The 56,647-nt window shown below is 71.3% G+C and carries 51 protein-coding genes (2 of these 51 running past the window's edge); 32 read left to right on the top strand and 19 right to left on the bottom strand.

The window, feature by feature from the left end:
- The 5 genes from rsmG to rpmG form a co-directional block, all read left to right on the top strand.
- Positions 1-423, top strand: the 3' portion of a protein-coding gene (gene rsmG / locus ABD970_RS02350) for a 16S rRNA (guanine(527)-N(7))-methyltransferase RsmG (protein WP_345293887.1). It extends 258 nt beyond the left edge of the window; only the last 423 of its 681 coding nucleotides appear in the window; the start codon falls outside the window, past its left edge; the stop codon is at positions 421-423.
- A gap of 66 nt (positions 424-489) precedes the next feature.
- Positions 490-1,311 (top strand): ParA family protein, encoded by an 822-nt coding sequence (locus ABD970_RS02355; protein WP_345293888.1) that lies wholly within the window; start codon positions 490-492, stop codon positions 1,309-1,311.
- The gene (locus ABD970_RS02360) at positions 1,308-2,249 is read left to right on the top strand and encodes a ParB/RepB/Spo0J family partition protein (protein WP_345293889.1); all 942 of its coding nucleotides are present in this window, start codon (positions 1,308-1,310) and stop codon (positions 2,247-2,249) included. The genes ABD970_RS02355 and ABD970_RS02360 overlap by 4 nt, the downstream gene beginning before the upstream one ends.
- Before the next feature lie 226 nt (positions 2,250-2,475).
- Entirely contained in the window at positions 2,476-2,712 is a 237-nt protein-coding gene (rpmB, locus tag ABD970_RS02365; RefSeq protein ID WP_345293890.1) for a 50S ribosomal protein L28, read from the top strand.
- A gap of 7 nt (positions 2,713-2,719) precedes the next feature.
- Positions 2,720-2,887 carry a 50S ribosomal protein L33 gene (gene rpmG, locus ABD970_RS02370; RefSeq protein WP_425563052.1) on the top strand — a complete coding sequence of 56 codons (168 nt, stop codon included), beginning with the start codon at positions 2,720-2,722 and terminating at the stop codon, positions 2,885-2,887.
- Between the two features lie 256 nt (positions 2,888-3,143).
- On the opposite strand, the gene acs is transcribed toward rpmG, so the two are convergent.
- The 3 genes from acs to ABD970_RS02385 all read right to left on the bottom strand — a co-directional run bounded on the left by acs (position 3,144) and on the right by ABD970_RS02385 (position 6,799).
- Entirely contained in the window at positions 3,144-5,108 is a 1,965-nt protein-coding gene (gene acs / locus ABD970_RS02375) for an acetate--CoA ligase (RefSeq protein ID WP_345293892.1), read from the bottom strand.
- An 88-nt stretch (positions 5,109-5,196) separates the two neighbouring features.
- Positions 5,197-5,526 carry an EF-hand domain-containing protein gene (locus ABD970_RS02380; RefSeq protein WP_425563053.1) on the bottom strand — a complete coding sequence of 110 codons (330 nt, stop codon included), beginning with the start codon at positions 5,524-5,526 and terminating at the stop codon, positions 5,197-5,199.
- Positions 5,527-5,590: 64 nt separating this feature from the next.
- Positions 5,591-6,799: a DesA family fatty acid desaturase gene (locus tag ABD970_RS02385; RefSeq protein ID WP_345293893.1), complete on the bottom strand. Its 1,209-nt coding sequence runs from the start codon at positions 6,797-6,799 to the stop codon at positions 5,591-5,593.
- Positions 6,800-6,989: 190 nt separating this feature from the next.
- On the opposite strand from ABD970_RS02385, the gene mutM reads away from it, so the two are divergent.
- The 3 genes from mutM (at position 6,990) to ABD970_RS02400 (ending at position 11,323) form a co-directional block, all read left to right on the top strand.
- Positions 6,990-7,802, top strand: a complete 813-nt coding sequence (gene mutM / locus ABD970_RS02390; protein ID WP_345293894.1) for a bifunctional DNA-formamidopyrimidine glycosylase/DNA-(apurinic or apyrimidinic site) lyase — start codon at positions 6,990-6,992, stop codon at positions 7,800-7,802.
- A gap of 56 nt (positions 7,803-7,858) precedes the next feature.
- Complete coding sequence (locus ABD970_RS02395) at positions 7,859-8,422, top strand: ECF-type sigma factor (RefSeq protein WP_345293895.1); 564 nt, start codon at positions 7,859-7,861, stop codon at positions 8,420-8,422.
- 87 nt (positions 8,423-8,509) lie between these two features.
- Positions 8,510-11,323, top strand: a complete 2,814-nt coding sequence (locus ABD970_RS02400; RefSeq protein ID WP_345293896.1) for a serine/threonine-protein kinase — start codon at positions 8,510-8,512, stop codon at positions 11,321-11,323.
- A gap of 27 nt (positions 11,324-11,350) precedes the next feature.
- On the opposite strand, the gene ABD970_RS02405 is transcribed toward ABD970_RS02400, so the two are convergent.
- Positions 11,351-12,007 (bottom strand): thymidine kinase, encoded by a 657-nt coding sequence (locus ABD970_RS02405; RefSeq protein ID WP_345293897.1) that lies wholly within the window; start codon positions 12,005-12,007, stop codon positions 11,351-11,353.
- Positions 12,008-12,107: 100 nt separating this feature from the next.
- Between ABD970_RS02405 and ABD970_RS02410 the strand changes: the two genes are divergently transcribed.
- The 4 genes from ABD970_RS02410 (at position 12,108) to plsB (ending at position 19,107) form a co-directional block, all read left to right on the top strand.
- Positions 12,108-14,099, top strand: coding sequence for a UvrD-helicase domain-containing protein (locus tag ABD970_RS02410; protein WP_345293898.1), 1,992 nt, complete (start codon positions 12,108-12,110; stop codon positions 14,097-14,099).
- Positions 14,100-14,184: 85 nt separating this feature from the next.
- Complete coding sequence (locus ABD970_RS02415) at positions 14,185-15,078, top strand: 5'-nucleotidase, lipoprotein e(P4) family (RefSeq protein ID WP_345293899.1); 894 nt, start codon at positions 14,185-14,187, stop codon at positions 15,076-15,078.
- 261 nt (positions 15,079-15,339) lie between these two features.
- Positions 15,340-16,242, top strand: a complete 903-nt coding sequence (locus ABD970_RS02420; protein WP_345293900.1) for a hypothetical protein — start codon at positions 15,340-15,342, stop codon at positions 16,240-16,242.
- Between the two features lie 186 nt (positions 16,243-16,428).
- Entirely contained in the window at positions 16,429-19,107 is a 2,679-nt protein-coding gene (gene plsB, locus ABD970_RS02425; protein ID WP_425563054.1) for a glycerol-3-phosphate 1-O-acyltransferase PlsB, read from the top strand.
- Between the two features lie 81 nt (positions 19,108-19,188).
- On the opposite strand, the gene ABD970_RS02430 is transcribed toward plsB, so the two are convergent.
- Complete coding sequence (locus tag ABD970_RS02430; RefSeq protein ID WP_345293902.1) at positions 19,189-19,746, bottom strand: outer membrane beta-barrel protein; 558 nt, start codon at positions 19,744-19,746, stop codon at positions 19,189-19,191.
- Positions 19,747-20,020: 274 nt separating this feature from the next.
- Between ABD970_RS02430 and ABD970_RS02435 the strand changes: the two genes are divergently transcribed.
- A complete protein-coding gene (locus tag ABD970_RS02435) occupies positions 20,021-22,789 on the top strand; it encodes a protein kinase domain-containing protein (RefSeq protein WP_345293903.1) in 2,769 nt (922 codons plus the stop codon).
- A 68-nt stretch (positions 22,790-22,857) separates the two neighbouring features.
- Here the strand turns inward: ABD970_RS02435 and ABD970_RS02440 are convergent, their stop codons facing one another.
- On the bottom strand, positions 22,858-23,073 hold the full coding sequence (locus ABD970_RS02440) for a YdcH family protein (protein ID WP_345293904.1): 216 nt from the start codon (positions 23,071-23,073) through the stop codon (positions 22,858-22,860).
- An 80-nt stretch (positions 23,074-23,153) separates the two neighbouring features.
- Between ABD970_RS02440 and ttcA the strand changes: the two genes are divergently transcribed.
- The 4 genes from ttcA to ABD970_RS02460 all read left to right on the top strand — a co-directional run bounded on the left by ttcA (position 23,154) and on the right by ABD970_RS02460 (position 26,402).
- On the top strand, positions 23,154-24,041 hold the full coding sequence (gene ttcA, locus ABD970_RS02445) for a tRNA 2-thiocytidine(32) synthetase TtcA (protein ID WP_345293905.1): 888 nt from the start codon (positions 23,154-23,156) through the stop codon (positions 24,039-24,041).
- Between the two features lie 34 nt (positions 24,042-24,075).
- Positions 24,076-24,981 (top strand): recombination-associated protein RdgC, encoded by a 906-nt coding sequence (locus tag ABD970_RS02450; RefSeq protein ID WP_345293906.1) that lies wholly within the window; start codon positions 24,076-24,078, stop codon positions 24,979-24,981.
- A 46-nt stretch (positions 24,982-25,027) separates the two neighbouring features.
- Positions 25,028-25,822, top strand: a complete 795-nt coding sequence (locus ABD970_RS02455) for a YgjP family zinc-dependent metalloprotease (protein WP_345293907.1) — start codon at positions 25,028-25,030, stop codon at positions 25,820-25,822.
- Positions 25,823-25,895: 73 nt separating this feature from the next.
- Complete coding sequence (locus ABD970_RS02460) at positions 25,896-26,402, top strand: hypothetical protein (protein ID WP_345293908.1); 507 nt, start codon at positions 25,896-25,898, stop codon at positions 26,400-26,402.
- A gap of 21 nt (positions 26,403-26,423) precedes the next feature.
- On the opposite strand, the gene ABD970_RS02465 is transcribed toward ABD970_RS02460, so the two are convergent.
- Both ABD970_RS02465 and hemH read right to left on the bottom strand, forming a co-directional pair.
- A complete protein-coding gene (locus tag ABD970_RS02465) occupies positions 26,424-27,314 on the bottom strand; it encodes an alpha/beta fold hydrolase (RefSeq protein ID WP_345293909.1) in 891 nt (296 codons plus the stop codon).
- Entirely contained in the window at positions 27,311-28,306 is a 996-nt protein-coding gene (hemH, locus tag ABD970_RS02470; RefSeq protein ID WP_345293910.1) for a ferrochelatase, read from the bottom strand. Before hemH ends, ABD970_RS02465 begins: the two co-directional genes overlap by 4 nt.
- Positions 28,307-28,539: 233 nt before the next feature.
- Between hemH and ABD970_RS02475 the strand changes: the two genes are divergently transcribed.
- The 5 genes from ABD970_RS02475 (at position 28,540) to ABD970_RS02495 (ending at position 31,649) form a co-directional block, all read left to right on the top strand.
- The gene (locus ABD970_RS02475; RefSeq protein WP_345294545.1) at positions 28,540-29,385 is read left to right on the top strand and encodes a lipid-binding SYLF domain-containing protein; all 846 of its coding nucleotides are present in this window, start codon (positions 28,540-28,542) and stop codon (positions 29,383-29,385) included.
- Positions 29,386-29,471: 86 nt separating this feature from the next.
- Positions 29,472-29,723, top strand: a complete 252-nt coding sequence (gene tatA / locus ABD970_RS02480) for a Sec-independent protein translocase subunit TatA (RefSeq protein WP_345293911.1) — start codon at positions 29,472-29,474, stop codon at positions 29,721-29,723.
- Between the two features lie 42 nt (positions 29,724-29,765).
- On the top strand, positions 29,766-30,209 hold the full coding sequence (gene tatB / locus ABD970_RS02485) for a Sec-independent protein translocase protein TatB (RefSeq protein WP_345293912.1): 444 nt from the start codon (positions 29,766-29,768) through the stop codon (positions 30,207-30,209).
- Positions 30,193-30,963: a twin-arginine translocase subunit TatC gene (gene tatC, locus ABD970_RS02490; RefSeq protein ID WP_345293913.1), complete on the top strand. Its 771-nt coding sequence runs from the start codon at positions 30,193-30,195 to the stop codon at positions 30,961-30,963. The genes tatB and tatC overlap by 17 nt, the downstream gene beginning before the upstream one ends.
- Positions 30,960-31,649, top strand: coding sequence for an RDD family protein (locus ABD970_RS02495; protein WP_345293914.1), 690 nt, complete (start codon positions 30,960-30,962; stop codon positions 31,647-31,649). Before tatC ends, ABD970_RS02495 begins: the two co-directional genes overlap by 4 nt.
- A gap of 34 nt (positions 31,650-31,683) precedes the next feature.
- Here the strand turns inward: ABD970_RS02495 and ABD970_RS02500 are convergent, their stop codons facing one another.
- Positions 31,684-32,592, bottom strand: a complete 909-nt coding sequence (locus tag ABD970_RS02500; protein WP_345293915.1) for a hypothetical protein — start codon at positions 32,590-32,592, stop codon at positions 31,684-31,686.
- A 70-nt stretch (positions 32,593-32,662) separates the two neighbouring features.
- A complete protein-coding gene (locus ABD970_RS02505; protein ID WP_345294546.1) occupies positions 32,663-33,397 on the bottom strand; it encodes a glutamine amidotransferase in 735 nt (244 codons plus the stop codon).
- Positions 33,398-33,507: 110 nt separating this feature from the next.
- Between ABD970_RS02505 and glyQ the strand changes: the two genes are divergently transcribed.
- The 4 genes from glyQ to ABD970_RS02525 all read left to right on the top strand — a co-directional run bounded on the left by glyQ (position 33,508) and on the right by ABD970_RS02525 (position 37,484).
- Positions 33,508-34,416, top strand: a complete 909-nt coding sequence (gene glyQ / locus ABD970_RS02510; RefSeq protein ID WP_345293916.1) for a glycine--tRNA ligase subunit alpha — start codon at positions 33,508-33,510, stop codon at positions 34,414-34,416.
- The gene (locus tag ABD970_RS02515; protein WP_345293917.1) at positions 34,413-35,063 is read left to right on the top strand and encodes a glutathione S-transferase family protein; all 651 of its coding nucleotides are present in this window, start codon (positions 34,413-34,415) and stop codon (positions 35,061-35,063) included. The genes glyQ and ABD970_RS02515 overlap by 4 nt, the downstream gene beginning before the upstream one ends.
- The gene (gene glyS, locus ABD970_RS02520) at positions 35,060-37,219 is read left to right on the top strand and encodes a glycine--tRNA ligase subunit beta (RefSeq protein ID WP_345293918.1); all 2,160 of its coding nucleotides are present in this window, start codon (positions 35,060-35,062) and stop codon (positions 37,217-37,219) included. Before ABD970_RS02515 ends, glyS begins: the two co-directional genes overlap by 4 nt.
- 67 nt (positions 37,220-37,286) lie before the next feature.
- Positions 37,287-37,484, top strand: a complete 198-nt coding sequence (locus ABD970_RS02525; protein ID WP_345293919.1) for a KOW motif-containing protein — start codon at positions 37,287-37,289, stop codon at positions 37,482-37,484.
- Positions 37,485-37,518: 34 nt separating this feature from the next.
- On the opposite strand, the gene ABD970_RS02530 is transcribed toward ABD970_RS02525, so the two are convergent.
- The gene (locus ABD970_RS02530) at positions 37,519-38,994 is read right to left on the bottom strand and encodes a M61 family metallopeptidase (protein WP_345293920.1); all 1,476 of its coding nucleotides are present in this window, start codon (positions 38,992-38,994) and stop codon (positions 37,519-37,521) included.
- 111 nt (positions 38,995-39,105) lie between these two features.
- On the opposite strand from ABD970_RS02530, the gene ABD970_RS02535 reads away from it, so the two are divergent.
- Positions 39,106-40,890, top strand: a complete 1,785-nt coding sequence (locus ABD970_RS02535; protein WP_345293921.1) for an autotransporter assembly complex protein TamA — start codon at positions 39,106-39,108, stop codon at positions 40,888-40,890.
- Positions 40,890-44,837 (top strand): translocation/assembly module TamB domain-containing protein, encoded by a 3,948-nt coding sequence (locus ABD970_RS02540; protein ID WP_345293922.1) that lies wholly within the window; start codon positions 40,890-40,892, stop codon positions 44,835-44,837. Before ABD970_RS02535 ends, ABD970_RS02540 begins: the two co-directional genes overlap by 1 nt.
- Positions 44,838-44,872: 35 nt before the next feature.
- Here the strand turns inward: ABD970_RS02540 and ABD970_RS02545 are convergent, their stop codons facing one another.
- A complete protein-coding gene (locus tag ABD970_RS02545; protein WP_345293923.1) occupies positions 44,873-46,168 on the bottom strand; it encodes a hypothetical protein in 1,296 nt (431 codons plus the stop codon).
- 27 nt (positions 46,169-46,195) lie between these two features.
- Between ABD970_RS02545 and ABD970_RS02550 the strand changes: the two genes are divergently transcribed.
- Positions 46,196-46,570, top strand: coding sequence for a putative signal transducing protein (locus ABD970_RS02550; protein ID WP_345293924.1), 375 nt, complete (start codon positions 46,196-46,198; stop codon positions 46,568-46,570).
- 290 nt (positions 46,571-46,860) lie between these two features.
- On the opposite strand, the gene mnmG is transcribed toward ABD970_RS02550, so the two are convergent.
- Positions 46,861-48,795, bottom strand: a complete 1,935-nt coding sequence (gene mnmG, locus ABD970_RS02555; protein ID WP_345293925.1) for a tRNA uridine-5-carboxymethylaminomethyl(34) synthesis enzyme MnmG — start codon at positions 48,793-48,795, stop codon at positions 46,861-46,863.
- 464 nt (positions 48,796-49,259) lie between these two features.
- Complete coding sequence (locus ABD970_RS02560; protein ID WP_345293926.1) at positions 49,260-49,916, bottom strand: hypothetical protein; 657 nt, start codon at positions 49,914-49,916, stop codon at positions 49,260-49,262.
- A 123-nt stretch (positions 49,917-50,039) separates the two neighbouring features.
- Here ABD970_RS02560 and ABD970_RS02565 point away from each other — a divergent pair, with 123 nt between their 5' ends.
- Positions 50,040-51,056, top strand: coding sequence for a pyridoxal-phosphate dependent enzyme (locus ABD970_RS02565; protein ID WP_345293927.1), 1,017 nt, complete (start codon positions 50,040-50,042; stop codon positions 51,054-51,056).
- Between the two features lie 13 nt (positions 51,057-51,069).
- Positions 51,070-51,687, top strand: a complete 618-nt coding sequence (locus ABD970_RS02570; protein ID WP_345293928.1) for a YdcF family protein — start codon at positions 51,070-51,072, stop codon at positions 51,685-51,687.
- A 21-nt stretch (positions 51,688-51,708) separates the two neighbouring features.
- Here ABD970_RS02570 and ABD970_RS02575 read toward each other — a convergent pair whose 3' ends face one another.
- The 5 genes from ABD970_RS02575 to bioB form a co-directional block, all read right to left on the bottom strand.
- Positions 51,709-52,326 carry a hypothetical protein gene (locus ABD970_RS02575; protein WP_345293929.1) on the bottom strand — a complete coding sequence of 206 codons (618 nt, stop codon included), beginning with the start codon at positions 52,324-52,326 and terminating at the stop codon, positions 51,709-51,711.
- 64 nt (positions 52,327-52,390) lie between these two features.
- Positions 52,391-53,296, bottom strand: a complete 906-nt coding sequence (bioC, locus tag ABD970_RS02580) for a malonyl-ACP O-methyltransferase BioC (RefSeq protein WP_345293930.1) — start codon at positions 53,294-53,296, stop codon at positions 52,391-52,393.
- Positions 53,293-54,099, bottom strand: coding sequence for a pimeloyl-ACP methyl ester esterase BioH (gene bioH / locus ABD970_RS02585; protein WP_345293931.1), 807 nt, complete (start codon positions 54,097-54,099; stop codon positions 53,293-53,295). Before bioH ends, bioC begins: the two co-directional genes overlap by 4 nt.
- Positions 54,099-55,334: an 8-amino-7-oxononanoate synthase gene (gene bioF, locus ABD970_RS02590; protein WP_345293932.1), complete on the bottom strand. Its 1,236-nt coding sequence runs from the start codon at positions 55,332-55,334 to the stop codon at positions 54,099-54,101. The genes bioH and bioF overlap by 1 nt, the downstream gene beginning before the upstream one ends.
- A 7-nt stretch (positions 55,335-55,341) precedes the next feature.
- Complete coding sequence (gene bioB, locus ABD970_RS02595) at positions 55,342-56,412, bottom strand: biotin synthase BioB (protein ID WP_425563028.1); 1,071 nt, start codon at positions 56,410-56,412, stop codon at positions 55,342-55,344.
- 49 nt (positions 56,413-56,461) lie between these two features.
- Here bioB and ABD970_RS02600 point away from each other — a divergent pair, with 49 nt between their 5' ends.
- Positions 56,462-56,647, top strand: partial view of a double zinc ribbon domain-containing protein gene (locus ABD970_RS02600; RefSeq protein WP_345293933.1) — the beginning only. The gene runs 564 nt beyond the window's last position; 186 of the gene's 750 nt are visible here — the first part of the coding sequence; its start codon is at positions 56,462-56,464; the stop codon falls past the right edge of the window.

Genomic DNA, 56,647 nt, shown 5'->3' on the forward strand with positions numbered 1-56,647 from the left:
GGCATCCCGCTGGCAATCGCCTGTCCCGCGCTCCAGGTCACGCTGGTGGAATCGAACGGCAAGAAAGCGCGGTTCCTGCGCGAAGCGGTGCGCGCGCTGCCGCTGGCCAACGCCCAGGTGGCCGAGTCCAGGGCCGAGGGATTCGACGCACCCGGTGGATACGACGCGATCACCGCCCGTGCCCTGGCGACCCTCGCGGACCTCGTCGCGCTGGGCGGCCACCTGCTCAAGCCCGCCGGACGGCTGCTGGCGATGAAGGGCGCGATTCCACACGCCGAGATCGACCAGCTTCCGCGCGGATGGCGCGTCGACGCGGTGCATGCGCTGCACGTGCCCGGCGTGGTCGCGGACCGGCACCTGGTGGTGGTGACCCGCGATGCCGCCGCAGGGTCGGGGCGCACGGGCCTTGCACCGGGGGCATAATGGTCGGCCCCGACCCGGCCGGCGCCCCGCCCCGGGCCCTACCGCATCGAGGCATCCGGACCCGCATTGGCCCGCATCATCGCCATCGCCAACCAGAAGGGCGGCGTCGGAAAGACGACCACCGCCGTCAACCTCGCCGCGGCGATGGCGCGCACGCCCAAGCGCGTGCTGCTGGTCGACCTCGACGCCCAGGGCAACGCCACGATGGGCAGCGGCGTGGACAAGCGCGAGTTGCAGGTGTCGACCTGCGACGTGCTGCTGGAGGAAGTGCATGCCGACGGCGCCATCGTCGCCACCGACGAAGGCTACGACCTGCTGCCCGGCAACACCGACCTGACCGCGGCCGAGATCGAGCTGATGGACGAGGAGGGCCGCGAGCAGCGGCTCAAGCGCGCGCTCGATCCGCTGCGCCCGCGCTACGACTACATCATCGTCGACTGCCCGCCGGCGCTGTCGCTGCTGACGCTCAACGCGCTGACCGCCGCCGACTCGGTGCTGGTGCCGATGCAGTGCGAGTACTACGCGCTCGAAGGCCTGACCTCGCTGCTGCAGACCATCGATGCCCTCAAGGCCCGGCTCAACCCGGCGCTGGAGATCGAAGGCGTGCTGCGCACCATGTTCGACGTACGCAACAACCTGACCAATGCCGTGTCGTCCGAACTCACGACCCATTTCGGCGACAAGGTCTTCCGCACCATCGTGCCGCGCAACGTGCGGCTGGCCGAAGCGCCCAGCCACGGCCAGAGCATCATCGGCTACGACCGCGGCAGTCGAGGCGCCGTGGCCTACCTCGGCCTGGCCGGCGAGATCCTGCGCCGCCAACGCGACCGGGACCTGGCCGCCCGCACCCCGACACAGGAGCAAGCCCCCATGGAGAGCCCGGCATGAGCGCCGCCAAGTCAGCACTCGGCAAGGGCCCCCCGGCCAAGGGCGGTACCGCGAAGAAGCGCGGCCTGGGCCGTGGCCTGGAAGCCTTGCTCGGCCCCAAGGGGGCCGCGGCCGCGCCAGCGCTGGAGGCTACCGAGGGCGACCAGCTGCGCCAGCTGCCCCTCGATGCGCTGAGCGCCGGCAAGTACCAGCCGCGCAAGCACTGGGACGAAGACAAGCTCGAGGAGCTGGCCGAGTCGATCCGGTCGCAGGGCGTGATCCAGCCCATCGTGGTCCGCGAACTGGCCGACCGTACCTACGAGATCATCGCCGGCGAGCGCCGCTGGCGCGCATCGCGCCTGGCCGGGCTGCGCGAGATCCCGGCGGTCGTCCGCAGCGTCGACGACCGGACCATGGTCGCGATGGCGCTGATCGAGAACATCCAGCGCGAGGACCTCAACCCGCTGGAAGAGGCGCATGCGCTGGAGCGCTTGATCGACGAGTTCGACCTCACCCACGCCCAGGCCGCGGAAACCGTGGGCCGTTCACGGGCCTCGGTGTCCAACCTGCTGCGCCTGCTCGAGCTTCCGCCTGCGATCCGCAGCCTGCTGGAGGACGGCAAGCTGGAGATGGGGCACGCCCGGGCGCTGCTGACGTTGTCGCCGGAGCTGGCCACGCGGCTGGCCGAGGACGCCGCGCAGCATGGCTGGTCGGTGCGCGAAGTCGAGCACCGCGCGCAGCAGTTCGCCGCCGGGAAATTGCCTGCCACCGGCAGGAAGGCAGCGGGCGGCAAGGCGCGGCCCCAGGCCGACATCGCGGCGCTGGAAACCGAGTTGTCCGAGACCCTGGGCGCCAAGGTCAGCATCGCCCACGGCCGCGGCGGCAAGGGGCGGCTGGTGATCCACTACGGCAACCTGGACGCGCTCGACGGGGTGCTGGAGCGGCTGCGCCGCCGATAAGGGCGATCCGCCCGACCGGGCCCGCCCGATTTGCCCGCCGCTGCCCGAACCTGCATAATGCCCGGCTCGCTGCGTCCGGCCGCCCTTGGGGCGGTCCGGGGCTGGCCGGAAGCGCGTTCCGGCCCCTGTCCTGGCGGCGACTCCCACCCGTACCGCGCGCCGCACCGTCGGCGGGGCCGATGTCTTCCAGGCCATGGAGGACGACCATGATGATTCGAGGTGCGTTATGTCCCGTGTATGCCAAGTCACCGGCAAGCGCGTGCAGACCGGCAACAACGTCTCGCACGCCAACAACAAGACCCGTCGCCGCTTCCTGCCGAACCTGCACGAGCGCCGTTTCTGGGTCGCCAGCGAGAACCGCTGGGTCAAGTTGAAGGTTTCCGCGCAGGCAATGCGCACCATCGACAAGAACGGCATCGATGCCGTCCTGTCCGATCTCCGCGCCCGCGGCGAAAAGGTCTGAGGAGGACATCATGGCAGGCAAACGCGACAAGATCCGTCTGGTGTCCACGGCCGACACCGGCCACTTCTACACCACCGACAAGAACAAGAAGAACACCCCCGGGAAGATGGAAATGAAGAAGTACGATCCGGTGGTGCGCAAGCACGTGGTGTACAAGGAAGCCAAGATCAAGTAACGCCGGGCCCCGCGCTCCGGCGCGGCGTCCTGGAGCGCCGTCCCCGCGCGAGCGGGGAGCCGGTGACTTCGACCGGCATCGGAAAGCCCGCCGCAAGGCGGGCTTTTTCGTTGCCGGGTTTCGCTGGTGCGGTTCGCGTCGCAATCATCTTTCCTTGCGCGAGCGACGACCGTCGCGGCATCGGCGCGCCTTCCTCCCACCCGGCCCGCCGCTTCCGTGGCCCGGGATGGTGCGCGGCGAAGCGCCGCGCGCGCTGTCACCCGGCGTCGCGACGCGCCTTGACCAGGGCATCGACCACCGAGGGGTCGGCAAGCGTGGACGTGTCGCCGAGCTGGTCCGGCTGGTTCTCGGCGATCTTGCGCAGGATGCGGCGCATGATCTTGCCGGAACGCGTCTTGGGCAACGCCGGCGCCCATTGCAGGTGGTCGGGCGCGGCGATGGGGCCGATCTCGCTGCGCACGTGCCGCACCAGTTCGTCGCGCAGCGCGTCGCTGCCCGGCTCCCCCGCCACGAGGGTGACGTAGGCGTACAGCCCCTGCCCCTTGATGTCGTGCGGGAAGCCGACCACGGCGGCCTCGGCCACCTTCGGATGCGACACCAGGGCGCTTTCCACTTCGGCCGTGCCGATGCGATGGCCGCTGACGTTGATGACGTCGTCGACGCGCCCGGTGATCCAGTAGTCCCCGTTGGCGTCGCGGCGCGCGCCGTCGCCGGTGAAATACATCCCCGGGTACGCGCTGAAGTACGTGTCGAAGAACCGCTGGTGGTCGCCATGGACGGTGCGCATCTGCCCCGGCCAGGAATCGAGCAGCACCAGGTTGCCCTCGGCCTCGCCCTCGAGCCGGCGGCCGTCCGCATCCACCAGCGCGGGCCGTACGCCGAAGAACGGCTGCGTCGCCGATCCGGGCTTGAGGTCCGTCGCGCCCGGCAGCGGGGTGATCAGAATGCCGCCGGTCTCGGTCTGCCACCAGGTGTCGACCACCGGGCAGCGGCCATCGCCGACCACCGCGTGGTACCAGCGCCAGGCCTCCGGGTTGATCGGCTCGCCCACGGTGCCGAGCACGCGCAGCGACGCACGCGACGTCGCGCGCACCGGTCCATCGCCTTCGCGCATCAGTGCGCGGATCGCGGTCGGCGCGGTGTAGAACAGCGTCACCCGGTGCTTGTCGACCACCTGCCAGAAGCGCGAGTGGTCGGGGTGGTTCGGCACGCCCTCGAACACCAGCGTAGTCGCGCCGTTGGCCAGGGGTCCGTAGACGATGTAGCTGTGCCCGGTGATCCAGCCGACGTCGGCGGTGCACCAGTAAACGTCGTCGTCCTTGAGGTCGAACACGCAGGCATGGGTGTAGCTGGCGTAGACCAGGTAGCCGCCGGTGGTGTGCAGCACGCCCTTGGGTTTGCCAGTGCTGCCCGAGGTGTAGAGGATGAACAGCGGGTCCTCGGCGTTCATGCGCTCGGGCCGGCACTGGTCCGGCTGACCCTCGACCACGGCGTCGAACCAGCGGTCCCGCGGCATCTGCATGTCGACCGCGGCACCGGTGTGGCGGACCACCAGCACTGTCTCGACGCTATTGCTCCGCGGCAGGCGCAGCGCGGCGTCGACGTTGGCCTTGAGCGGGATCCTGCGGCCGCCGCGCACGCCTTCGTCGGCGGTGATCACCAGCTTGCTGCCGCAGTCGGCCACGCGGTCGGCGATGGCGTTGGGCGAGAAACCGCCGAAGACCACCGAATGGATCGCGCCAATGCGGGCGCAGGCCAGCATGGCGACGACGGCATCGGGGATCATCGGCAGGTAGATGGTGACCCGGTCGCCCCTGGCCACGCCGAGGTTGCGCAGCGCGTTGCCCAGCCGGCAGACGCGGGCATGCAGGTCGCGGTAGGTGACGGACTGCGCGGGCTGCGCCGGGTCGTCGGGCTCGAACAGCAGCGCGGTCCTGTCGCCCCGCGCGGCGAGGTGGCGGTCCAGGCATTCGACGCTGGCATTGAGTTCGCCGTCGGCGAACCAGCGGATGCGGAAATCCTCCCGGTCGAAGCTGGTGTCCTTGCCCTGGGTCGGTGGCCGCATCCAGTCCAGGCGCGTGGCGACCTGCCGCCAGAACCCGTCGGGGTCGCGCAGCGATTCCGCGTAGAGGCGCTGGTAGTCGGCACGCGTGAGGTTGGCTTGCGCGGCAAACGCGGGCGGGACGGGGTGGACGGCCGGTGCGTCCTTCGGATGGCTCATGGCGGGCTCCGTGGTTGCGCCTGTTCGCGCCAGCCCGTGCAGTGTGCCGCAAGTCGCGCCGACACCGCGTCGCCTGGCCGCGGATCGCTCAGCGCGGTGGCGCCGCCAGTTCCTTCGCGCTCAGGTATCCGTCGCGATTGGCGTCCTGCCGGTTGAAGGCCGTCGCCAGGCGCGCGCGGTGTTCGACGCGCGAAATCGCCGCGCCCCGGCCCCCGGGAAGTTCGTCGGGCACCAGGCGACCGTCGCGGTTGCGGTCCATGGCGTCGAAGGCGTAGCTCAGCCAATCCTGGTACTCGACCAGCGCCACGCGGCCGTCGCCATCGGCGTCCATGCGCGCCAGGTAGTCGCCGGCGGCCACCACCTGCGCCGGGGCCACGGACGGCAGCGTCGACAGCGATCCCAGCAGCAGCACGCCCAAGACGCGGAAACCCGGCCTGGGGAGGCCGGGTTTCCGGGAGGCGGTCGCGATGGCCGGGCGCAAGTCAGGCCCGGGCGGTCTGCAGCGTATAACCCTTCAGCCGCATCGAGTATTCCTGCAGCACGCGGATGCCGCTCGCCTCGGCTTCCCGGCACCAGGCCTGGAGGTGTTGCAGCGATTCCGCGGCATTGTGCGTCCGCGCCTCGAGCAGGGCGGCCAGGCGCGCACGATGCTCGACCAGGGTGCGGATCCGCGGCCGCTGCGACACCCACGCCTGCAGCTGCGCGCGGGCGTCGGGCTGCAGCCAGCGACCGTCGTCGACCAGCCCCTTGCGCAACCGCCGCGGCAGCAGCGCGCGCAGCTTGGCGCCAGCGGCCTGTGCCTCCTCGCGAAGGGCCGGCTTGAGCACGTTGTGCTTGAAGTCGGTCATGGCCTGGAACCGGTGCGCCAGCAGGGCGCGCATGGTGTCGGTGTCGGGAACCTGGATGTTGGGCCGCACGTCCAGGGACGGGGCGACGCGCAGCACCTTCGCCAGGCCGACCTTCTCCAGGCCCTTGATCACGACCCAGCCGATGTCGACTTCCCACTTGCGCAGGGCGAACTTGGCAGAACTCGGGAAGGCGTGGTGGTTGTTGTGCAGCTCTTCGCCGCCGATCCACAGGCCCCAGGGCACGAGGTTGGTGGCGGTGTCGGTGGTCTCGAAGTTGCGGTAGCCCCACCAATGGCCGAGGCCGTTGACCACGCCGGCGGCCCAGAACGGGATCCACGCCATCTGCAGCGCCCACACCGCCACGCCCTTGAAGCCGAACAGGGCGAAGCTGATGAACAGCAGCAGGGTCGGGCCCAGGGTCGGGAAGCGCGCGTAGACGTTGCGCTCCATCCAGTCGTCGGGGCAGCCCTTGCCGTACTGCTCGATGTCCTCGCGTCGCGCGCTCGCCTCGCGGTACAGCTCTACGCCGCGCCAGAACACGGTCTTGATGCCCTTGTGCATCGGGCTGTGCGGATCGTCCTCGGTCTCGCACTTGGCGTGGTGCTTGCGATGGACCGCCACCCACTCCCGGGTGACCATGGCGGTGCTCAGCCAGCTCCACAGGCGGAACACGTGGGCGATCGCCGGATGGAAGTCGACGCCGCGGTGCGCCTGGCTGCGATGCAGGTAGAGGGTCACCGCGAAAATGGTCAGCTGGGTGACGGCCAGGAACCAGATCGCGAGCGCGCCCCAGCCGAACTGGAACAGGCCGCCGGCGAGGAAGTCGAGGAAGGATGCAGGCATGTAGAAGGTCTGGTGGTTCGGACAGAACTCCCATCATGCGGCCTGCACCCGCGCAATACCATCCCTTCGCCGGCGTATGGGCGGTCCTGTTCACGTTGCGCATCAAGGGCTTGCGGCTATGGCGCGCAGGCGCCGTCCCCGGGGAGGGGCGCCGCTTGCCGCCCGCACGCACCGGCTCCACCCTGTGGCCATGCCCGAGCTGCCCGAAGTCGAAACCACCCGCCGGGGCCTCGCGCCGCACCTGGTCGAACGCCGCGTGGCGGGCGTGGTCCTGCGCCGGCCGGACCTGCGCTGGCCGATCCCGCCCGAGGTCGTCGACTGCCTTCCCGGCCAGCGCATCGTCGACGTGCGCCGGCGCGCCAAGTACCTGCTGCTCGACACCCGCGCCGGGAGCGCGCTGCTGCACTTGGGCATGTCCGGCAGCCTGCGCGTGCTCCCGGCCTCCGTCCCCGCCGGTCCGCACGACCACGTGGACCTGGTCCTGCCGGCCGGGCGCGTCCTGCGCTTCAACGACCCGCGCCGCTTCGGCTGCCTGCTGTGGCAACCGGCGGGCCAGGTCCACCCCTTGCTGCGGGCGCTGGGCCCGGAGCCGTTGTCGGAGGATTTCGACGGCGATTACCTGCATGCGCGCAGCCGGGGGCGCAGCGCACCGGTCAAGGCCTTCCTCATGGACCAGCGCGTGGTCGTCGGGGTCGGCAACATCTACACCGCCGAGGCCCTGTTCGCGGCCGGGGTGTCGCCGCTGCGGGCCGCCGGCCGCGTCTCGCGCGAACGCTACGGACGGCTCGCCGACGCGATCAAGGGAATCCTGCGGCACGCCATCGCCCGCGGCGGGACCACCTTGCGCGACTTCCTGTCGCCCGATGGCGCGCCCGGCTACTTCGAGCAGGAGTTGTCGGCCTACGGACGCGGCGGCCAGCCATGCACGCACTGCGCGCGCCCGCTCAAGCAGGCGTGGCTGGCGCAGCGGGCCACGGTCTGGTGCGGGCACTGCCAGCGCTGATGCGGGAGGGGCGCGCGGGCCGCGGTGTATAGTCGCCCGGCGCATCGGGGATCGAAATGAGCGAATCTGCGGACATCACCGGCTGGCTGGATGCCGCGCGAGACGGCGATCGCGGCGCGCTGGACCAGGTCCTCTCCACGCTCTACCAAGAGCTGCACTCGATGGCGCGCCGCCAGCTCGCGGGGCAGCAGGGGCATACGCTGGACGCCACGGGCCTGGTGCACGAGGCCTACCTCAAGCTGATCGGCCGCCGCGAGGCGCGCTTCGACGACCGCGCGCACTTCTTCGCCTATGCCGCCTCGGCGATGCGCAGCGTCGTGGTCGACTACGCCCGCCAGCGCCTGGCGCAGAAGCGTGGCGGCGACCTGCACCGCGTCACCGACCTCCCCGAGGACCTCCAGGGTGCGCTGCCCCTGGACGAGGAGATGCTGGGACTGGACACCGCGCTCACGCGCCTGGCCGGCGTCGACGAACGTCTGGCGCGGGTGGTGGAATTGCGCTACTTCGCCGGCCTGTCGGAAGTGGAGATCGCCGAACTGATGGACCGCTCCGAGCGCAGCATCCGCCGCGACTGGCAGAAGGCCCGCCTGTTCCTGCTGGCGTCGCTGCAGGAGCAGTGACGCGTGGCCCCGGCCGGCATCGGCGCACGGCCACTTCCTGGCGGCCCCCGTGCACCCGGGCGGGCGCCGCGGCACGGCAGCCGTTAGATGGACGCCGAACGCTGGCAACGAATCTCGCCCCTGCTCGATGCGCTGCTCGAGCTCGATGGCGACGCCCGCAGGCGTAGCCTGGCTTCGCTGCGCGAGGACGATCCGGGCCTGGCCACCGAAGTGGAAGCCCTGCTGAAGCTGGAGGAAGGCCAGGAGGAATTCCTCGCCGAGCCGGTGGTCGCGCAACTTCCGCACGCGCGCCCCGACGCAATGATCGGCCCGTACCGGCTCGAGCGGATGCTGGGCGAGGGCGGCATGGGCCAGGTCTGGCTGGCCAGCCGCGCCGACGGCTTCTACGAGAAGCGGGTCGCGCTGAAGCTGCTGCGGCCCGGCCTGGCCGACCCCAACCTCCGCCTTCACTTCACCCGGGAACGGCAGATCCTCGCCCGGCTCGAGCATGCCCACATCGCCCGGCTGCTCGATGCCGGCATCAGCGCCGACAGCCAGCCCTACCTGGCGCTCGAACACGTCGAGGGCGAACCCATCACCGACTGGTGCCGGCTGCACGAGCCGCCGCTGGACCAATGCGTGCGGCTGTTCCTGCAAGTCTGCGACGCGGTCAGCCACGCGCACGCCAACCTCATCGTCCACCGCGACCTGAAGCCGTCGAACATCCTGGTGACCGCGCTCAACGAGGTCCGGCTGCTCGACTTCGGCATCGCCAAGCTGCTCGATACCGCCGACCAGGGCGGCGACAACACCCGGACCGGCTTGCGCGCCTTCACCCTGCACTACGCGGCGCCGGAGCAGATCCGGGGCGAACCGGTCACCACCATGACCGATGTCTATTCCCTTGGGGTGGTGCTGTACGAACTGCTGGCCGGCAGCAAGCCCTACCAGCTGGCGCGCGAGAGCGACGCGCAGTGGGAAGAGGCGATCCTCAACGTCGATCCGGTGCGACCCTCGCTGGCGCTGCTGCGCCATGCCGACGACAACCGCACCGATCGCCCCACGGTCCGCAAGCGCGCCCGGGCGATCTCCGGTGACCTCGACAACATCGTCCTCAAGGCGATGTCCAAGCGCCCCGAGCAGCGCTATCCCTCGGTCGAAGCCCTCGCCCAGGACCTGGGGCGCTTCCTGCGCGGACGACCCGTGCACGCCCGCCCCATGCGGCTGTCCTACCGGCTGCGCAAGTACTTCGCCCGGCATCGCTGGGCCGTGTCGACGGCCGTGCTGGTCACCGCGGTGCTGATGGCCGCGCTGGGGATCGTCGGCTGGCAGGCACAACAGGCCATGCGCGAATCGGCGCGTGCGCAGGCCTTGCAGAACTTCGTCATCGGACTGTTCGAGAACGCGGGCGCCACGCCGGCCGGCGCGCCGCTGGATGTCCGCCGGCTGCTGGAGGCTGGCATCGAACGCGGCGAGCTGGAACTGGCTCAGCAACCAGTCGCCCATGCCGAGCTGTTCGGCGTGGTGGCCAGGATCCGCGCAGGACTGGGCGACTACGAGCAGGCGCTGGCGTTGCTCCTGCGCGAGGCCGCGATCGTCGGGACCATCGAGGACCCGCCACCGAGCCTGCGCCTGCAACTGGCCACGGACCTGGGACGGACGTCCCGGCTGCTGGCCCGCTACGCCGAATGCGTCGAGACCATGCGTCCGTGGCAAGCCCTGGCCCAGCGCGAGGAACGCCGGCTCCCGGTGCAGGTGTCCGAGTTCTACTCGCAACTGGGACGCTGCCAGCGCGCCAGCGGCGAACGCGCGGCGGCGCAAGCCCTGTTCCAGCGCGCGCTGGCCATCCGCCGCGACGTCCCCGGGGCCGCCGCCGCAGCGGTCGAGAACCTCTCGGACCTGGCCTCCCTGCTCGGCGACGCCGGTGACACGCAGGGCGCCCTCGACGGCCAACGACGCGCCCTGGCACAGCTTCGCGATCGCGTCGGCTTGCGCCACCCGTTGGCGATCGACCTGCTGCGCACGTCGTGTTCCCTGCAACGCGAACTCAGCGAGGTCCGGGGCGCGGAGCGCGATTGCCGCAGTGCCCTGGCGCTGTCACGCGCGCTGCATGGCGACCAGCATCGGGCGACCATCGATGCCCGGCGCCAGCTCGCCGCGCTGCTGGTCGACCAGGGGCGCCTGGGCGAGGCCGGGGCCGAGTTCCGCGACACCCATGGCTGGCTGGTCTCGCGGCTCGGCGAGGACCATCCCGATGTCGCGCTCAACTACAACAGCCTGGGCATCGTGGCGTGGGAGCGCGGGGACGTCGAGGAAGGCGTGCGCGACGTGCAGAAGGCGATCGAGATCTGGCGACGCCAGGACAACGAACCCAGGCTGGCGTCGGGCCGGTTCAACCTGGCGTTGATCCTGCACAGCGTGGGGCGCGACGCGCAGGCACGGGCGCCGCTGGTGCAGGCGCTGCAGCAACGCGCGGCGAGTTACGGCGCCACCCATCCGCTGGTGGGCGATACCTGGCGGCTGCTGGGCGAAGTCGACGCCGCGTTGGGTCGCGACGAAGCCGCGCTGGCGGCGTTGCGGCGCGGGGCCCGGCTGACACGGCTGGGATATGGCGATACCCACTCGCACACCTACCGCGCCCAGCTGTCACTGGCACGCTTCCAGGCCGAGCGCGGGGACGTCACCGCCCTGCAGCGCCTCGATAGCCTGGCCGCGCTGGGGTCTCCGGCGCCGGGCGACCATGAGTTGCGCAAGATCGCCTGGCTGGCCGGCGCCTACGCGGCCGGCGTGCGCTGCCGTGGCGCCCAACGCGACCAGGCATCGGCCAGCCTGGACGCGATCGAGGCGGAGATCCGCGAGTTGCGCCCCGAGGGCGGCGTGGTGGCCCGGGAAGTCGCAGGGGTGCGGCGGCACTGCAGGTGACGGTCGCGCGCGACCCGGGGCGTCTCGCTAGGCGTCGCTGGATGGGTGGTCCCGCGCCGTGCCGTCGAAGGCCAGGCTGCCCTGCGAAGGGAGGATGCGGCCCTCGCCCCGCGCGATCTTCTTGAATTCGGCCCGGCTGACGGACACGTAGCGCTCGTTGCCACCGATCTCCACCTGGGGCCCGGCCTGCACGGCATGCCCGGCCTCGTCCACGCGCACCGTCATGGTCGCCTTGCTGCCGGTGTGGCAAATGGTCTTGATCTCGACCAGCTCGTCCGCCCAGGCCAGCAGGTACTGGCTGCCCTCGAACAGCTCGCCGCGGAAGTCCGTGCGCAGGCCATAGCACAGCACCGGAACGCGCAGCGCATCCACCACCTCGCCCAGTTGCCAGACCTGGGCCCGGGCCAGGAACTGCGCCTCGTCCACCAGCAGGCAGTGCAGGCGTCCGTTTGCATCGATGTCGTCGCGCACCCAGGCCTCGATGTCGTCCTCGCGATCGAAGGTCGCCGCCGGCGCGCTCAGCCCGATCCGCGACGCCACCACGCCGCCGCCCGCACGCCGGTCCAGGCGGGGCGACAGGATCGCCACGCGCATGCCGCGCTCGCGGTAGTTGTGCGCCGACTGCAGCAGCGTGGTGGTCTTCCCGGCGTTCATCGCCGAGTAGTAGAAGTACAGCTTGGCCATCGGCGCATTGTAGGTCGTGCGGGTGCCGTTCGAGGCGTGGCGGACCACGGGGCCGGGACACGCGGCGGCTAGACTATGCGTCCGCCCGGAACCCCTTGGCATGCACGGCCTCAACCCCCAACAATCCATCGCGGTCGCGCAATGCGACGGCCCGGTGCTGGTGCTCGCCGGGGCCGGCAGCGGCAAGACGCGGGTGATCGTGGAGAAGATCGCGGAGCTGGTCCGGTCCGGCCGTTACCCGGCCAAACGGATTGCCGCGATCACCTTCACCAACAAGGCGGCGAAGGAGATGCGCGAGCGAGTCGCGCGGCGGATCAAGGGCGACGCCGCCGACGGCCTGACCATCTGCACCTTCCACGCGCTGGGGCTGAAGCTGCTGCAGGTCGAGCACGCCCGGGCCGGACTCCGGCGCGGCTTCTCGATCTTCGACGCCGACGACGCCGCCTCGCAACTGAAGGACCTGATGCCGGGCGCCAAGCCCGACGCCGTGCAGGCGATGCAGTCGCTGGTCTCGCGCGCCAAGAACGCCGGTCTGTCGCCCGAGCAGGCCAAGGCCGAAGCCCGAAGCGCGCGCGAGCACGAGGCCGCGGCGCTGTACGCCCGCTACCAGGCGCGGCTGTCCGCGTTCAACGCGGTCGACTTCGACGACCTGATCCGCTTGCCGGTCGAGTTGCTGGAGGGCGACGCCGACTGCGCGCTGGGCTGGCGCGAGCGCATCGGCTACCTGCTGGTCGACGAATGCCAGGACACCAACGACGCCCAGTACCGCATGCTCCGGGCGCTGGCCGGTCCGCGCGGCAACTTCACCTGCGTCGGCGACGACGACCAGAGCATCTACGCCTGGCGCGGCGCCAACCCGGAGAACCTGTCGCAGCTGGCGCGCGACTACCCGTCGCTGCGCGTCGTCAAGCTGGAACAGAACTACCGCTGCAGCAACCGCGTGCTGCGCGCGGCCAATGCGCTGATCGCGCACAACCCGCACGAGCATCCCAAGACCTTGTGGAGCGCGCAGCCCGACGGCGAGCGCATCCGCGTCTGGGAGTGCCGCGACAGCGCGCACGAGGCCGAGCGCGTCGCCGGCGAGATCCATTTCCTGCACACCGCCCGCGGCGCGGCCTGGAGCGATTTCTGCGTGCTGTTCCGCGGCAACCACCAGTCGCGCCCGCTGGAGAAGGCGCTGCAGCTGCTGCGCATCCCCTACCACCTCAGCGGCGGCACCGCCTTCCTGGAGCGCGCCGAGGTCAAGGACGCGCTGGCGTGGCTGCGGCTGCTGGCCAACCCGGAGGACGACGCCGCCTTCCTGCGCGCGGTGCAGTCGCCGCGGCGCGAGGTCGGTGCGACCACGCTCGCGAAGCTGGCCGAACTCGCGCAACAGGCAGCACGGCCGCTGTCTCGGGCCGCGGAGTCGGTCGGGCTGCTGAAGCAGTTGCCGGCGAGGTCGGCCAATGCGCTCGGCGGGTTCACCGACATCGTCCGCGGCCTGCGCGGGGACGCGACCCGACTGCCGGCGGCGGAGCTGGTGCGCCAGCTGAGCGAGCGCTCCGGCCTGCTGTCGGCGCTGCGCGCGCAGTGCAAGTCCGACGCGCTGTTCAAGATCCGGCGCGGCAACCTCGACGAACTGGCGGACTGGTTCGAGCACGCTGCCGGTACGACGCCACGCGGTGCCAGCGCCAGCGACCTCGCCGCCTCGCTCGCCCTGCTCACCCACGCTGACCGGAACGAGGCCGGCAACCAGGTCCGGCTGATGAGCCTGCACGGCGCCAAGGGCCTGGAGTTCCGCTACGTGTTCATCGTCGGCGTCGAGGACGGCACCCTGCCGCACGAGGCGAGCCTGGACGAAGGCCGGCTCGACGAGGAACGCCGCCTGCTCTACGTGGGCATCACCCGCGCCAAGGAGCAACTGTGGCTGTCCCACGCCCGCGAAGCCCAGCGCTGGGGCAGTCGGCACAAGCTCGCGCCGAGCCGCTTCCTCGACGAGCTGCCGGCCGCCGAGCTGCAGCGCGATGGCGCGGACCCCGTCGCCGATGCCGCCCGCAAGCAGGAGCGCGCCGACGTCGGCTTCGCCGCGATCCGGGCCATGCTCGCGGACTGACCGGCACGCGGGCCGGCGCTCCAGGCGCCGAAGCGATCCTGCGGTTCGATAGACTGCGCGCACCTCCACCACACGCCATCCCGCCATGCGCAGACTCCTGCTGGTCCCCGTCCTGCTGGCGATGCTGGCCGCTTGCCGGACGACACCCATTGCGGGGCCCATGCCGGCACCCTCGGCCCCGGCCGCGGCCACCGTCGCAGCCCACGACAACCTCAACGCCGTGCTGTGGGTCCAGGCATCGGCGGAATACCAGGCGTTGGCCATGCAGACCTATCGCTCGGCCACGGCCCGGCTCGACGCGGCGCTGGCCGACCCCGGCTGGGACGCCCTGGCGCCCGCCGATCGCGACGGCACGCGCCGGCGCGCCGCGCTGCCGCCGGCGGTGATCCTGGACGTCGACGAGACCGTGCTCGACAACTCGCCGTACCAGGCGCGGATGGTGGAGGACGATACCGAGTTCGGATCGGCTACCTGGTCCGCCTGGGTCGCGGAAGCACAGGCCCGAGCGATCCCCGGCGTGGTCGAGTTCGCGCGCGCCGCGGACGCGCGCGGCATCACCCTGGTCTACCTGTCGAACCGGACCGAGGCCATGCAGGACGCGACCCTGGCCAACCTGCGTGCCGAAGGGTTGCCAGTGAAGGATGACTCGGTGTTCCTTGGCCAGGGCACGCCCGTGCCCGGCTGCACGCAGCGGCGGGACTCGGACAAGTCGTGCCGTCGCCGGATGGTCGGTCGCGAGTACCGGGTGCTGATGCAGTTCGGCGACCAGGTCAGCGACTTCGCCGAGCCGGCGGCCAACACGCCGCAGGCGCGCGCCCAGCTGCTCGAACAGCACCACGCCTGGTTCGGCGACCGCTGGTGGATGCTGCCCAACCCGACCTACGGTGGCTGGGAGGGCGCGGTGTTCGACAACGCCTGGGACCTCCCGGGCGACACCAGGCGCAAGGCCAAGCGCGAGACGCTGGACGCGAAAAGATAGCTAAATCAAACACTTAATCGGTGTAATTTCAGGTATTGCACAAAGATGCGGGGCGGGTTAGCCTGCACCGGCCACAACAAAGTCCTCCGGCCCCGGCCGGACTTCGGGAGATCCAACGGGTCTCCCTTTTTCTTGCCCCGCCGGCGCGTCGGCGCGGCCCTGCAGGCTTGCCCGCACCCCCGCACCCGGCCAAGATGCCAGTGGGGGGGGTGTTCCGGAGCAGTTCTCGGGGAGCAGTGGATGCGTCTAGCTGGGCGTCGGGTGGGACCTTGGTCCGCGCTGCTTTCGTTGCTGGCGGCAACCCTGCTCGCCTTGGCCGCCTGCCAGCGGGAAGCGCCGGTGCCCAAGGCGCCATCGCGGGGCGACAACACGCGGCCGGCGCAAGCGGTACTGCTGCTGACCCGGCACCTGCGCGAGAACGACCTCGTCGCCTTCACCCGGGACGCCGTGCCGCCCGGCCTGCACGCCCGCCTGGACGTGGCCTGGCAGGCTGGCCGCACGCGCTGGCCGCTGGAGGAGCTGCCGTTCGACGAGCGCTTCCCGACCCTGCTCGCGTCCCTCTCCCAACCCGGCGCAGAGGACCGCCTGCAGCGCGTCTTCGACCAGCAGTTCTCCGGTGCCCACGCCGAGATCAAGGCCGCGGCCAGGACCCTGGGCCTGTTCGGCGTGCAATACGTCCAGCATGACGACGACTACAGCGAGGCCGAGCGCGACCACTACGCGCAATTCATCGCCGCCCTCAGCCAGTGGGCCGCGCAGGCCCCCTTGGGCGATCCCGGGCGTGCGCGCACGGCCATCCCGCAACTCACCCGCGCCGCGCGCGCCACGCGGCTCGGTTCGGAAGCCGCCTTCGCCGAGGCCGGCATGCAACGGAGCCTGCGCCGCCTCGGGCCGTTCGTGGCGACCGGCAAGACGCTGCTGGCCGGCTACGGGCTGGACCTGGACGAGAGCCTCGATGGACTGCAGGCGACGCTGCAGGCCCAGACCGGCGACAGCGCCCGGGTGCGCATGCAGTACACGCTGGGCGGTCAGCCCATCGATGTGTTCGTGGACCTCAAGCGCCGCAAGGGCCGCTGGTACCTGGCCGAGTACCTGCGCCGCGCCGAAGCCGCGGTCACGCCGGCGCCGGCGCAGGAGGCGGCCCGTGCAGCCCCGCCCGGCTGAAGCGGGCGTCCGCATCCCCGGCCCTGGTGCGGCCGCTTCGGCATAATGCCGCCGATGCCCACCCAACCCACCTTGTTCGATCCCGAGCCCGCTCCCGGGGGACACGCGGATCCGTCCGGGCCCGGTTGCGACGCCGCCGCCGCGCCCGCGGACGACCCGGCCGCGCCGGAAGCCGCCGCCGGGCCGATGCTGGCTGGCAGCGAACAACCCGGCGAGGCCCCGCCCGGAGCGCCCGCGACCCCGGGAGGCGCCACTGAATCCGGCGCGCCGGCTCCGCCCGCGATGGCGCCGGTGCCGGCGCATGTCGCCGCCGGACGCGTCAAGCGGCCCTGGTGGGCGCGCCTGCTCGGGAAGCTGCTGTCGCCATGGATCGTGCTCAAGATCGAGCCGCAGGCGCCGGAGACGTTCATTGATGCGCGCCCCGTGTGCTACGTGCTCGAGGACTACGGCCTGTCCAATGCCCTGATCCTGGACCGTGCCTGCCGCGAAGCGGGACTGCCGTCGCCGTTGCGGCCGTTGCCCGGCGATCCGCTGGGCCGCAAGCGCGCCTACGTGGCGTTGTCGCGCCGCAACGCCGCCAATGCCCTCAAGGTGGCCGCCGCCCTCGCCACCCAGGGCAAGCCACCGAAACAGAAGACGCATTCCGATTCGCTGGCGCGCCTGCTCGATGCGCACCGGGACGATGAGGCCCTGGACGTCCAGCTGGTCCCGGTGTCGATCTTCGTCGGACGCTCCCCGGACAAGAGCAGCGGCTGGTTCTCGGTGCTGTTCTCCGAGAACTGGACCCTGGTCGGACGCTTCCGCCGCCTGCTCGCGATCCTGCTCAACGGCCGCGACACCCTGGTGCAGTTCGCCGCGCCGGTGCGCATCCGCGACGTCGTGGCCGAGGACCTGACGCCGGAGCGCACGGTGCGCAAGCTGTCGCGCGTGCTGCGGGTGCACTTCAACCGCATCCGCGAGGCGGTGATCGGACCCGATCTGTCCACGCGCCGGCTGCTGGTCGACAAGGTGCTGTCCTCGATCCCGGTCAAGGAAGCGATCGACGACCAGGCGCGCCGCGATGCCAAGGCGCGCAGCGGCCGCGGCGCGGCCGATCTCGACCGGGCCCGGCTGGACGCCTGGAAAAAGGCCCACGCCTACGCCTACGAGATCGCCGCGGACTACTCGCACCCGGTCGTGCGCTCGGCCAGCTTCCTGCTCACCACCGTCTGGAACCGCATCTTCCGCGGCGTGCTGGTGCACCACCTCGACGACCTCAAGGCCATCGCGCCGGGCAACGAGATCGTCTACGTGCCGTGCCACCGCAGCCACATGGACTACCTGCTGCTGTCCTACCTGCTGTACACCCGCGGCATCGTGCCGCCGCACATCGCCGCCGGCGTCAACCTCAACCTGCCGGTGATCGGCAACCTGTTGCGCCGCGGCGGCGCCTTCTTCATCCGCCGCAGCTTCCGCGGCAACGCCCTGTACTCGGCGGTGTTCACCGAGTACGTGGCGCAGCTGGTGTCCGGTGGCTATGCCCTCGAGTACTTCATCGAGGGCGGGCGCTCGCGCACCGGCCGGCTGTTGCGGCCCAAGGGCGGGATGGTGGCGATGACGGTGCGCGCCTACCTCCGCCAGCCGACGCGGCCGGTGCTGTTCCAGCCGGTGTACATCGGCTACGAGAAGCTGATGGAGGGCAGCAGCTACCTCGAGGAGCTGTCCGGCAAGCCCAAGGACAAGGAATCGATCTGGCAGCTGCTGTGGGGCATCCCCAAGGTCTTGCGGCAGAACTACGGCCAGGTCGTGGTGAACTTCGGGGAACCGATCGCGCTGGGCGACGTGCTCGCCGAGCATGCGGGCGGCTGGGACGGCGAGCCGCTGGACGACGAGGACCGCCCCGACTGGCTGTCGGAGACCGTCGATGCCGTGGCCGAACGGATCCAGGTCAACGTCAACCGCGCCGCCGACGTCAACCCGATCAACCTGCTGGCCATGGCCCTGCTCTCCACGCCCAAGCACGCCATGGGCGAAGGCGACCTGCTGGCGCAGATCCGCCTGTCGCGGGTGCTGCTGGCCGAAGTGCCTTACAGCGACCGCGTCACGGTGACCCCGCATGCGCCCGAGGAGATCATCGCCCACGGCGAGGAGATCAACGTGCTGCAGCGGACGACGCATCCGCTGGGCGACGTGCTGTCGGTTGACGACGACAACGCGGTGCTGCTCAGCTACTTCCGCAACAACGTGGTGCACCTGTTCACGGCGTCTGCCTGGATCGCATGCTGCTTCCTGCACAACCGCCGCATGGCGCGCGACAGCGTGATCAGCATCGGGCGCTCGATGTACCCCTTCCTGCAGGGCGAACTGTTCCTGCCCTGGGACGAGGAGACATTCGCAGCGCGCATCGACCGGACCATCGACGTGTTCGTGCGCGAGGGATTGCTGGAATCGGTCGGCGAGAACGGTGGCGGCATCCTGGGCCGCAACGCCGGGCAGTCCGACGAGGTGTTCCGCCTGCGGGCCCTCGGCCATCCGCTGCAGCAGGCCTTCGAGCGCTACTACATCGCGATCTCGGTGCTGGCCAAGAACGGTTCCGGGACCCTGGGTGCCGGGGAGCTGGAGAGCCTGTGCCAGCTCGCCGCGCAAAGGCTCTCGCTGCTGTACGCCCCGGCGGCGCCGGAGTTCTTCGACAAGACCCTGTTCCGCGGCTTCATCCAGAAGCTGCGCGAGCTCGAGCTGGTCCGGCTCGATGGCAACAGCAAGCTGGCCTTCGACCATCGCCTCGACGTCTGGGCCAAGGACGCCAAGATCATCCTCGGGCGCGAGTTGCGCCACACCATCGAGAAGATCAGCCCCGAGGCCGCGAGGGCGGAACCCGACGGTTGAGCGCCCGCCCCCCCGAGGGCTGGTTGTCGGCCGAACCGATGGCCCCGGGCGCCGCGATCGCGCGACGCCCGGGCCGGTCGATCAGAAGCGCAGTTCCGCGTTGAACGTCAGCGTGCGGGCGTCGACGGAGATTTCGTCGTCGAAATCCGACCGGAAGCTGGTGTAGTCCAGGCCCAGGCCGAAGTTGGAACTGAAGTCGTAGCCGATGCCGACGCCGAAGTACGGCTTCACCGAGTTGCCGCTGGCGCTGCCGACGCCGGTCGCGCTGGCGTCGCCCTTGGAGCGGAAGGCCCCCAGGCGGCCGGCGATGTAGAACCCGTTGTTGTCCGCTCCGAAGTTCTTCCTGGCGACCACGCCCAGGCCCAGCCCGGTCAGCTTGGCCGAGTAGCCGTCCTCGGAATAGTCGTAGAGGTTGGCGTAGAAGCCCTCGATGGCGACGTTGGGCGTGAAGTAGTAGCCACCGCCCAGCTGCAGGGTGCGGTCGTCGTCCTTGTCGCTGCCGAATCCGTCGACGTCGACGTCCACCGTGCTGTGGCCCGCGGCCGCCCGCACGAAGCCCGTCCCGCCCTCGACCGCCAAGGCGTTCGCGGACAGGCTGGCCAGGGCCAGGGCGCAGGACGTGGTCAAAAGTGCCTTCATTCTGGAGTCTCCCCTGAATTCATTGATGTTCATGAACCACCATGTGCTGCCGGCATGGGTGTCCGGCAGGCCCGGGAAGGACGCCTCGCGTGCGCGATCGCGGTCCCCGGACCTGCGCAGGATTGCGTGGCGGCTCGGCCCGATGCATTCCCGGATCGGGAAAACTTCTGAAAGCTTCTGAATCGGGGCGATTGCGGGCCCGGACGCCCTTGAAAGACTTGAACCCTGCGCCCGTTTGACCACAAGCTTCCGCCGATCGCGACGGAGGGGGGTCGTGGCCCGGGATCGACTATCAGCCGAACAAACGCCTGGCGGCGGCGCTCGCCCGGGGATCTGGCGCTTCGGTCGCGCGATCGTGGACGAGCGCGAGGCTTTGTTGACCGTGGCCGGCCAGGGGGTCGACCTGGATCGCAGCAGCTACGACGTCCTGCTCTGCCTGTTGCGCCATGCCGGCGAGGTCGTGGGCAAGGACGAGCTGCTCGAAGCCGGGTGGCCGGCGCGGGTCGTCTCGGAAAACTCGCTGGCCAAGGCGGTCAGCCGGATCCGCCACGCCCTGGGCGCGGACGGCGGCAGCCTGAAGGTGGTGCACGGCTATGGCTACCGCCTGGCCGTTGGGGTGCATTTCGAGACCGTGCCCTTGGCCAAGGTCCACGCGCACCCGCACGAAGCCGACCGCCTGCGCCCGGGCGACCCCCTGCCGCAGCGGCCGGGATGGTCCCTGCGGCGGCGGCTGGGCGAGGGCAGCGCGGGGCTGATCTACCTCGCCCAGGACAGCTCGGGCCAGGCTTGCGCGGTGAAGCTGGCGACCGGCGAAGCCGGACTGCGCAGCCTCAAGCGAGAGATCGCCCTGGAGCGCTACATGGCGGCCGCGGCCGCCGACATCCCTGGACTGGCGCGCCTGACCGGGTGGAACCTGGCGCATCCGCCCTTCTTCGCCGAAATGCCCTTCTTCGAGCAGGGCAACCTCCGGAACTGGATCGACGCCCGGGGCGGGTGGGCCGGCATCGACCTCGACGCGCGCCTGCAGATGTGCGCCGGGCTCTGCGACACCCTCGCGGCGCTGCACGGACTGGGCATCATCCACAAGGACCTCAAGCCGGAGAACCTGTACCCGCTCGAGCCCGCCACGCCGGGAGGGACGTGGCGGCTGATGCTCTCGGACCTCGGGGCCGGGCAGGCCGCGATCACGCCCCGGCTGGCCGAGCTCGACATGGGCCTGAGCATCATCGATCCCGTGCACGGGATCACCTCCGGGCAGGCGGGGAACCTGCTGTACATGGCACCGGAGGTCATCGCCGGTGAAATCCCCACGCAGCGCAGCGACGTGTTCTCGCTGGGCGTCCTGCTCTACCAGCTGGTGGTGGGGGACCTGCGGCGTTCCCTGGCGCCCGGCTGGGAGCTGGAGGTGACCGATCCGCTGTTGCGCGAGGACATCGCCGCGGCCGCCGCCTCGGACCCGCACCGGCGCCTGCTGGATCCCGCCGAGCTCGCCGATCGCCTGCGCGGGCTGGAAGCACGACGACACGCTCAGGAACGGCAGCGCGCGCGCGAACAGGCGATCCTGCGCACGGCGAAGCAGCTGGCGACCATGAAACGGCGCAGGCGCCGGGGACTGGCGGCGGTTTCGGTGCTGCTCTCCGTCCTCGCGCTGTCCCTGTGGCAACAGCAGGCGACGCGCCGCGAGCGGGAGATCGCGCTGGGGGCCACGTCGCGGGCGCAGGCCGAGGCGGCAAAGACCGCGGCGGTGGTCGACTTCCTGACCGACGGCATCCTGCGACAGGCCAATCCCTACGAAGTCGGCAGCAGGCCGCTCAGCCTGCGGCACGCGATCGACCGCGCCGCGCACGACGTCAAGGGTCGTTTCTCCGACGAACCCGCGATCGCGGCCGAAATCCACGGCGCGCTGGCCGGTGCCTACGAAGGCATGAACGAATTCGGCAGCGCCGTGGGGCATTACGACAAGCAGGTCCGTGCATTGCGCCGCACGCGCCCCGTCGACCTGCCGGCCGTCGCACGGGCCCAGTCGGCCCTGTGCCGCGCATGGCACTGGCAAGGCAGCCTGCCCTGGGCCGACGCCGCGTGCCTGCGCGCCCGCGCGGACTTCCTGGCCGCCGGCTTGCCGCCGGACATGGCGGAGGTCTTCCTGGCCCTGTCCGACAGCCGTCGCGACGAGAACCGGCGGGTGCTGCACCGTCTGTCGCCGCGGATGGAGCGGATCCGGTCCAGCGGCGACGACGACCTGCTCGGCTACGCCCTGTGGTTCACCGGCATCGCGCAGAACCGTGTCGGCGATGTCCAGGCAAGCGAACGGACGCATGCCGAGCTGGTGGCGGTGCGGCAACGCCAGGCGCCCGGCGGCAGCATGTCGCTGGCCTGGGCCCTTGCCGACCATGGCAGAGCCTTGTTGCAGGCAGGCCGGATCGACGAGGGCGAACGCACGCTCGCACGGGCGCAAGCCATGTTCGATCGCATCGCCGGTCCCGAAAATCCGCAGGGCCGCACGCCTGCGATCCACCGGGCCAGACATGCCTACGCGCTCGGCCAATGGACGCGCGCCCGGGCGCTGGCCCGACCCCAATACGAGTTCCTGCGCCAGGCGGCCGGTTGGCAGAACTGGACCATCTTCGCCGCGCTGACGACGGTGGCCGCCGAGGCGCGGCTGGGCAACCAGGACGCCGCCCGCGAACTGCTCGCCGAACTGGCCGCCGGCACCGCCGGGCTGGAGCGCGACTTCCCGTACCTGCGCGAGACCTACTGGACGCACCTGTTCGACACCCACCTGGCGCTCGGCGACACGGTGGCGGCGCAAACCTACCTCGAGAAACTGGCCGCGCTCTCGCGCCACCCGGACGCCAGTGCCCTGCTGCCGGCGCAGGTCGAGTGCCACCGCGGCGCGCTGCGCGCCGCGCGTTCGCAAGCCACACGGGCCCGGCGGCACCTGGACGCGTGCCGGCGCGGACTGGAATCCCTGCTGCCCAAGGGCAGCCCGCTGCTGCAACTGCCACGGCATGTCGTCGTGGCAGCCGACGCCAGCCGCGCCTGACGCCGCTTCCAACGCGCCACGCTTGTTTCGTCGCGCCGATGGACTCCGTCGCGCCGGGGGCAGGCGCCTCAGGCGGGCTCGTCCGGGATCAATGCGCTCTCGAGCCGTTCGATGCAGTCCTTGAGCTGCAGCTTGCGCTTCTTCAGCCGCTTGACCGCCAGCTCGTCGGCTTGCGGGTCGGTCTGGAGGCGGGCGATGGCGGCGTCGAGGTCGCGGTGTTCGACGCGCAGCGCGACAAGGCGCTCGATCAGGCGGGATTGCTCGGAGGGACCGATGGGCTGCATCGCCCGCTCAGGTTACACGCTGCGCGCGCCATCGCGGCCCGGGGCGCGGCCAAGCGGCCACTCGCTAGAATGGCGACCCCATGAACACCGTCCTGCCCCTGCCCGATCCTGTCCGCCCGCGCGTGCCCGCCGCCACGCAGGACGAGCAGCGCCTGGCCCGGCGCCTGCGCCACCAGGCAGGGCGCGCGATCGCCGACTACGGGATGATCGGCGAAGGCGACAAGGTCATGGTCTGCCTGTCCGGCGGCAAGGACAGCTACACGATGCTCGACATCCTGCTGCAGCTGCAGCGCAAGGCGCCGGTGGCGTTCTCCATCACCGCGGTCAACCTCGACCAGAAGCAGCCCGGCTACCCGGAACACGTGCTGCCCGACTACCTGGAAGCGCTCGGCGTCGACTACCGCATCCTCGAGCAGGACACTTATTCGGTGGTCGAGCGCGTCGTGCCGGAGGGCAAGACCATGTGCGGGCTGTGCTCGCGGTTGCGGCGCGGGGCGCTGTACGCCTTCGCCCGGGCCGAGGGCTTCACCCGCATCGCGCTCGGACACCACCGCGACGACCTGGTCGCGACGTTCTTCCTCAACCTGTTCTTCCACGCCAAGCTCGCCGGCATGCCGCCGAAGCTGCTGTCCGACGACGGCCGGCACGTGGTGATCCGGCCGCTCGCCTACGCCGCCGAAGCCGACATCGCCCGTTACGCCGAGCTCAAGGGCTTCCCGATCATCCCGTGCAACCTCTGCGGATCGCAGCCGAACCTGCAGCGCCAGCAGGTGCAGCGGATGCTGGCGGCCTGGGAGCGCGAGACGCCGGGCCGCATCGACCAGATCGCCCGTGCCCTGTGCGACATCCGCCCGTCGCAGCTGGGCGACCGGACCCAGTTCGATTTCATGCGCCTGGGCCTTGCGCCGGGCGCCGCGCCGGCCGGCGCCATGGCCTTCGCATCCGACGACGACAACGACGCGGCCTGAGCCGCGCGCTTCCTTCCCCCTTGCAGGACCTTCGATGTTCTTCCGCAACCTGACGCTGTTCCGCTTCCCCGCCTCGCTCGACCTCACCGACCTCGAAACCCGCCTCGCCGACGTGCCGCTCAAGCCCGTCGGCGCGCTGGAACTGTCCTCGCGCGGCTTCGTCCCGCCGTTCGGCCGCGACGCCGAGGCGCTGACCCACCGCGTCGACGACGCCGTCTGGCTCACCGTCGGCAGCGAGGACAAGTTGCTGCCGGCCGCCGTGGTCAACGACCTGCTGGCCAAGAAGCTGGCCCACGTCGAGGAGCGCGAAGGCCGCAAGCCCGGCGGGCGCATGCGCAAGCGGATGAAGGAGGACCTGGTGCACGAACTGCTGCCGCGCGCCTTCGTGCGGCCATCGCGCACCGACGCCATGCTCGACCTGTCGCACGGGCTGTGCATCGTCGACACCGCCTCGCGCAAGAACGCCGAGGCCGTGGTGTCGGACATCCGCCACGCGCTGGGCAGCTTCCCGGCGCTGCCGCTGAACGCCGAGGTCGCGCCGCGCGCCATCCTCACCGGGTGGATCGCGGGCGAGCCGTTGCCCGAGGGCCTGTCGCTGGGCGAGGAATGCGAACTGCACGACGCGGCCGAACGCGGCGCCGTGGTCAAGTGCCAGCGCCAGGACCTGCAGGGCGAGGAGATCGCGCAACACCTGCAGGCAGGCAAGCAGGTCACGCGCCTGGCGCTGGTGCTCGACGACCACGTGTCGTTCGTGCTCGGCGAGGACCTGGTGGTGCGCAAGCTCAAGTTCCTCGACGGCGCCGTCGACCAGCTCGAGGTCACGCAGGCGGACGACATCCGCGCCGAGCTCGACGCGCGCTTCGCGCTGATGGCGGCGGAACTCAAGCGCCTGTTCGCGGTGCTGGAGGGGGCGTTGCGCCTGTCGCGCGTCGATTCCTGACCGCCACGACCGGCGCCCGCCGGCGCCCACCCGGTAGCATGTCGCCATGACCTCGCTGCTCCGCCTGCTGCGCTCCGGCGATCCGCCCAGCAAGCCGCGCCCGCTGCAACGCGACACCGTCGACGTGCCGCTCGCCGATGGCGGCTGCCTGCCCGTGCTGCGCGTCCGCGATCCACGTGCAACGCGCATGCGGCTGACGGTGGACGAACGCGGCGCGCGGCTGACGCTGCCGGCGCGCGCCAGCCTGGCGTCGGGCGACCGGTTCCTGCGCGCGCACCGCGCCTGGATCGTCGAACAGGTCGGGCTGCATGCCATCGACGGGATCGCGCCGCTCGAGCGGGATCGCACGCGCGTGCTGCCGCTGCGCGGCGAGGACCTGCCGGTGCGGTGGCAGGCCGGTCCGTTCAGCCGGGCGATGCGCGAGGGGGACGGGATCGCGTTCACCCATGCGGCGCGCATCGGCGATGCGGGTCTGCGCCGGACCCTGCGCGACTTCTACGAGGGCGAGGCACGCGCCGACGTCGGCCGCTGGCTGCCGCGCTGGTTGCCCGGGTTGCCGCGCCCGCCTGCCCGGATCCGGTTCAAGGTCATGTCCTCGCAGTGGGGCTCGCTGGCGCCCGACGATGCATTGTCGCTGGACCTGTCCCTGGTGCTGGCGCGGCCGTCGGCGTTCCATTACGTGCTGGTGCACGAGCTCTGCCACCTGGTGCACGCCGACCATTCCCCGGCCTTCTGGCGCGAGGTCGAGGCGCGCTGCCCCGACTGGCGCGGCGAGCGCGACTACTTCCACGACCATGGCCGGCGCATCAAGGCGCGGCTCCGGGGCCTGCTGTCCGGTTGAATGCTGTCCGGTTGAACAATGCCTTCGCGTTGACCCGGTTACCGACACCTCTCGCCGCCCCCCGGGGGTTCTCATGCCATCCAGAGGCTTCATGGCGCTCTGCGCCGGTCTCGTCCTCGCCCTGCCCGCTTGCGAGAAGGCCGCCGACGCCGCCACGGAATCCGCGATCGAGCGCGCCAGCGGGCAGCAGGTGGACGTCGACCGCGACGGCGATCGCCTCTCGGTCAAGACCGCCGACGGCGAGTTCGTCGTCCAGTCCGGCGAATCGCTGCCCTTGCCGGCCGATTTCCCCGACGACGTCTACCTGCCCGATCGCTACTCGGTGAACAGCGTGATGGACATGGGCGGCACGCGGATGGTCAGCGTCACCACGCAGGGCAAGGTGGCGGGCATCTTCGGCGCGGCGCAACAGGCCATGGCCAAGGCGGGCTGGACGCAGACGATGTCGATGCAGCATTCGGTCGACACCGCGATGCTCTCCTACGAGAAGGACCACCGGGCGGCGGTGCTGTCCTTCAACAAGGGCGAGGGCAGCGACGGCGTGGTGATGGGCGTGCAGCTGCGCACCGAAACGCAGTAGACGGTCGACCCGGCGACGGGGTCACGACGCATCGCCGGACCCGCGCCCGTTGCGGGGTCGCCGGAAGAAATCGCCGATCGCCGCGGCGACCGCCTGCGGATCCTCCATGTGCAGGTGGTGTCCGCCTGGGACCACCACCAGTTCGCCGCGCGGCAGAAACGCGGCGCGGGCGCGGCGCAGGTCGTCGGGCAGGTAGGGCTGGGCGGGGTCGGCGAACACCACGCGCGCCGGGCACTCGATCCCGCGCACCAGCGCCTCGACCTGGGCCTCGGTCATGCGCACCATCGTCGGCAAGGTCAGGCGCGGATCGCTGCTCCAGGCATGCCCGCCCGCGACCGCGACCAGCCCGCGCTCCACCAGCAGCCGCGCCGCCGGTTCGCTCAGCCCGTTGGCGCGCATCCGCGCGCGCACCGCGCTGTCGATGTCCGGGAACACACGCAGTTGCTTGCCGGCCAGGGCGCGGGTCGCGGCCACCGCGTCGCGCATGCGCTCCACCGTGCGTTCGGGGGCTTCGGCTAGCGCCCCCAGCGCTTCGATCGCGACCAGCCGTTCGATGCGTCCTGGGCAGGCCGCGGCGACCAGGCTGCCGATGCCCGCCCCCATCGAGTGGCCGAGCAGGGCGAAGCGGTCCCAGCCGAGCGCATCGGCGATGTCGAGCACGTCGTTGACGGCGCCGGCGAATGAGTAGTCCGCGCCGGCCGGCAGGTGCGCGCTGCGGCCATGGCCCGGCAGGTCGGGCGCGACCAGGTCGATGTCGTCGAGGTAGGCCGCCAGCGGGACGAAACTCGCGGCGTTGTCGAGCCAGCCGTGCAGCGCCAACACCCGCGGCGCGTCCGCCGGCACGGCGCCCGCGGTGCGCAGGCCCGCCACCGGAAGGCCGGCCGTCGGCAGGGTGAACTCTTTCAGGCTCACGGTCCGTCCGTACCGGTTCGCCAGGCGTCCAGCGCCCGCGTGGCGATCGCCGCGAGCGCCTCGGCGTGCGCGGGCGCGTCGTTGAGGCAGGGGATGTAGGACAGCGACTCGCCGCCGGCCGCGCGGAACGCAGCGGCGTTCTGCATCGCGATTTCCTCCAGGGTCTCCAGGCAGTCGACCGCGAAGCCCGGGCAGACCACGTCCACGCGTCGCACGCCTTCGGCCGGCAGCGCCTGCAGGAGCTGGTCGGTGGCGGGCTGCAGCCATGGTTCGCGGCCGAACCGCGACTGGAACGCGACCCGGTAGTCCGCGGACTCCAGCGCGAGCGCGGCCGCGATCGCCTCGACCCCGGCCTCGCAACGCCTGCGATAGGGATCGCCCGCGTCCACCAGCCGTTGCGGGATGCCGTGGAACGAGAACAGCAACAGGTCGCCGCGCCCCTGCGCCTGCCAATGCGCACGGATCGAGCCGGCCACGGCGGAAACCCAGCCGGGGTCCACCGCGTAATCGTCCACCACGCGTACGCCGTCGCCATCGGCCGCGACGGCCTCGACGACGTCGACCACCGAGGCCGTGGTGGTGGTCGAATACTGCGGATACAGCGGCAACACCAGGATGCGCGCCGCGCCCGAGGCCTGCAGCCCGGCCAGCGCCGACGCGAGCGCCGGCTCGCCATAGCGCATCGCATGCGACACGCGCACGTCCGGCAACCGCGCCTGCACCGCCTCGGCCAGGCGACGGGTATGCACCGCCAGCGGCGAGCCCTCGTCCATCCAGATCTCGGCGTACTTGCGCGCCACCCGGGGGGAGCGCAGGGGCAGGATCAAGAAGTGCAGCAGCGGGCACCACAACCAGCGGGTGAGCTGGACCACGCGGTGGTCGTGGAGGAACTGCGCGAGGTAGCGACGCACCGCGCGGGGCGTCGGCGCCGACGGCGTGCCGAGGTTGACCAGCAGCACGGCGTCGCGCGCGGGAGGAGTCGAAGTGGCCATGCCGCTAGCATGGCAGGGCAGGAGGGCGAAGGCATCCCGCGGGTCCCGTGGCCTCGTTTCCGGCGCCGGAACTCATCGCTGATTCATCGCCCGGCGCATAGCCTGAACTTCGCCTGCCGTGCGCGGTCCTGCCTTTGGTCGCATTCGCTTCGAACCCTTTCGCATCGCCTCGATCGCGTCACCCCGATCGCCTCACTGGAGTTCCCATGCCCGTCGTCCGCCCCGCACGTCCCGTGAACCGCCTCTCGCTGCTGACCGCCACGTTGGTCGTGTCCCTGGCCGCCGCCCCCGCCTTCGCCGGTCCGCAGCAGGATGCGCGCGCGCGAAACGCGGTCCGGGTGCTGACGGACATCCAGGCCGTCCCGGAATCGGCGATCCCCGACAAGCTGCTCGACGAAGCGCGCGCCATCGTCGTGGTCCCCGACACGATCAAGGCCGGCCTGATCCTCGGCGGCCGCCGCGGCCATGGCCTGCTGTCGGTCAAGACGGCGGATGGCACCTGGTCGAACCCCAGCTTCGTCAAGCTCACCGGCGGCAGCATCGGCCTGCAGGTCGGCGTGCAGTCCGCGGACGTGGTGCTAGCCTTCCACACCGATCGCGGCCTGGAATCGATCGTCAACGGCAAGCTCACCCTCGGCGCCGATGCCGGCGTGGCCGCCGGCCCGCTCGGGCGCAATGCATCGACCGCCACCGATGGCGAACTCAAGGCCGAGATCTGGTCCTGGTCGCGTGCCCGCGGCTTGTTCGCGGGCGTCGCGCTCGACGGCGCCGTCCTGTCGATCGACGATGCCGCCAACGAGGCCGTGTATGGCCGCGACACCACGCCCCGGATGATCTTCGAGGGCCGCACGTCGCCGCCTTCCGATGCGGTCGTCGACTTCCGCGACCGCCTGGAAGAGGCCACCGCCAGCGCGCGCGCCAACCGAGGCACGTCCGCCGCACGTCCCATGCCCGCACGCACGCCGCCGCCGCGCGTCGACAACCCGCCTGCCGCGACCGATGCGATGCCGGCGCCGTTCGAGCCGGTGCAGGACGACGAGATCCACGCCGAACCCCTGCCCGAGACGCCCCGGCGCTGATACCCGGGGCGCGGCCGCCCCGGCGCGGCGCGCGCGACACCCCGGTCGACTTGCTATCCTGACCGCCCCTCCGCAGAGAACACGCCATGGGCAGTTTCAGCATCTGGCACTGGATCGTCGTGCTGTTGGTCGTGCTCCTGGTGTTCGGCACCAAGAAACTGCGCGGCGCCGGGCGCGACCTCGGTGAGGCCGTCAAGGGCTTCAAGAAGGGCATGGGCGACGACGACAAGCCGGTCGGCCAGCTCAACGACGCATCGCGCAACCCGGACGTCGACGCGACGCACCGCGACGACGCCGGCGCGCAGCCCTCGCGCAACGACGACGGCGCCCCGCGCTGACGCCGGGCCGGCGTCCCATGCACCCCATCCCGCCAGGACGCAATGTTCGACCTCGGGTTCACTGAACTCCTCCTCGTCGCGGTCGTGGCCCTGGTCGTGCTCGGTCCGCAGCGGCTTCCCAAGGCCGCGCGGTTCGCCGGGCTCTGGGTGCGGCGCGCGCGGGCGCAATGGGATTCGGTGCGGATGGAGCTGGAGCGTGAACTGGCCGCCGAGGAGCTCAAGCGCGACCTGCAGGCATCGCGCGAGGCGCTCGAGGGCTTGGGCGGCGACCTGCGCGACACCGGGGAACGGGCCCGGCGCGAGGCCGAAGCGATGCGCGACCAGGCGCGCGACGCGATGACGCCCATCGACCAGGATGGCGGCCCACCGGCCGGGGGCGCCAACCCCGACTCCGAACCCAACCCCGATCCGGACGAGGACGACGTCGACGCCTCGATCCCGCGGCGGAAGCCCGCCGACAGCGAAGACGATGCCGGGCAACGCTGACCACGACCGCGGCGGCGAGGACAGCCACCTGTTCGACCACCTGCTCGAACTGCGCTCGCGCTTGTTGCGGGCGCTGGCTGGCTTCGCGCTCGTGCTCGCCGGCGTGCTGCCGTTCGCCAACCGCCTGTATGCGCGGCTGGCGCAACCGCTGATCGACAAGTTGCCCGAAGGCGCGCAGCTGATCGCCGTCGAGGTCGCCTCGCCGTTCTTCGCGCCGCTGAAGCTGGCGGTCTTCGTCGCCATGCTGGTCAGCATGCCGTGGCTGCTCTACCAGCTTTGGGCCTTCGTCGCGCCGGGGCTGTACAAGCGCGAGCAGCGGCTGGCCATGCCGCTGCTGCTGTCGGCCCTGGTCCTGTTCTACGCCGGCTGCGCGTTCGCGTTCTTCGTCGTGCTGCCGTCGGTGTTCGGCTTCCTGACCGCGGTCACGCCCGACGGCGTGGCGATGATGACCGACATCAACGCCTACCTGGACTTCGTGCTGGTGATCTTCCTGGCCTTCGGGATCAGCTTCGAGCTGCCGGTGGCGCTGGTGATCCTGGTGCTGCTGGGCTGGGTCACGCCGGCGCAGCTGCGCGAGGCCCGCGGCTACGCGATCGTCGGCATCTTCGTGCTGGCCGCGATCATCACTCCGCCGGACGTGATCTCGCAGCTAATGCTCGCGGTGCCGATGATCCTGCTCTACGAAGCCGGCATCTGGGCGGCCCGGATGCTGTCGCCCAACGCCGTGGACGCCAGGGCCGGCCCCGACGCATGAGCGGGAGTCCGGCCGGCTTCTGGCGGCGCTACGCGGCCTGGACGCTGGATGCCGCGATCATCGCCGTGCCCGCGCTGCTGCTGTCCTGGCCGACGATCGCCGCGGCGACCGCCGATTTCGCGGCCGCCTTCGCGCGGCTGGCCGCCGCGATGTCCGCCCTGCTGCTCGATGCCGTGCAATCTTCTGCACCGCCGCTCCTGCTGGCGCGGCAGTGGCTCGCCAGCGAGGCGTTGCGCGTCCCGGTCGAAGCCCTGTCCGCGGCCCTGTCCTCGCTGCTGCTGGCGCCGTTGGCCGCCTTCGTCGCGATGTCGCTGCTCTACCACGTCGTCTTCGAGCGGTCGGGCGGGCAGGCCACGCCGGGGCAGCGGGCGGTGGGCCTGCACGTGGTCGACAACAGCGGCCGCGCGCTCACCGCCGGGCACGCGCTGCTGCGGTTCGCCTCCGGCACGCTGTCGTGGCTGACGCTCAACATCGGGCACCTGCTGGCGGCGGTCCCGCCGGAGCACCTGGCCTTGCACGACCGCGTCTCCGCGACGCGCGTCCGCTTCCAGGGCGACTCGCAGCGGTTGCCAACCTGGGCGCGCGCGTGGATCGGGCTCCAGGCCCTCGCCTTCGTGGCCTTGAACGCCTGGCTGCTGCACGCGGCCTTGCGCGCGATGGAGCGCGCGTTCGCGATCGCGCTTTGACTCGCCTGCCGTTGGCCTTGCCGCGGCGGGAGGCTCAGGCCTCGACGTGGTCCGCGTCGGCCGTCGGCGGCGGATCGCCGCAGACGTCGCGCCACATGAAGTACATGACCCCGAACATCACCACGTACATCACCAGCAACATGCCCAGGTAGACCGGCGCGAGCAACAACAGCGCCAGCGACTGGTGGACCAGGCCGCCGATCAGCATCAGCAAGCCGCCCACCAGCGCGACCACGATCATCAGCACGATCATGGCCACGAACACCACCACCGCCAGCACCAGCAGCGGCAGCAGGTTCTTCAGCGTCCCGCCCACGCCGTCGGCGAGTGCTTCGCCGATCGTGCGGCCGGCCAGCGTGATCTGGCCGAAGCCGATGGCGTAGATGCCGCCGAAGAACAGGCCGACCAGGGTGCCCAGCGCCATCAGCGTGCCGAAGCCCTCCGGCAGGGCGGGCAGGGCCGGCAGCTGCGAAGGATCGCCGGCCTGCAGGCTCAGGTTGATGACCTGCATGTACCAGGACAGGAAGTCCTTGCCCACGGCCATGATCACCGCCAGGAACACCGTGATGTAGATCGCGGTGAGCAGCACGCCGAAGCCGATCAGCCGGCCCGCGCCGTTGCCGGCCCGGAAGGTGTCGAACAACGCCGTGGCGTGCGTGGGCTGCCCGTTTTCGGAGGCGTGGATCACCCGCAGCATGCCTCCGACCAGCAAGGGGTAGACGACGATCATCGCCAGCGTCAGCAGCCCGGCCACCATCAGCATGCTCTGCGGGCCGACACCGAGTCCCTGCTGCAGCAGCAGCTGCACCAGGCTGGGGACCAATGCCACCAGCGCCATCAACGCCACCGCGCCGAACACGGCCTTGGCATTGTGGCGGCCGAGATTGATCGCGTTCTTCAGCCAGCCCAGGCCAGCGCCTGGCCCCATGGCACGTGTGCTCATCGTTTCCCCGTCTTGCAGTCGATGTGGCCCCCGCCACGATGCGCCCATCGTACCCGAAGGCAGCCTGCCTTCAGGCCGTTTCCGGCCGGTCGCGGGCGAGGCGCGCGAAGCGGCGCAACACCCGCCGGGCGTGTGGCGCGGCGCGCACCGTGCGCAGGACGCGGAGGGGATCGAAGCCCTCCCGGGCCAGGGCCTCGCGGCGCGCGAGCACGTAGCCGCGCATGTGGGTGCCGCTGAACTCGGGGTGGAACTGCACGCCCCAGGCGCGCTCGCGCCAACGGAACGCATGGCAGGGATCCAGCGCGGTGGTGGCCAGCAGCACGGCGTCCTCCGGCATCCGCAGCACCGCCTGCAGGTGGGTCGCCTGGGCGGCGAAGGGCTGCGGCAGGCCCGCGAACAAGGGGTCGTCCGCGGCCGCCGGCAGCATCGCCACCGGGACCGTGCCCATCTCGCGGCCGTGCGGGTTGTCGCCGACGCACCCGCCCAGCGCGTGCGCCAGCAGCTGGTGGCCGTAGCAGATGCCGAAGATGGCGGCACCGTCGTGCGCCGCGTCGCGCAGCCAGGCCGCGGTGCGCTCGCTCCAGTCGCGGCGCTCGGTGACCATCGCGCCGGACCCGGTGACGATGATCCCGGCGAATTCGGCGTGCGCCGGCAGGCCCGCGCCCGCCTCCACGTCGACGGCGACCATCTCGCGCGCCGGCACGCCCGCCGCGGTGCGGATCCAGTGCGGGAATCCGCGATGGCGTCGCATGGAAGGCACCGGCTTGCCGGTTTCGATGATCAGCAATGGCCGTGGGTGCGGCATCGGGAAGGGTTCCGGCAAGTCGGGGAAACGCGCGTCGCGCATCGGTTCCCGTCCCGGGCGCCCGCGGGACGCTCGCTATACTAGCCGGCCGCCACGCACGCCCAGTGGACATGCCCGCCCCCACGTTCCAGGAACTGATCCAGCGCCTCGATGCCTATTGGGCCGCGCAGGGCTGCGCGCTGATCCAGCCGCTGGACCTGGAAGTCGGCGCCGGCACCTTCCATCCGGCCACCTTCCTGCGCGCCCTCGGTCCGGAGCCGTGGAACGCGGCCTACGTGCAGCCCTGCCGCCGTCCCACCGACGGCCGCTACGGCGAGAACCCCAACCGCCTCCAGCGCTACTACCAGTACCAGGTGGCGATGAAGCCCAGTCCGGACGACATCGTCGCGCTGTACTTCGAGTCGCTGAAGGAGCTGGGCATCGACCCGCAGGTCCACGACCTGCGCCTGGTCGAGGACAACTGGGAATCGCCCACCCTCGGTGCCTGGGGCCTGGGCTGGGAAGTCTGGCTCAACGGCATGGAGATCACCCAGTTCACCTACTTCCAGCAGGCCGGCGGGATGGAGTGCCGACCGGTGCTTGGCGAGATCACCTATGGCCTCGAGCGCCTGTGCATGTACCTGCAGAACGTCGACGACGTGTTCGACCTGGTGTGGACGCACGGCCCGCAGGGCACGGTGACCTACCGCGACGTCTACCACCAGAACGAGGTCGAGCAGAGCGCGTACAACTTCGAGCACGCCGACGTCGCCGAGCTGTTCCACCGCTTCGACGCCTGCGAGGCCGAGGCGCTGAAGCTGGTCGCGCTCGACCTGCCGCTGCCGGCCTACGACCAGGTGTGCAAGGCCTCGCACTGCTTCAACCTGCTGGACGCCCGGCGCGCGATCTCCGTCACCGAGCGCCAGCGCTTCATCCTGCGCGTGCGCAAGCTGTCGCAGGCCGTGGCCGAAAGTTATTACGCCCGGCGCGAGACGCTGGGGTTCCCCGGCCTGAGGCAACCGGCGGAGACCGCGGCATGATCCTGATCGGCCTGTACGACTCGCCGTTCACCCGGCGCGTCGCCATCGCGCTTGCGCTGCGCGGCATCGGCTTCGAGCACCGGGCCTGGTCGGTCGGCGCGGACTTCGACCGCATCCGCGAATACTCCCCGCTCGGCCGCGTGCCGGTGCTGGTGCTGGACGACGGGACGGCACTGGTCGAATCCTCGTCGATTCTCGACTGGATCGAGCACGAGACCGAGGGCGAGCCGCTGCTGCCGCCCGGCGGCCCTCGGCGACGCGAGGCCCTGCGCCTGATCGGCCTGGCCAGCGGTGCGGCCGACCGCGGCGTGGCGATGACGCTCGAACGCATCTTCCATCGTCCCGAGGCACGCTCCGAGGCTTTCCTGGCGCGCGGCAAGATCCAGGTGGAAGGCGCGCTGCAGGCGCTGGACGCCGCCTGCGCCGAGCGCGCCGGCCAGTGGCTGGCGGGCGACGCGATGGGGCTGGCCGACATCACCGTCGCCTGTTACGCCACCTACCTCCAGGACTCCGCGCCGGCCGAGCTCGCGCGCTGGCCCGCGCTGGCCGCGCATGTCGAGAAGTGCGAGGCGCTGGACGTCTTCCGACGGCACCACGCGCCGTTCTTCATCCCCAAGCCCAGCGGTGCCGAGGGCACGCACCCGTGAAGCCGCTGCTGATCGAACTGGGCACCGAGGAGTTGCCGGTCAAGGCGCTGCCGGGACTGGCGCAGGCGCTGTTCGACGGCGTGGTCGCCGCGCTGGAAAAGCGCGGCATCGACGTCGAGCGTGGCGACGCCAGGCCCATGTATACGCCGCGACGCCTCGCCGCGCTGCTGCCTGGGGTTGCGACCGAACAGCCCGAGCAGCACGCCGAAGTCTTCGGGCCCTATTTGGACATCGCGCTGGACGGCGACGGCCAGCCCACCCGCGCCCTGCAGGGTTTCGCCGGCAAGGCCGGCGTGGACTGGACGGAACTGGAGCGCGCGACCGACGCCAAGGGCGAGCGCTTCGTGCACCGCTCCGTCAAACCCGGCGCGAAGACGGCCGACCTGCTGCCCGACGTGCTGCAGGAAGCCATCGCCGCGATGCCGATCCCCAAGCCCATGCGCTGGGGCGGCCACGACCACGCCTTCGCGCGGCCGGTGCACTGGCTGGTCATGCTGCTGGGCGACGACGTGGTCGAAGCCACGGTGTTCGGCGTGCACGCCGATCGCATGAGCCGCGGCCACCGCTTCCTGCACGACAAGACGGTGTGGGTCGCGCGCCCGGACGACTATGTCGAGGCCTTGCGCGGGGCGAAGGTGCTGGTCGACCCGGACGAACGCCGCGCGCGCATCGTCGCGGACGTCGAGGCCGCGGCCAGGGTCGATGGCGGCATGCCCCGCATCGACGACGACAACCTCGCCCAGGTGAACTGCCTGGTCGAATGGCCGGCGGCCGTCGCCTGCACCTTCGATGCCGGCTTCCTCGCCGTGCCGGCCGAAGCGCTGGTCGCGACGATGGAGGCCAACCAGAAGTTCTTCCCCGTGCTCGACGACGCCGGCCGGCTGAGCGAACGTTTCATCGGCGTCGCCAACGTCGCGCCGCAGGACGACAGCGAGATCCGCAAGGGCTACGAGCGCGTGATCCGCCCGCGCTTCGCCGATGCCCGGTTCTTCTTCGACGAGGACCTGAAGCAGGGCCTGGCGTCGATGGACGACGGGCTGGCGACCGTGACCTACCAGGCGAAGCTGGGCACGGTCGCCGACAAGGTCGGGCGCGTCGCGGCGCTGGCCGAAGCCCTCGCGCCCGGGCTGGGTGTCGATCCCGCGCTCGCACGCCGTGCCGCGGCACTGTCCAAGGCCGACCTGCAGTCGCGGCTGGTCAACGAGTTCCCGGAGCTCCAGGGCATCGCCGGCCGGCACTACGCCATGCGCGACGCGTCGCTCGAAGACCTGGCCGAAGACGACCGGCGGGCCGTGGCCAACGCCATCGACGAGGCCTACCGGCCGCGCTTCGCCGGCGACGACATCGCGCTGTCGCCACTGGGCAAGACGCTGGCGATCGCGGAACGGCTGGATACGCTCGCGGGCGGGTTCGCCGCCGGGTTGAAGCCGACGGGCAACAAGGATCCGTTCGCGCTGCGGCGGAATGCCCTGGGGTTGGCGCGGACGATCATCGAATCCGGTTTCGAACTGAACGTGCTTGCGTCCCTGGATACCGCGTTCAATGCGGTCGATGAAGGAATGCGGGAAGTCGCGTCCCTGAAGTCGTCCACGAACGAAGCGCGCGCGGGCACTCTCCGCATCGCGGGCGGTGTCGATGAGCGAAAGTCGGACCTCTACGACTTCATCCTCGACCGCCTGCGCGGCTACTACGCCGACCGAGGCGTACCGGTCCAGCACTTCAACGCCGTCGCGGCATTGCGCCCCGCCTCGCTCTACGACTTCGACCGCCGCATCGACGCCATCGGCAGCTTCGCCGCGCTGCCCGAGGCCGAGGCGCTGGCCGCCGCCAACAAGCGCATCGGCAACATCCTGAAGAAGGCCGACGGCGTGGCGACCGACACCATCGATCCCGCCCTGCTGCGCGAGCCCGCCGAGCGCGCGCTCGCCGAGGCCGTCGAAGCGGTCTACGCCGAAACCCACGACGGCCTGGCCCGCGGCGATTACGCCGACGTGCTCACCCATCTCGCCCGGCTGCGCCCCCAGGTCGACGCCTTCTTCGACGCGGTGATGGTCAATGCCGACGACGAGGCCCTGCGCCGCAACCGGCTGGCCCTGCTCAAGCGCCTGTCCGACCGCCTCGGCAGCGTCGCCGCGATCGAGCACCTCTCGGGCTGACTTCCCGGGGTCGCGCCTTGCCCGCCGTGGATGCACACTGGGCCTTCGAGACCCCCTGGAGACGTCGATGAAGGGCACCAGCACCACAGCCGTGCAGGACGGCGACCGTTGCGAGGTCGTCGCCGGGACGCACAAGGGCAAGTCCGGCACCATCCGCGACATCAACACCAGCAAGTCCGGCAACGTCACCATCACCGTGGTGCAGGACGACGGCCAGCGCTTCAAGACCCTGGCACGAAACGTCGTCGTGCGCCGGGGCGCGTGACGCGGCCCGGCGGCCCGGCGGGCGCGAAGCCGTCCTAGTCCAGGCCGTACTGGGCGCGTAGCGCCCGCGCGGAGGTCGCGGCCGCGTGATCCCGCCGGACGTCCGGCTGGCCGCCTGCTTTCTCGACCAGCTGCAATCCCAGCGTTCGCAGAGCCTCGACGATCGGCAACGCTTCCCTGCCGCTGAGGTGGCGCTGGCGGAAGCCCTCCCAGTCGTGCATCTGCGTCGCGTCCAGTGCGGCGCGGATGTCCCGCCAGTCGTAGTCGCGGGCGCCACGATCCGTCCGCCGCCACAACGCCGCGAACACGTCGTCCAGGTCCCGTTCGCCTTCGCTGGCATCCCGGATCGCGACGTCCCAGAGGAAGGCGGTGAGCGCGCCGCCGCTGTACAGCGGCGGGCCCTTGCGCGTGCCCGGCGCCTCCAGCGTCGACTCCAGCCGACGGTAGTTGGCGACATGCGTCGACAGCGACTGCAGGAACTGGTCGGGCGTGACCAACCCGGCCTCCAGCATCGCCCGGTTGGCCATGTACTCGGTGAACCCTTCCTGGAACCACTGCGTCGCCGCGTAGTCCTTGCCGCGCAGTCGCCACCCGTTCCAGTAATGGAACAGCTCATGCGCCAGGGTATTGCCCCAGCGCGCGCGATTTCCGGGCCCGGGCGGATCCTCCACGGTCATGGCGAAGCTGTTGCGAAACGATTCGCCGCCCCTGGCACGCTGCGGCATCAACACCATGAGATAGGGCGGCGCACCCTCCACCGGCAGCAGTCGGGTGTATTGCCTGGCGATCGGGTCGACGGTGCCGCGCACTTCCGTGCTTGCCTGCCGCCAATGGCCCAGCGGCACCAGGGTGACCGTAAAGCCTTCGCTTCGGACTGAGTCGGGCCGGTGCCGCGTCAGCACGAAAAGGTTGTCGACCAGGTCCGGCACGCTCCCCGCGACGAACCCCGGTCCATCGCCCGCCCCGGGCCATGGGCTGGCGACATGCCAGCCCTCCGGCGCGTCGATGCCGACGTGGCTGGCGGACTGGCCCGGCACCGTGATGAACACGGAACGCCCGGCCAGCACGATGGCGTCGGCATCGGCGTAGCCGGACTCGTTCGCGGCCGGCCAGTCCAGCGCCACCAGGGGCGCGTAGTCGACCTGGTAATGCAAGGTCACGGGTCCCGTGGCTTCGCGCGCCAGGCGCCAGCCCTCCTCGCCCACTGGCTCGACGCCGATCGGGCTGCCATCCGGCGCGGCGGCACGCAGGCCGGACACGATGCCCGGCCACCCTTGCCGGTCGAGCACGTCGATCCCGCCCGGGCGCGTGGTCGACATCTGCAGGCGGTCCGCCACCGAGGGCAAGGTCGCGGTCACGTGGAGCCTCAGCGGGGCGACGCGATCGATTGCGATCGCATAGCGGGCCCCCGCGCCCATCGCGGCCGGCATGGCGGGCCCTGCGCCCCCGTTGGTCGCGCATCCGCACAGGAGCAGGAGCACTGACAGTCCCACCCGCGTCCAATTCGCCATCGTCCCCTCCCGCGTTTGCCCCATACATCCTGATGCCACAGCGGGTTGGATCGTCGCAAGCGGGCTCGCACCGTTCATGGAAGCCGGTGCCGCACGGTTATCCTGAGGCCGATGCGCACGCCACTCCTCCTGTTCTTCGCTTGCCTGCTGGCCGTCGCCGCCCCGGCGCAGGCGGCATCGGTGGCCGAGGTGGAGATCGTCGGCCTCGACGAGGAAATGACGGAGAACGTGCGCGTTTCGCTGTCGGCGGTCGACGCCATCGGCAGGCAGGTGCCGCCACGACGCATCGAGTACCTGGTGCGCGTCGCCGAAGAGGAGACCCGCGAGGCGCTGGCGCCGTTCGGCTACTACTCGCCGGAGATCTCGATCCAGCGCAGCGGCCGCGGTGACGACATCGCCCTGACCATCACGGTGGATCCCGGCGAGCCGGTGCGGGTTCGCCACGCCGACATCGCCATCGTCGGCGAAGGCGGCAAGGACCGCTACCTCAAGCGCGACCTTGCCAGGTTCAAGCCCGCCCAGGGCGAGGTGTTCGACCACGCCACCTACGAGAAGAGCAAGCTGCGCATCACCCACCGGCTGGCCGAGCGCGGCTATTTCGACGCCGATTTCGCCTCGCGCCGCGTCGAGGTCACCCGTGCCGACAACGCCGCCGACATCGACCTGGCGTGGACCAGCGGCGCACGCTACGACATGGGCCCGACGACGTTCGAGCAGTCGCCCGAGGCCATCATCCGCGAGTCCCTGCTGCGCAAGCTGCTGTACTGGAACGAGGGCGAGTACTACCACCAGGGCCGCCTCGACCGTCTGCGCAAGTCGCTGGTCAGGCTCGACTACTTCAGCCAGATCGACATCCAGCCGCTGCCCGGCGAGGCGGTCAACAAGCGCGTCCCCGTCCAGGTCACGCTCAAGCCTGCCAAGCGCACCATCTACACCGTCGGCCTGAGCTACGGCTCCGAGAGCGGCGCGGGCGTGTCGCTCGGCCTGGAGCGGCGCTACGTCAACGACCGCGGCCACAAGGCGCTGGCGCAACTGGACTACGCCGAGAACCTCAAGTCGCTCACCCTGCAGTACCGCATCCCGGCGTTCGCGTGGCTGGACGGCTGGTACACCTTCAGCCTCAAGGCGACCGACGAGATGAGCAAGTACATCGACGACCGCCGCGTCGAGTTCGTCGCCGCGCGCAGCGGCGAGATCAACCAGCACCTCAACGCCGTGGTGTCGCTGCATGCCCTGCGCGAGCGCTGGTACTTCCAGGTCGCCGACGACGGCGGCGCGCTCGCCGAACCCGACTACCGCTACGCGTCGCTGCTCTACCCGCAGTTGCGCGGCGAATACATCGACGTCGACGACCGCCTGTTCCCGACGCGCGGCATCGGCGGCTCGCTGCGCCTGGCCGGCGCGGTCGAAGGCGCCGGCTCGGACGCCAGCTTCGGCCAGGTGCAGGCGCGCGCGACGTGGTTCAAGGGCCTGGGCGAGCGCAACCGCCTGATCGTGCGCGGCGAAATCGGCCACACCTTCGTCGACCTGCTGACCGACCTGCCGCCCAGCCTGCGCTTCTACGCCGGCGGCGACCGCAGCATCCGTGGCTACGAGTTCCGCGAGGTCGGGCCGAGCATCGCGATCGACGGCGGCGAACGCTATTCGACCGGCGCGCGCAACCTGGTCACCGCCAGCGTCGAGTTCGAGCGTTACTTCAACCCGACCTGGGGCGGGGCGGTGTTCGTCGACGGCGGCGACGCGTTCAACGGCAGCACGCCGGACTGGCACGTCGGCGTCGGCATCGGCGTGCGCTACCGCTCACCGGTCGGGCCGATCAAGTTCGACATCGCGCGCGGCCTCGACGACCCGAACTCGCCATTCACCATCGGCCTGAGCATCGGGGCGGACTTCTGATGGCCGGACCGGCGAACACCCGGCGGGACGACCTGTCGCCCGAGGAACGCGAGGCGCGCATCGCCGAACTGCGGACCAGGCGGCGCGCACGGATGCGCAAGCTCGCGATCCGCTCGGCACTGGGCACCGGCGTGCTGGTCGCCCTGCTCGCGGTGTTCGCGTACTGGGCGTTGACGACGGTGGGTGGTCGCGGTTTCCTGCTGTCGCAGATCGTGCAGCGGCTGCCGGCAGGGACCGAACTGACCTGGCGCGAGGCGGAAGGTCCGGCGGCCGGGCCGCTGGTGCTGCGAGGGGTGCGCTTCGTGATGCGCAGCTGCCCCGATGCCGGTGGCGAACCGGTACCGTTCGGGCAGTGTGCCGAGCCGGGGGTGCTGACCTTCACCGCGCGGCGGGTGATGCTCGATCCCGACATCCGTCCCCTGTTCGGCATGCTGCTGCGGCTGGACGCGCTGGAGATCGAGGGCGCGGTCCTTGACCTGCCAAGGACCGACGAACCCTTCGAACTGCCCCGCTGGCCGGACGTGCTGCCGCGCATCGAACCGCCGCTGGGCCTGCAGGCCGACAGCATCCGCATCGATGGTTTCCGGGTCGCCCGTGGTGGCGAGGCGGTGGTCGACATCCGCAGTGCGCGCGGCGGCATCGACGCCCGTTCGGGCAAGTTGCACGTCGAACGACTGGTGGTCGACAGCGATCGTGGCCTGTTCCGCGTCCATGGCGACTACGCGCCCCGCGACGACTACGCCACCGAGCTGAGCGCCAGCGCGCTGCTGCCGGCCCCGCCGGGACGCACGCGTCCCCGGATTGGGCTGGCGGCGATCGGCAACCTCGACGCGATGGACGTGGCCCTGGACGGCCACGCGCCGGCGCCGCTGCGCGCGCGGCTCACCTTGCGCGGACGCGACCGGCCGCGCTGGACCTTGCGCGCCGACAGCACGGCGCTGGATCCGGCGCTGCTCGCCGGGACGGGCGAGCCCGGCACGCCACTGGCGGTCAACCTGCGCGCCACCGGTGTCGGCGGCGATGCGCGCCTGCGCGGGCGGCTGGCACGGGGCGACCTGGTCGCGGTGCTGCAGCCCTCGCGGCTGCGCATCGAAGAGCAGGTGCTTGAATTGCGGCCGCTGGTCGTCGATGCCTTCGGCGGTCGCATCGAGGCGCGCGGCCGCGGCAACTTCGCCGAGCCGGACAACGCCGATTTCCGCTTCGCCGTCCGTGCCCGCGACTTGGTCTTCGGCGGCGCGCCAGGAACGGATGGCGGCGCCGAGCCCGCGCCCGCCATCGGCGCGGACGCCCGCTTCGGCATCGCCGGCACCACCCGCGCCTGGGCGGCGATCGGCCAAGCCACCCTGACCCGGGACGACCAGCAGGCGACGATCGCGTTCGACGGCCGCGGCGATGCCGAGGCGATGCGCCTGCGCAAGGCCCGCGTCGCGATGCCCACGGGCACGCTGGACGCCACCGGCCAGGTCGGTTGGACGCCGGCGCTGGGCTGGGACCTGGAGGCGCGGCTCGCCGGATTCGACCCGGGGTATTTCGCCAGCGGCTGGAACGGCGCGGTCAACGGGCGCCTGGCCAGCACCGGACGGACGCGCGACGACGGCGGCCTCGACGTCCAGGTCGACGCACGGCAGCTGGGCGGCCAGCTGCGCGGACGCAAGCTGGACGGGCAGGCGTCGCTGGCGATCCACGGCCCGGCGACCGGGGGCACGCGCACCGACTACGCAGGCGAGATCGCGCTGACCCTGGGGGGCAGCCGGATCGACGCGCGTGGCACCGTGGCGCAGGCGCTGGACGTCGACGCCAGGCTGACGCCGTTGCAGCTGGCCGACCTCCTGCCCGGTGCCGCCGGCACGCTGCGCGGGACCTTGTCCCTGACCGGCACGCGCGATGCACCGAATGTCGTCGTCGACCTCGAGGGCAGCGGGCTGCAATACGGCGACACGACCGCCGCGAACCTGGACGCACGGGGCCGGCTGCCCTGGCGCGGGGGTGGCGGGGCGCTGGCGATCCGGGCGCAGGGCGTGCAGGCCGGCGTCGCGCTCGACACCTTGCGCATCGACGCCACGGGCGCCGTCGAGGACCTGCGGCTGGAAGCCGCCGCGCGCGGCGACATCGGCGCGCTCGACCTCGACGGCACGCTCGCCCGCGACCGGCGCGGCCAGTGGAACGGCACGCTTGCGGCATTCCAGCTCGACGCGGCCAAGGGCGCGACCTGGCGGCTGCAGTCACCGGCGCGGTTCGCGCAGGCCGGCAGCGGCTTCACCCTGTCCGAGAGTTGTTTCACATCCGGTGGCGGCGGATCGCTCTGCGCCAGCGCCGACTGGCCGCGCCGTGGCCTCACCGTGGATGGCAACGCCTTGCCGCTGTCCCTGGTCGAGCCCTACCTGCCCAGGCGGGAGGATGGGCGCCGCTGGCGACTCAGCGGCGACGTCACCCTCGATGCGCGGATCCGGCCCGCCGGCAACGCCTACCAGGGCAGCGCGCGGATCGCCTCGTCCGCCGGCGGCCTGCGCGTCGGCGACCGCGCCCGGCGCGACATGCTCAGCTACCGCGGCCTGGTGCTCGACGCCGATTTCGGACCGCAGCGCATCGACGCCACGCTGGATGGCGGGTTCAACGGCGACGGTCGCCTCCAGGCCCGCGTGCAGACTGGCTGGGACACCTATGCGCCGCTCACCGGTGACGTCGCCATCGACACCGACGAACTGACCTGGATGGAGCTGTTCTCGCCGGACATCCTCGACCCGAAAGGCCAGCTGGACGCCCGCATCACCCTGGGCGGCACGCGCGCCGAACCCACGATCGGCGGCCAGGCGCGGCTGAGCGAGTTCACCACCGAGATCCCGTCGCTGGGCCTCGTGCTGCAACGCGGCCAGGTGCGCATGGATGCGTTGCCCGACGGCACGGCGCGCATCGAGGGCAGCGTGCACTCGGGCGAAGGCGTGCTGCATGTCGACGGCACACTGGGCTGGCGTACCGATGCCGCCACCGGCGCCGCCGCGCCGCTGGTGCTCAACGTCCGCGGCGACAACGTCCTGGTGTCCGACACCCGCGATCTGCGCGCGATCGCCTCGCCCGACCTGGTCGTGCGCTACGGCGGCGACGCGCCGCTGAGCGTCACCGGCACGGTCGAGGTGCCGAGCGCCGTGCTCGACCTCGAGCGCCTCGACCAGGGCGTCCCGGCCTCGCCCGACGTGGTGGTGCTGGACCCGGTGGACCCGGAAGACACCGGCATCGCCACGCCGCTCGCGCTCGACCTGACCCTGGTGATGGGCGACGACGTGCAGCTGCGCGGCTTCGGACTCGACGGCACCCTCGGCGGCCAGATGCGGGTGCGCTCGCAGCCGGGCCGCGAGATGACCGCGCAGGGCGTGCTCGAGGTCGGCGGGACCTACACCGCCTACGGCCAGGAGCTGGCGATCACCCGTGGCCGCTTGCAATGGTCCAACGGGCGGGTGGCCGATCCCATCCTCGACATCCGCGCCGAACGCGAGATCGAATCGCGCGACGTCACCGCCGGCATCGACGTCAGCGGCCGCGCCTCGGCGCCGCGCGCCGAGGTCTGGAGTTCGCCGCCGACCAGCCAGTCCGACGCCCTGGCCTACCTCACGCTCGGGCGCCCGACGTCCAGCCTGACCGGTGCCGAAGGGCAGCAGATCAACGCCGCCTCGGCCGCGCTCAACGCCGGCGGCAACCTGCTCGCCGCGCGCCTCGGCACGAGGCTCGGGCTCGACGCCGCCGGCATCAGCGACTCGCGGGCGCTGGGCGGCAGCGTGCTGGGCATCGGCAAGCAGCTCTCGCCGCGGCTGTACGTCGGGTTCGGCGTCTCGCTGCTGGGCACCGGCCAGGTGGTGACGCTGAAGTACCTGCTGAGCAGGGGCTTCGACATCGAGATCGAATCGAGCACGCTGGAGAACCGCGGCTCGATCAACTGGCGCAAGGAGAAATAGGCCGTCCGGGGCGACGCGCTGGCAGCCTGTCGCCGTCAGCGCGCAGCGACGATCGCGCCGCGCAGGCCGGGGGCGCCGTCGACGACGTCGGTCCAGACCACGTAGCCGACTCCGTCGCGCAGGACCAGCTGCGGGAAGCCGGTGGCACGGCCGCGGCCCTGCAATTTCGCCAGCTCGAGGCGCTGGTGTTCGGTGGCCAGGTCGGCGGATCGCCGCGACAACCACAGCGACTGTCCGTCGCCGTCCTCGCGCACCCACAACGCCCAGGCCTGGTCGCCGTCGAGCGCGACCTGGACGCGTCCCTGCACGGCGTCGCCACGGTCGAGCACGACCGGTGCGCCGAAGCTGTCGCCGGCGTCGTCGCTGCGCGCCAGCCGCACGGCGGGAACGTTGTCGGGTGCGGTGTACCAACCCGCGACGACGGCATCGCCCGCGGCGGCCACCGCCGGGCCGTTGACCGGGCAGGCCGGCATCGTCCAGTCGTCGGCATGGACGCGGGCGGGCGTCGTCCACGTGCCGCCTTCGAGCCGGGTCGCGTAGATGTCGCGGGTCTCGTCCGGCGTGCGGCCGCGATAGACCAGCAACGGACCGCGCGCGGTCATCGCCACGCCGGTCTGGCAGCAGTCGCAGGTCATGGCGTCGAGTTGCACGTCGTCGCGCACGCGCAGGTCCGCGCCGATGCTCGCCGCGCGCAGCGTCATCGCGCCGCCGCCCACGTGGGTGTCGTGGCCGCCGCCACCGGTGTTGCGGCCGTCGAGCCAGGCAATGCCGAGCGCATCACGGGATTGCGGCCACATCGACACGAAGCCATGCTCGGTCTGCGTGCCATCGTTGTGCGGCATCAACGGCGCGCTCCAGCGCGCGCCGCCATTGCGCGAGGTGCTGACGACCACGTCGTAGGCATACGGCGCGTCGGCGCTCTTCTGCAGCCAGTGCACCCACAGCGCGCCATCGGGCGTGGCCATGATGTGCGGCGTGTCGGCCCAGTTGACGAACATGCTGTTGCCCACGGCGATCGTCGTCGGCGCATGCATCCAGCGCGACAGGGTCGGGTCGAAGCTGGAGAACTGCAGGATGTGGCGCCGGCCTTGCCGGGAATTCGTCCAGGCCAGCAGCAAGTTGCCGTCCGGCGCGAGCACGAGGTCGGGCAGCGCCGAGCCGGGCAGGGTCGCCGGCAGTGGCCAGTCGGCGACGCTCACGGGCGTGTCCGCGGTCGTGGGCGCGCGCTCCACGTTGAGCGCGGCCTTCCGGCCGTTGGCCTCGTCGCCCGCGCCGCACCCGGCGAACAGCAGGCTCGCGGCGAGGATCCCCGTTGCAATGGCTGGTTTCATGGCCGCAGCGTACCCTAGGGCCTCGCCATGTTCACCATCGTCGCCAGCTACATCGATCCGATCGAAGCGCAGTTCGCACGCGGCTTGCTGGTTTCGGAAGGCCTCGACGCGCACGTCAGCGACGAGCACATCGCCTTGGCCAACTGGGAATGGCGGCTGGCGGTCGGCGGCACGAAGTTGCGGGTCCCGGATGAACAGGCGGCGCGCGCACGGGCCGTGCTACGCGCCATGGATGCGGGCGAGTACGCACTGGTCGACGCGACCGAAGCGAGTGCATGCGGTGCGCCGGACCGCGAGAGCGCCTCCAGCCGACTGGCCTGGCTGGCCTTGATCCTGCTCAGCCTGCCGCTGCCGTGGCGTCGGCGCGAGGCGCACGTCGAAGAGGCGGTGCGCGCGCTGTAGGCGGGCAAACCCACGATTCCCGACCAGGTTCGATTCCACCCCCGCCACCCCATGTGCGGGGCGCCGAATGGGTTGCCGGCGCACATGGGACGGACGTCAACGCGAAACACGGGCGGATGCCCAGGAGGCGCGCGCCCCCAGGTGGACGCGTCGCGGCGTTGGTCAATCCTCGTAAACGCGCCCACGTTTCGCAGTGTCGACGGTTCGCCGCACTCGCTTGGCGAGCATGGGGGCCGGCGTTCGCCGCGGGGTTTATCCGCGCCGCGAGGGGAACCCGCGCGGGGCGGTTCTCAGCGCGCCGCAGCGCGTTGCGTACCGGACGCTCCGGGGTGTTGCCGCTTCGCCCTGGCCAGGTGGACCAGCAACAGCGAGATCGCCGCGGGCGTCATCCCGGGAATCCGCTGCGCCTGCCCCACGGTCTCCGGACGCACGCTTTCCAGCTTCTGTCGCAGTTCGGCGGACAAGCCATGCACGGCCCCATACGGGAAATCCTGCGCGATCGCGGTGTCTTCGTTGCGCTGCTGTCGCGCGATCTCCGCGCGCTGCCGTTCCAGGTAGCCCGAGTACTTGGCCTCGATCTCGACCTGTTCGGCCACGGCCGCATCCTCCACCGCCGGCGCGAACGCAGGCAGCGAGGTGAGCCGGGCGTAATCGAGTTCCGGGCGGCGCAACAGGTCCAGCGCACTGTTCTCGCGACTGAGTTCGATCCCGAGCGTCGCCGCCGCCTCGCGCCCGGCGCTGTTGTTGGGCGAGGCCCAGAGCGCACCGAGGCGCGCGGTTTCCGCGGCCACCGCGTCGCGCTTGCGGGCGAAGAGATCCCAGCGCGCGTCGTCGACCAGGCCCAGCTCGCGACCGACCTGGGTCAGGCGCAGGTCGGCATTGTCCTCGCGCAGCTGGAGCCTGTATTCCGCGCGGCTGGTGAACATGCGGTAGGGCTCGTTGGTGCCTTGCGTGACCAGGTCGTCGATCAGCACGCCGATGTAGGCCTGGTCGCGGCGCGGCGACCAGGCCGGCTGCTCCTGCACGTGGCGCGCCGCGTTGAGGCCGGCCACCAATCCCTGCGCCGCGGCTTCCTCGTAGCCCGTGGTGCCGTTGATCTGCCCGGCGAAGAACAGGCCCTGGACCGACTTGGTTTCCAGCGAGCTCTTCAGCCCGCGCGGGTCGAAGTAGTCGTACTCGATCGCGTAGCCGGCGCGGGTGATGTGCGCGTCCGCGAAGCCCGCGATGCTGCGCACCAGCTCCAGCTGCACGTCGAAGGGCAGCGAGGTCGAGATGCCGTTGGGATAGATCTCGGCAACGTCCAGGCCTTCGGGTTCGACGAAGATCTGGTGGCTGGCCTTCTCGGCGAAACGCACCACCTTGTCCTCGATCGACGGGCAGTACCGCGGGCCGGTGCCTTCGATCTGCCCGCTGTACATCGGCGAGCGATGCAGCGCGGCGCGGATGATGTCGTGGGTGCGCTCGGACGTGTGGGTGATCCAGCACGAGACCTGCGCGGGATGGTCCGCGTGGCTGCCGACGAAGGAGAACACCGGGCGCGGATCGTCCCCGGGTTGCTCGGTCATCACCGAGTAATCCAGCGTGCGCCCGTCGATGCGCGGCGGCGTGCCGGTCTTGAGCCGGTCGACGACGAAGGGCCGCTCGCGCAACTTCGCGGCGAGCGTCGTCGCGGGCGGATCGCCTGCACGACCGGCGGCGTACTGGGTTTCACCGACGTGGATCCGGCCGGCGAGGAAGGTCCCGGCCGTCAGCACCACGGCGGGCGCCCGGAAACGCAGGCCGGACTGGGTGACGACGCCGCGCACGGCATCGCCGTGGCTGCCATCGGACTCGATGAGCAAGTCGTCGACGGCGGCCTGGAACAGCGTCAGCCCGGGCTGCGACTCGACCGCCCGGCGGATGAAGCTCCGGTACAGGCTGCGGTCGGCCTGGCACCGCGTGGCGCGCACCGCAGGACCCTTCGACGCATTCAGCCGTCGCCACTGGATGCCGGCCGCATCCGCCGCTCGCGCCATGACTCCGCCGAGCGCGTCGATCTCGCGCACCAGGTGGCCCTTGCCGATGCCACCGATGGCCGGATTGCAGCTCATCGCACCGATGGTCTCGATGCTGTGGGTCAGCAGCAGTGTGCGCGCTCCGCTCCGGGCAGACGCAAGCGCGGCCTCGGTGCCGGCATGGCCGCCGCCGATGACGATGACGTCGAAGCTGTGGAAGTCTTGGGCCATGGCGGGATTATCGCGCGGAAGGATGAAGCATTCAGCGAGGCCGGGGCGTCACTCCGGAAGTTGGCACGCTTCCTGCATTACCTCCGGTGCACCCGGGATGGCAGCGTCGGGGGACGTGGCCGGAGATTGGAACAGGGCTGGCCAAGCACATCCGGGGGAAGCACGGGGCCGAGCGTCGGGGGACGTTCGGCCCCTTTTTTTTTGCGTGCGCCGGGCGCGCGTGGGATCGAAGCATGCATGCCGGCCGGGTTTTCCAGGCCGAAGCGGGAGGACGGTCACGCGTCGAAGGCGGCGAGCCCGCCGCCGGTCAGGACGAAAGCGCCGACGCCCGGCGGAAGCGGAACAGGGGGGATCCGGACTCCCCCGCCGGGCATCGGCATCTGGCAACCTGGAGAACGTCGCAAAGCGACGCATCCGGTCAGTCGTGTCTAGCTTGCGACCATCCCCGCGCTTTCGCAAGCGCTTTATGGGGTCAGGCGATCCTCGTCCGGCACCCCGCCAGGACGGGATTGCCGCTGGCTGCCAGCGTCGAACTCCCGCTGTGGCATGCGCCGTTCGAGACGCGGCGGAGGCGCGGTCCGGATCGGCGGACCGCCGATCGACCCTTGCGTTGGCCCCTGCACGATCACCCCGGGCCGCGACGGAACGGTTTGCGGATCCCGGGCCAAGCCGTCCCGCAGCCGGTTCAGGTTGCGCCACGGGATGTCGTCACGGTCGCGATCCGGATCCACTCCGGGTTCCGGGCCCGGGGGATCCACGTGGTCGGGGCGTCTGCCGCCATGCCGGTCGGGGTGCCGCGGGCGGACGTAATACCGGTGGTAGGGCGGGTAGTACGGACCATAGTGGCCGTAGCCGGGGCGGTAGTACGGGCTGCCGTAAGGAAGCCCGTAGCCGTAGTGCCCCCGCCCGTAGTACGGGGGATAGCCGTAGCCGATGCTGCCGTAGAGGCCGCCCGGGTAACCGTACCCCCCGCCGCCATACGGGACGCGCGCACCGTAATAGGGTGCGGACGAGCGACCGTAGTAGTAGTCGCCGACGCCACTGCGGTAGCCATAGCCGCTGCTGACGCAGCCGGTGAGCACCACGGCCGCGACCAGGCCCAGCGTGAGCGTTCGGATCATGTCCAGTCCCCTGTCGGATTGCGATGCCCAGCATCGGCGAAGCGCATTGAATTCACGCTTAATCCTGCCCGAATGCACGATACGCTGCTGAACGGGACAGGTTTCTTCCGCTAATCTGCCGCCATGCATGCCTCAACCGACCCGGTCGCCCCCCTGGATGCCCCGTGCAGCGACGCCGCCGGCATCGCCGTGGCGTTCGACGACATCCTGGCCGCGGCGACGCGCATCGCCGGGCATGCACACGCCACCCCGGTGCTGCGTTCGCGATTGCTGGACGCCGCCGCCGGCTGCCAGCTGTACTTCAAGGCAGAGCACCTGCAACGCACCGGGGCGTTCAAGTTCCGGGGCGCCTGCAATGCAGTGTGGTCGCTCGACGCATCGGTCGCGGAACGCGGCGTGGTCACGCACTCCTCGGGCAATCATGGCGCGGCGCTCGCGCTGGCCGCGAAGACGCGCGGCATCGCCTGCCACGTGGTGGTGCCCGAGGGCGCCGTGCGCAGCAAGCGCAGCGCGATCGAGTCCTATGGCGCCACCATCCACGACTGTCCCGCCGGCCTGGAGGCCCGCGAACGGCGCTGCGCGCAAGTCCAGCGCGAGACCGGCGCCACCTTGGTGCATCCCTACGCCGACGGCCGCGTGATCGCCGGGCAGGGCACCGCCGCCCTGGAATTGCTGGGCGCGACCGGACCGCTGCCGCTGGACGCGATCGTGGTCCCCGTCGGTGGCGGCGGGCTCGCCGCCGGCACGGCCATCGCAGCCCGGGCACTTGCCCCGGGCTGCCGGGTCTACGTTGCCGAGCCGGCCGGCGCCGCCGACACCTGCCAGTCCCTGTTGCGCGGCGAACGCGTCACCGACGTCGTGCCCGACACCGTTTGCGACGGCCTGCGCGCCACCGTCGGCGCGCCCAACTTCGCCTTGCTCCAGGCGCACGGCGTGGAAGCGCTGACCGTCGACGACACGGACACCATCGCCGCCATGCGCCTGCTCCTCCAGCGCACCAAGCAATGCGTCGAACCCTCCTCGGCGATCGCGCTGGCCGCGATCCTCCTGCACCGGGACCGGTTCGCCGGGCAGCGGGTGGGCGTGGTGCTCTCCGGCGGCAACATCGACCTCGATGCGCTGCCGTGGCGCCAAGGGTGAGGGACCGCCCGGCATGAGCAGGACCCAGCGGCGATCCCCGCCGCGCCGGCGTCTTTGGGCGCGCCTGTGGAAACTGGTGCTGCTGGGCACGGCGTGGCTGTTGGGCGTCTCCGCCTGGATCGTCTGGGTCGGCGAGCGCGACCAGGCCGCGGAGGCCGACGCAATCGTCGTTCTCGGTGCGGCCGCCTACGATGCGCGGCCTTCGCCCGTGCTCGAGGAGCGCCTGCGGCACGCGCTGGACCTGTATCGCCAAGGTTATGCCGACACCCTGATCTTCACCGGCGGATACGGCCGCGGGGCGCGCTTCTCGGAATCCCAGGTCGCGCGCCGCTATGCCCTGAAGCAAGGCATCGACGCACGCGCGATGCTGATCGAGTCCGAGTCGCGGACCACCTACGGCAACCTCGTGCAGGCGCGACGGTTGATGCGCGAGCACCGGCTGCGGCGGGTGATCGTGGTCAGCGATCCGCTGCACATGGCGCGCGCGTTGCGCCTGAGCCGCCGGCTCGGCATCGACGCCATGGGCTCGTCGACCCCGAGCACGCGCTTCCGCAGCTTCCACACGCGTTGGCGTTTCCTCGCACGCGAGGTGTACTTCTTCCACCGCGACCTAGTCGTCGACCCGGACTGACGGGTCGCGCGTCGGAGCGACTCAGCGCGCGGCCACCGCCAGCGTCAGGCCCTGTTCCAGCAGCCAGCGCGTCGCCAAGGCGCGCGTCTCCAGGGGCTCGTTGCCGAGCACGTCGACCAGTTGGCCGAAGGCGGTGCATCGGGCCTCGCGACTGGCGGCGTCGTCGCCGCTGGCGTTGATGCCGGCGCTGAACCCGGCGTGCAGGAATCCCGCCTTGACCACGGTCGCCTTCAGCGCCTGGCGCGCCTGCGCCGCATCGTACGCCGCGGGCTCGCCCTGCAGGCCGGCCAGGGCGACGCCGACGAAGGCATTGGCGAAGCGCTCCCGGCTGTCCGGTCCCATGCGCTCGACGGTGCGTTGCAGGGCGGCCATGCTGCGGTCCGCGTCCGGCTCGAACAGCCCGCACAGCAAGGCGGCTTCGCGCGGCGTGCGCGAGGACGCGTGCACCGCCTGGAACAAGTCGTCGATCGCCGGGTCGGGCGCGCGCCGCAGCACGTCGCCGCCGATCGCGGCGGCGGCCTGGGGGTCGATGGCGGACAGGTCGATGCGCGACAGGTCCAGCTCGTACTGCTGCGCGTGCGCGATGCTGGCGGCGACGATGCCCAGCGCCAGGCAACAGGCTTGCAGTGACTTGCGCATGCTTGGACTCCCGGGGTGTGGCGATGGCCGGAGTCTAGGCGGCGCGCGCTGAATGCAGCACCCGTCAGCGACGTCGCACGGGGATGCCACGCGCCGGGAAGCGCGCGATCTCGGCGTCGCCTTCGCGCATCGGCGCGCCATGGTCGGGCGCCCAGGCCATGGCGGTGATGGTTTCCCAGGTTGCCGGCAATGGCCCGCCGGCCGGGCGCAGCGCTTCGTAGGCGGCCTGCGCCGCGGCGAACCTGCGGCGCCCCGTCAACGACCGACGGCGCGCCGCCAGCGCGTTGGTCGCACCGATCGCCCGCAGTTCACGCATCAGGGCGCCCATGCTGGCGTAGCCGTGGACCTGGACGTCACGGTCCAACACCGGATCGCGGAAGCCCGCCTGCACCAGTGCATCGCCGAACTCGGCGATCGAGGTGAACGGATTGACGTGCGGCGCGGCGTCGGCGGCCGCGAACGCCTCCCGCAGTTCATGCAGGGTCGCCGGGCCGAAGCTGGAACACAGCAGCAAGCCGCCGGGCCGGAGAACCCGGCGGAATCCCGCGAACACGGCCGGCAGGTCCTCGACCCATTGCAGGCAGAGGTTGCAGAACAGCACGTCCAGGCTGTCGTCGGCCAGCGGCAGCGCGCGGGCGTCGGCGCAGACCCGCGCCAGCGGCCGGCGCAGCGGGTGCCAGCGCCCGACGCCGGCCTGGCGGAGCATCGGCAGCGCGAGGTCCATCGCGATCACCTGCGCGCGCGGCCAGCGCCGGCGCATGGCCTGCGCGCCGCGTGCCGGCCCGCTGCCGAGGTCCAGGACGCGTGCCGGCGTCCAGTCCTGCCCGCGACCGGGCTGCAGCGCCAGGAAGTCGAGCATCTCCAGCAGCCGGTCCTCGACCTCATGCTGCAGTGACGCGGCCGAGGCGTACGCCGAGGAGGCGCGCGAGAACGCGCGGCGAACCTGGCGGCCGTCGAACAGCCCGTTCATGCCGACGCCACGCGCGCAGGGAGCGCGCCGGTCCCGGTGGCGAAGGCGGCCACCTGTTCGGCGACGAGATCGGCATGTGTCAGGAAGGGCGCGTGGCCCGCGCGCTCGATGCACAGGTGCCGCGCGTCGGGGGTCGAGGCGACGGCCGCGGACACGGCGCGCGGATCGACCAGCCGGTCGCGGCGGCCGGAGAGCCACAGGCTGGGCACGGTCAACCCGGGAAGGCAGCGACGCAGGTCGGTGGTTTCCAGCAGTCCGAGGCCGTCGGCGAGCACGCCGGCCGCGGGCTCGCCGCGGGCGAACAACCCGTTGCGCATGGCCCGCAGTTCTCCCCTGGCGTCGTCGGAACCGAAGGCCTCCAGCGCGATGAAGCGCTCCAGCGTGCCGCGGTAGTCGGCGCGCAATCCGTCGGCGAAGTCGCGGAAGATCTCCGCCGAGACGCCGTAGGGCCAGGTGGCCGGGCCGTCGTGCTCGCCGCGCACGAAGCGCGGGGTCGCGCACAGCATCACCAGGCCGTGCAGCGCCTGCGCCCGCGTCGCCGCCGCATGCAGCGCGAACAGCCCGCCGAGCGACCACCCGATCCATGTCGCGCGCGGCACCTTCGGCAGCAGGCCGGCCACCACGTCTTCGAGCGCCAGTGGCATGCCGGAAGCGACGCCGTGGCCATGGCCCGGCAGGTCGACGAGATGCAGTTCGAAGTCCCGGGACAAGCGGTCCGCCAGCGGCGCGAAGATCCCGCCGTGCATCGCCCATCCGTGCAACAGGACCAGCGGCGGCCCGCGGCCCACGACCTCCACGTGCATCAGGCCGCGGCCTCGTCGCCAACCCGGTCGCGCGCGCGCGCCAGGGCCTCGACCAGCGCATCGACCTGGATCGGCTCGTGCAGGGCACCCAGCGTGATCCGGAGCCGGGCACGGCCTTCGGGCACGGTGGGCGGGCGGATCGCCGCCACCCAGAAGCCGGCCTGCTCCAGCGCCAGCGCCATCGCCAGCGCGCGCGCGTTGCTGCCGCACAGCAGCGGCTGGATCGGCGTGGACGACGCCATCAGGTCCAGCCCATGCCGACCGGCCCCTTCGCGGAACCGCGCGACGAGCCCGGCGAGCTTGTCCCGCCGCCAGTCTTCGCGACGGGCGAGGCGCACCGCGGCCAGCGACGCGGCGGCCTGCGCAGGCGGCAGGGCGGTGGTGTAGAGGTAGGGGCGCGCGGTTTCGACGAGGTGGTCGATCCACGCGGCGTCGCCGACGACCGCCGCGCCATGGCCGCCCAAAGCCTTGCCCAGCGTGACCATCTGCAAGGGGACGTCCGCGCTCGACAGGCCCGCGGCGGCGACGGTGCCACGCCCCTGCGGCCCGTGCACGCCCACGCCGTGGGCATCGTCGACGTACAGCAATGCACCCTGCAGGCGCGCGGCGATGGCAAGTTTTCGCAGGGGTGCCAAGTCGCCATCCATGCTGAAGACGCCGTCCGTGGCCAGCAGCGCGGCGCCGCCGGGCATGCTCTTGAGCTGGCGCAGCGCGCCCTCGGCGTCGGCGTGCGGATAACGCCGCAACCGGCAACCCGCCAGGCGCGCGGCGTCGACCAGGCTGGCGTGGTTGAGCCGATCCTGCACGCACAGGTCGTCCTCGCCCAGCAGCGACTGCACCACCGCGAGGTTGGCCGCGAAGCCGCTGCCCAGGAGCACGGCGCGCTCGTACCCCAGCCACTCCGCCAGTTCGCTTTCCAGCGCGGCGTGCGCGGCATGGTGGCCGCACACCAGGTGCGACGCGATGCCGCCCACGCCTTCGCGCGCCGCCGTGTCCTGCAGTGCATTGACGACCGCGAACTGTTGCGACAGGCCGAGGTAATCGTTGCCGCAGAAGTCCAGCACCCAACGGCTGCCGCCATCGCCGTCGGCGACCTCGCAGCCGGCGCCATCGCGCCGGACGACGACGCGCCGGATCCTGCGCAGCCCCTCGGCGTCACGCCGCGTGCGTGCCTGGTCGATGCGTGCGCGCAGGTCTGCGCGCTGTTTCAGCTCGGGCGGTCGGGCGGTCGGCATCCGCGCATCATGCCGCAGTCGGCGCGCGATCGGCACGAGGCCCAGGAGCCGCGCCGGGATCGCAGGCCGTCGCCGCGTGCCCGCTCGCCTGCAGCGGCATCGGTCGCAAGCCCAGGCGTTCGAACAGGGCCCGGTCGCGTTCTGCCTCGGGGTTGCCCGTGGTCAGCAGCTGCTCGCCGTGGAAGATCGAGTTGGCGCCCGCGAGGAAGCACAGCGCCTGCAACTCGTCGGGCATCGTGTCGCGCCCGGCCGAGAGCCGCACCATCGACGCGGGCATGAGCACGCGCGCGACGGCGATGGTGCGCACGAACTCGAACGGATCCAGTTCCGCCGTCCCGTGCAGCGGCGTGCCCTCGACCTGCACCAGGCGGTTGATCGGCACCGAATCGGGATGCGAGGGCAGGGTCGCCAGCGTGTGCAGCAGCCCGGCGCGCTGGCTGCGCGATTCGCCCATGCCGACGATGCCGCCGCAACAGGTCTTCATCCCCGCGTCGCGCACGTGCGACAGCGTGTCCAGGCGATCCTGCATCCCGCGGGTGTGGATGACGTCGCCGTAGTAGCCGGGGTCGGTGTCGATGTTGTGGTTGTAGTAGTCGAGGCCGGCATCGCGCAGCGCGGCGGCCTGCTCGCCGCTGAGCATGCCAAGGGTCGCGCAGGTTTCCAGTCCGAGCGCCTTGACCTCGCGGATCATCGCGACGACCTTCGGGATGTCGCGGTCCTTCGGCGAACGCCAGGCCGCGCCCATGCAGAATCGCGATGCACCGGCGGCTTTCGCCTGCCTGGCCTTCTCGACCACGTCGGCGGCGTCCATCAGTTTCGAGGCCGCGACGCCGGTGTGGTAGCGCTGCGCCTGCGGGCAATAGCCGCAATCCTCGGGGCAGCCTCCGGTCTTGATCGACAACAGGGTGCTCACCTGCACCTCGGCCGGATCGAAGCGGAGGCGGTGCACGGCCGCCGCGCGGAACACCAGCTCGGTGAAGGGCAAGGCGAACAAGGCCTCGACCTCGGCGCGCGACCAGTCGTGTCGGGGCTGGTGCGGGGGCGTGGCATCCGCGGGGACTTCTCTGACGGCAGGCATGGGCAGTCCCCGAGGGTCGCGGCTGGGCAAGCCGGGCAGTCTGTAAAGCATGGCGAAGGCTGTCAACCAAATGTCGCGGGCCCAGGTTGACGGCTGGCTCTGCCGGCTTGGCCGGGTTATTTGTCCTCCGCGCTGCCTGGTGTGTCGGGAGCCCGGTGCCGAGGCGCGCGACCTCTGCGCCGCGTGCGCCGCGGAGCTTCCCTGGAACCGGCACGCGTGTCCCACGTGCGCCCTG

Source organism: Luteimonas vadosa (assembly GCF_039543545.1).
Classification (GTDB): domain Bacteria; phylum Pseudomonadota; class Gammaproteobacteria; order Xanthomonadales; family Xanthomonadaceae; genus Luteimonas; species Luteimonas vadosa.

Excerpts from the sequence above, each read along its gene's own strand:
- bioC (WP_345293930.1), bottom strand. The coding sequence starts at position 53,296 with ATGAACGGGCTGTTCGACGGCCGCCAGGTTCGCCGCGCGTTCTCGCGC.
- hemH (WP_345293910.1), bottom strand. The coding sequence starts at position 28,306 with ATGGCCACTTCGACTCCTCCCGCGCGCGACGCCGTGCTGCTGGTCAAC.
- ABD970_RS02525 (WP_345293919.1), top strand. The coding sequence starts at position 37,287 with ATGAAGGGCACCAGCACCACAGCCGTGCAGGACGGCGACCGTTGCGAG.
- tatC (WP_345293913.1), top strand. The coding sequence starts at position 30,193 with ATGCCGGGCAACGCTGACCACGACCGCGGCGGCGAGGACAGCCACCTG.
- ABD970_RS02515 (WP_345293917.1), top strand. The coding sequence starts at position 34,413 with ATGATCCTGATCGGCCTGTACGACTCGCCGTTCACCCGGCGCGTCGCC.
- ABD970_RS02570 (WP_345293928.1), top strand. The coding sequence starts at position 51,070 with ATGAGCAGGACCCAGCGGCGATCCCCGCCGCGCCGGCGTCTTTGGGCG.
- ABD970_RS02450 (WP_345293906.1), top strand. The coding sequence starts at position 24,076 with ATGTTCTTCCGCAACCTGACGCTGTTCCGCTTCCCCGCCTCGCTCGAC.
- ABD970_RS02360 (WP_345293889.1), top strand. The coding sequence starts at position 1,308 with ATGAGCGCCGCCAAGTCAGCACTCGGCAAGGGCCCCCCGGCCAAGGGC.
- ABD970_RS02565 (WP_345293927.1), top strand. The coding sequence starts at position 50,040 with ATGCATGCCTCAACCGACCCGGTCGCCCCCCTGGATGCCCCGTGCAGC.
- ABD970_RS02410 (WP_345293898.1), top strand. The coding sequence starts at position 12,108 with ATGCACGGCCTCAACCCCCAACAATCCATCGCGGTCGCGCAATGCGAC.
- ABD970_RS02400 (WP_345293896.1), top strand. The coding sequence starts at position 8,510 with ATGGACGCCGAACGCTGGCAACGAATCTCGCCCCTGCTCGATGCGCTG.
- bioF (WP_345293932.1), bottom strand. The coding sequence starts at position 55,334 with ATGCCGACCGCCCGACCGCCCGAGCTGAAACAGCGCGCAGACCTGCGC.
- ABD970_RS02505 (WP_345294546.1), bottom strand. The coding sequence starts at position 33,397 with ATGCCGCACCCACGGCCATTGCTGATCATCGAAACCGGCAAGCCGGTG.
- ABD970_RS02530 (WP_345293920.1), bottom strand. The coding sequence starts at position 38,994 with ATGGCGAATTGGACGCGGGTGGGACTGTCAGTGCTCCTGCTCCTGTGC.
- ABD970_RS02440 (WP_345293904.1), bottom strand. The coding sequence starts at position 23,073 with ATGCAGCCCATCGGTCCCTCCGAGCAATCCCGCCTGATCGAGCGCCTT.
- ABD970_RS02500 (WP_345293915.1), bottom strand. The coding sequence starts at position 32,592 with ATGAGCACACGTGCCATGGGGCCAGGCGCTGGCCTGGGCTGGCTGAAG.
- ABD970_RS02545 (WP_345293923.1), bottom strand. The coding sequence starts at position 46,168 with ATGAAACCAGCCATTGCAACGGGGATCCTCGCCGCGAGCCTGCTGTTC.
- rpmB (WP_345293890.1), top strand. The coding sequence starts at position 2,476 with ATGTCCCGTGTATGCCAAGTCACCGGCAAGCGCGTGCAGACCGGCAAC.
- tatA (WP_345293911.1), top strand. The coding sequence starts at position 29,472 with ATGGGCAGTTTCAGCATCTGGCACTGGATCGTCGTGCTGTTGGTCGTG.
- ABD970_RS02395 (WP_345293895.1), top strand. The coding sequence starts at position 7,859 with ATGAGCGAATCTGCGGACATCACCGGCTGGCTGGATGCCGCGCGAGAC.
- mnmG (WP_345293925.1), bottom strand. The coding sequence starts at position 48,795 with ATGGCCCAAGACTTCCACAGCTTCGACGTCATCGTCATCGGCGGCGGC.
- ABD970_RS02430 (WP_345293902.1), bottom strand. The coding sequence starts at position 19,746 with ATGAAGGCACTTTTGACCACGTCCTGCGCCCTGGCCCTGGCCAGCCTG.
- bioB (WP_425563028.1), bottom strand. The coding sequence starts at position 56,412 with ATGCCTGCCGTCAGAGAAGTCCCCGCGGATGCCACGCCCCCGCACCAG.
- tatB (WP_345293912.1), top strand. The coding sequence starts at position 29,766 with ATGTTCGACCTCGGGTTCACTGAACTCCTCCTCGTCGCGGTCGTGGCC.
- ABD970_RS02495 (WP_345293914.1), top strand. The coding sequence starts at position 30,960 with ATGAGCGGGAGTCCGGCCGGCTTCTGGCGGCGCTACGCGGCCTGGACG.
- glyQ (WP_345293916.1), top strand. The coding sequence starts at position 33,508 with ATGCCCGCCCCCACGTTCCAGGAACTGATCCAGCGCCTCGATGCCTAT.
- ABD970_RS02540 (WP_345293922.1), top strand. The coding sequence starts at position 40,890 with ATGGCCGGACCGGCGAACACCCGGCGGGACGACCTGTCGCCCGAGGAA.
- ABD970_RS02415 (WP_345293899.1), top strand. The coding sequence starts at position 14,185 with ATGCGCAGACTCCTGCTGGTCCCCGTCCTGCTGGCGATGCTGGCCGCT.
- ttcA (WP_345293905.1), top strand. The coding sequence starts at position 23,154 with ATGAACACCGTCCTGCCCCTGCCCGATCCTGTCCGCCCGCGCGTGCCC.
- plsB (WP_425563054.1), top strand. The coding sequence starts at position 16,429 with ATGCTGGCTGGCAGCGAACAACCCGGCGAGGCCCCGCCCGGAGCGCCC.
- ABD970_RS02385 (WP_345293893.1), bottom strand. The coding sequence starts at position 6,799 with ATGCCTGCATCCTTCCTCGACTTCCTCGCCGGCGGCCTGTTCCAGTTC.
- mutM (WP_345293894.1), top strand. The coding sequence starts at position 6,990 with ATGCCCGAGCTGCCCGAAGTCGAAACCACCCGCCGGGGCCTCGCGCCG.
- bioH (WP_345293931.1), bottom strand. The coding sequence starts at position 54,099 with ATGCACGTGGAGGTCGTGGGCCGCGGGCCGCCGCTGGTCCTGTTGCAC.
- ABD970_RS02550 (WP_345293924.1), top strand. The coding sequence starts at position 46,196 with ATGTTCACCATCGTCGCCAGCTACATCGATCCGATCGAAGCGCAGTTC.
- ABD970_RS02575 (WP_345293929.1), bottom strand. The coding sequence starts at position 52,326 with ATGCGCAAGTCACTGCAAGCCTGTTGCCTGGCGCTGGGCATCGTCGCC.
- ABD970_RS02535 (WP_345293921.1), top strand. The coding sequence starts at position 39,106 with ATGCGCACGCCACTCCTCCTGTTCTTCGCTTGCCTGCTGGCCGTCGCC.
- acs (WP_345293892.1), bottom strand. The coding sequence starts at position 5,108 with ATGAGCCATCCGAAGGACGCACCGGCCGTCCACCCCGTCCCGCCCGCG.
- ABD970_RS02560 (WP_345293926.1), bottom strand. The coding sequence starts at position 49,916 with ATGATCCGAACGCTCACGCTGGGCCTGGTCGCGGCCGTGGTGCTCACC.
- ABD970_RS02460 (WP_345293908.1), top strand. The coding sequence starts at position 25,896 with ATGCCATCCAGAGGCTTCATGGCGCTCTGCGCCGGTCTCGTCCTCGCC.
- ABD970_RS02455 (WP_345293907.1), top strand. The coding sequence starts at position 25,028 with ATGACCTCGCTGCTCCGCCTGCTGCGCTCCGGCGATCCGCCCAGCAAG.
- ABD970_RS02405 (WP_345293897.1), bottom strand. The coding sequence starts at position 12,007 with ATGGCCAAGCTGTACTTCTACTACTCGGCGATGAACGCCGGGAAGACC.